This window comes from Chryseobacterium phosphatilyticum, assembly GCF_002899825.2.
Lineage (GTDB): Bacteria > Bacteroidota > Bacteroidia > Flavobacteriales > Weeksellaceae > Chryseobacterium > Chryseobacterium phosphatilyticum.
In genome coordinates this window covers 727633-785303 of record NZ_PPED02000003.1, presented here as the reverse complement: position 1 = coordinate 785303, position 57671 = coordinate 727633, and the positions used below count along the sequence as shown (strand labels likewise).

The 57671-nt window shown below is 35.7% G+C and carries 49 protein-coding genes and 1 tRNA gene (2 of these 50 only partly in view); 19 read left to right on the top strand and 31 right to left on the bottom strand.

The features are described from left to right. Together C1631_RS15445 and C1631_RS15440 are read right to left on the bottom strand one after the other, a co-directional pair. Positions 1-574 carry the 5' end (the start) of a SusC/RagA family TonB-linked outer membrane protein gene (locus C1631_RS15445; RefSeq protein ID WP_109713223.1) on the bottom strand. It extends 2390 nt beyond the left edge of the window, so only the first 574 of its 2964 coding nucleotides appear in the window; it begins with the start codon at positions 572-574; the stop codon falls past the left edge of the window. A 12-nt stretch (positions 575-586) separates the two neighbouring features. Then, positions 587-1840, bottom strand: coding sequence for an alkaline phosphatase family protein (locus C1631_RS15440; RefSeq protein WP_109713221.1), 1254 nt, complete (start codon positions 1838-1840; stop codon positions 587-589). A 334-nt stretch (positions 1841-2174) separates the two neighbouring features. On the opposite strand from C1631_RS15440, the gene C1631_RS15435 reads away from it, so the two are divergent. Then, entirely contained in the window at positions 2175-2606 is a 432-nt protein-coding gene (locus tag C1631_RS15435; RefSeq protein ID WP_109713219.1) for a hypothetical protein, read from the top strand. Between the two features lie 126 nt (positions 2607-2732). Here the strand turns inward: C1631_RS15435 and C1631_RS15430 are convergent, their stop codons facing one another. Both C1631_RS15430 and C1631_RS15425 read right to left on the bottom strand, forming a co-directional pair. Next, positions 2733-3068 carry a hypothetical protein gene (locus C1631_RS15430; RefSeq protein WP_123966703.1) on the bottom strand — a complete coding sequence of 112 codons (336 nt, stop codon included), beginning with the start codon at positions 3066-3068 and terminating at the stop codon, positions 2733-2735. A 36-nt stretch (positions 3069-3104) separates the two neighbouring features. After that, positions 3105-4055, bottom strand: coding sequence for a hypothetical protein (locus tag C1631_RS15425; protein WP_109713218.1), 951 nt, complete (start codon positions 4053-4055; stop codon positions 3105-3107). A 228-nt stretch (positions 4056-4283) separates the two neighbouring features. Between C1631_RS15425 and C1631_RS15420 the strand changes: the two genes are divergently transcribed. Together C1631_RS15420 and C1631_RS15415 are read left to right on the top strand one after the other, a co-directional pair. Beyond that, positions 4284-4628 carry a DUF2511 domain-containing protein gene (locus C1631_RS15420; protein ID WP_109713216.1) on the top strand — a complete coding sequence of 115 codons (345 nt, stop codon included), beginning with the start codon at positions 4284-4286 and terminating at the stop codon, positions 4626-4628. Positions 4629-4713: 85 nt separating this feature from the next. Continuing rightward, the gene (locus tag C1631_RS15415) at positions 4714-5340 is read left to right on the top strand and encodes a hypothetical protein (protein ID WP_103249464.1); all 627 of its coding nucleotides are present in this window, start codon (positions 4714-4716) and stop codon (positions 5338-5340) included. Between the two features lie 92 nt (positions 5341-5432). Here the strand turns inward: C1631_RS15415 and C1631_RS15410 are convergent, their stop codons facing one another. Then, positions 5433-5819, bottom strand: coding sequence for a winged helix-turn-helix transcriptional regulator (locus tag C1631_RS15410; protein ID WP_103249465.1), 387 nt, complete (start codon positions 5817-5819; stop codon positions 5433-5435). 176 nt (positions 5820-5995) lie between these two features. Between C1631_RS15410 and C1631_RS15405 the strand changes: the two genes are divergently transcribed. Beyond that, positions 5996-6628 (top strand): NAD(P)H-dependent oxidoreductase, encoded by a 633-nt coding sequence (locus tag C1631_RS15405; protein ID WP_109713214.1) that lies wholly within the window; start codon positions 5996-5998, stop codon positions 6626-6628. Between the two features lie 130 nt (positions 6629-6758). On the opposite strand, the gene C1631_RS15400 is transcribed toward C1631_RS15405, so the two are convergent. The 5 genes from C1631_RS15400 to C1631_RS15380 all read right to left on the bottom strand — a co-directional run bounded on the left by C1631_RS15400 (position 6759) and on the right by C1631_RS15380 (position 12655). Continuing rightward, the gene (locus tag C1631_RS15400) at positions 6759-7952 is read right to left on the bottom strand and encodes a hypothetical protein (protein WP_123966701.1); all 1194 of its coding nucleotides are present in this window, start codon (positions 7950-7952) and stop codon (positions 6759-6761) included. Between the two features lie 216 nt (positions 7953-8168). Next, positions 8169-9116, bottom strand: coding sequence for an alpha/beta fold hydrolase (locus C1631_RS15395; protein ID WP_109713210.1), 948 nt, complete (start codon positions 9114-9116; stop codon positions 8169-8171). Between the two features lie 201 nt (positions 9117-9317). Further along, positions 9318-9716 carry an ACT domain-containing protein gene (locus C1631_RS15390; protein WP_103249038.1) on the bottom strand — a complete coding sequence of 133 codons (399 nt, stop codon included), beginning with the start codon at positions 9714-9716 and terminating at the stop codon, positions 9318-9320. A 574-nt stretch (positions 9717-10290) separates the two neighbouring features. Further along, on the bottom strand, positions 10291-10944 hold the full coding sequence (locus tag C1631_RS15385) for a LuxR C-terminal-related transcriptional regulator (protein ID WP_109713208.1): 654 nt from the start codon (positions 10942-10944) through the stop codon (positions 10291-10293). Next, positions 10928-12655, bottom strand: coding sequence for a sensor histidine kinase (locus tag C1631_RS15380; protein ID WP_109713206.1), 1728 nt, complete (start codon positions 12653-12655; stop codon positions 10928-10930). Before C1631_RS15380 ends, C1631_RS15385 begins: the two co-directional genes overlap by 17 nt. 566 nt (positions 12656-13221) lie before the next feature. Here C1631_RS15380 and C1631_RS15375 point away from each other — a divergent pair. From C1631_RS15375 to C1631_RS15350, 6 genes are all read left to right on the top strand, one after another. Continuing rightward, entirely contained in the window at positions 13222-13611 is a 390-nt protein-coding gene (locus C1631_RS15375; protein ID WP_109713203.1) for a hypothetical protein, read from the top strand. Positions 13612-13850: 239 nt separating this feature from the next. Next, positions 13851-14990, top strand: a complete 1140-nt coding sequence (locus tag C1631_RS15370; RefSeq protein ID WP_185144672.1) for a vWA domain-containing protein — start codon at positions 13851-13853, stop codon at positions 14988-14990. 62 nt (positions 14991-15052) lie between these two features. Further along, positions 15053-16507: a sigma 54-interacting transcriptional regulator gene (locus C1631_RS15365; protein ID WP_109713201.1), complete on the top strand. Its 1455-nt coding sequence runs from the start codon at positions 15053-15055 to the stop codon at positions 16505-16507. A gap of 216 nt (positions 16508-16723) precedes the next feature. Beyond that, positions 16724-18304: a beta-N-acetylhexosaminidase gene (locus C1631_RS15360; RefSeq protein WP_109713199.1), complete on the top strand. Its 1581-nt coding sequence runs from the start codon at positions 16724-16726 to the stop codon at positions 18302-18304. A gap of 106 nt (positions 18305-18410) precedes the next feature. Continuing rightward, positions 18411-19235, top strand: coding sequence for an AraC family transcriptional regulator (locus C1631_RS15355; RefSeq protein ID WP_109713197.1), 825 nt, complete (start codon positions 18411-18413; stop codon positions 19233-19235). Positions 19236-19304: 69 nt separating this feature from the next. Further along, positions 19305-20432, top strand: coding sequence for an agmatine deiminase family protein (locus C1631_RS15350; protein WP_109713195.1), 1128 nt, complete (start codon positions 19305-19307; stop codon positions 20430-20432). A 78-nt stretch (positions 20433-20510) separates the two neighbouring features. Here the strand turns inward: C1631_RS15350 and C1631_RS15345 are convergent, their stop codons facing one another. From C1631_RS15345 to C1631_RS15330, 4 genes are all read right to left on the bottom strand, one after another. Next, positions 20511-21107, bottom strand: coding sequence for a TlpA family protein disulfide reductase (locus C1631_RS15345; protein ID WP_103249352.1), 597 nt, complete (start codon positions 21105-21107; stop codon positions 20511-20513). 22 nt (positions 21108-21129) lie between these two features. After that, complete coding sequence (locus C1631_RS15340; protein ID WP_123966699.1) at positions 21130-21450, bottom strand: hypothetical protein; 321 nt, start codon at positions 21448-21450, stop codon at positions 21130-21132. A gap of 259 nt (positions 21451-21709) precedes the next feature. After that, the gene (locus tag C1631_RS15335; RefSeq protein ID WP_109713191.1) at positions 21710-32095 is read right to left on the bottom strand and encodes a non-ribosomal peptide synthetase; all 10386 of its coding nucleotides are present in this window, start codon (positions 32093-32095) and stop codon (positions 21710-21712) included. A gap of 252 nt (positions 32096-32347) precedes the next feature. Further along, on the bottom strand, positions 32348-32632 hold the full coding sequence (locus C1631_RS15330; protein ID WP_103248548.1) for a molybdenum ABC transporter permease: 285 nt from the start codon (positions 32630-32632) through the stop codon (positions 32348-32350). 276 nt (positions 32633-32908) lie between these two features. Here C1631_RS15330 and C1631_RS15325 point away from each other — a divergent pair, with 276 nt between their 5' ends. Together C1631_RS15325 and C1631_RS15320 are read left to right on the top strand one after the other, a co-directional pair. Then, positions 32909-33466, top strand: a complete 558-nt coding sequence (locus tag C1631_RS15325) for a Crp/Fnr family transcriptional regulator (RefSeq protein WP_109713189.1) — start codon at positions 32909-32911, stop codon at positions 33464-33466. 79 nt (positions 33467-33545) lie between these two features. Continuing rightward, the gene (locus tag C1631_RS15320; protein WP_103248550.1) at positions 33546-34355 is read left to right on the top strand and encodes an SDR family NAD(P)-dependent oxidoreductase; all 810 of its coding nucleotides are present in this window, start codon (positions 33546-33548) and stop codon (positions 34353-34355) included. A 113-nt stretch (positions 34356-34468) separates the two neighbouring features. On the opposite strand, the gene C1631_RS15315 is transcribed toward C1631_RS15320, so the two are convergent. After that, positions 34469-35332 (bottom strand): LysR family transcriptional regulator, encoded by an 864-nt coding sequence (locus C1631_RS15315; RefSeq protein ID WP_109713187.1) that lies wholly within the window; start codon positions 35330-35332, stop codon positions 34469-34471. A 95-nt stretch (positions 35333-35427) separates the two neighbouring features. Here C1631_RS15315 and C1631_RS15310 point away from each other — a divergent pair, with 95 nt between their 5' ends. After that, positions 35428-36405: an alpha/beta fold hydrolase gene (locus C1631_RS15310; protein WP_228441253.1), complete on the top strand. Its 978-nt coding sequence runs from the start codon at positions 35428-35430 to the stop codon at positions 36403-36405. Positions 36406-36459: 54 nt separating this feature from the next. On the opposite strand, the gene C1631_RS15305 is transcribed toward C1631_RS15310, so the two are convergent. From C1631_RS15305 to C1631_RS15295, 3 genes are read right to left on the bottom strand one after another with little or no spacing between them, the layout of a single operon-like run. Continuing rightward, entirely contained in the window at positions 36460-36831 is a 372-nt protein-coding gene (locus C1631_RS15305; RefSeq protein ID WP_109713185.1) for a VOC family protein, read from the bottom strand. 57 nt (positions 36832-36888) lie between these two features. After that, positions 36889-37482, bottom strand: a complete 594-nt coding sequence (locus C1631_RS15300) for a dihydrofolate reductase family protein (protein WP_109713183.1) — start codon at positions 37480-37482, stop codon at positions 36889-36891. A gap of 42 nt (positions 37483-37524) precedes the next feature. Then, positions 37525-38379, bottom strand: coding sequence for an alpha/beta fold hydrolase (locus C1631_RS15295; RefSeq protein WP_103249219.1), 855 nt, complete (start codon positions 38377-38379; stop codon positions 37525-37527). A gap of 285 nt (positions 38380-38664) precedes the next feature. Here C1631_RS15295 and C1631_RS24120 point away from each other — a divergent pair, with 285 nt between their 5' ends. The 3 genes from C1631_RS24120 (at position 38665) to C1631_RS15290 (ending at position 39419) form a co-directional block, all read left to right on the top strand. After that, positions 38665-38808, top strand: a complete 144-nt coding sequence (locus tag C1631_RS24120; RefSeq protein WP_165828313.1) for a bacteriocin-like protein — start codon at positions 38665-38667, stop codon at positions 38806-38808. A gap of 26 nt (positions 38809-38834) precedes the next feature. Further along, positions 38835-38984 carry a bacteriocin-like protein gene (locus C1631_RS24115; RefSeq protein WP_165828312.1) on the top strand — a complete coding sequence of 50 codons (150 nt, stop codon included), beginning with the start codon at positions 38835-38837 and terminating at the stop codon, positions 38982-38984. A gap of 87 nt (positions 38985-39071) precedes the next feature. Further along, the gene (locus C1631_RS15290) at positions 39072-39419 is read left to right on the top strand and encodes a nuclear transport factor 2 family protein (protein WP_109713181.1); all 348 of its coding nucleotides are present in this window, start codon (positions 39072-39074) and stop codon (positions 39417-39419) included. Positions 39420-39454: 35 nt separating this feature from the next. Here the strand turns inward: C1631_RS15290 and C1631_RS15285 are convergent, their stop codons facing one another. From C1631_RS15285 to C1631_RS15235, 10 genes are all read right to left on the bottom strand, one after another. Next, positions 39455-39814, bottom strand: coding sequence for a response regulator (locus C1631_RS15285; RefSeq protein WP_165828311.1), 360 nt, complete (start codon positions 39812-39814; stop codon positions 39455-39457). 290 nt (positions 39815-40104) lie between these two features. Next, positions 40105-40551: a nuclear transport factor 2 family protein gene (locus C1631_RS15280; RefSeq protein WP_103249223.1), complete on the bottom strand. Its 447-nt coding sequence runs from the start codon at positions 40549-40551 to the stop codon at positions 40105-40107. A gap of 4 nt (positions 40552-40555) precedes the next feature. Continuing rightward, complete coding sequence (locus tag C1631_RS15275; RefSeq protein WP_109713178.1) at positions 40556-41374, bottom strand: helix-turn-helix domain-containing protein; 819 nt, start codon at positions 41372-41374, stop codon at positions 40556-40558. Next, a complete protein-coding gene (locus C1631_RS15270) occupies positions 41374-41871 on the bottom strand; it encodes a hypothetical protein (RefSeq protein ID WP_103250243.1) in 498 nt (165 codons plus the stop codon). Before C1631_RS15270 ends, C1631_RS15275 begins: the two co-directional genes overlap by 1 nt. Before the next feature lie 1504 nt (positions 41872-43375). Then, positions 43376-45007, bottom strand: coding sequence for a tetratricopeptide repeat protein (locus C1631_RS15265; RefSeq protein ID WP_109713176.1), 1632 nt, complete (start codon positions 45005-45007; stop codon positions 43376-43378). A 244-nt stretch (positions 45008-45251) separates the two neighbouring features. Further along, positions 45252-45764 carry a hypothetical protein gene (locus tag C1631_RS15260; RefSeq protein WP_109713174.1) on the bottom strand — a complete coding sequence of 171 codons (513 nt, stop codon included), beginning with the start codon at positions 45762-45764 and terminating at the stop codon, positions 45252-45254. 279 nt (positions 45765-46043) lie between these two features. After that, positions 46044-46343: a hypothetical protein gene (locus C1631_RS15255; RefSeq protein WP_306461417.1), complete on the bottom strand. Its 300-nt coding sequence runs from the start codon at positions 46341-46343 to the stop codon at positions 46044-46046. Between the two features lie 228 nt (positions 46344-46571). Beyond that, positions 46572-47309, bottom strand: a complete 738-nt coding sequence (locus C1631_RS15250; protein ID WP_109713164.1) for a hypothetical protein — start codon at positions 47307-47309, stop codon at positions 46572-46574. Between the two features lie 339 nt (positions 47310-47648). After that, positions 47649-48572 carry a helix-turn-helix transcriptional regulator gene (locus C1631_RS15240; RefSeq protein WP_109713159.1) on the bottom strand — a complete coding sequence of 308 codons (924 nt, stop codon included), beginning with the start codon at positions 48570-48572 and terminating at the stop codon, positions 47649-47651. Between the two features lie 545 nt (positions 48573-49117). Continuing rightward, a tRNA-Ser gene (locus C1631_RS15235) sits at positions 49118-49202 on the bottom strand. Between the two features lie 280 nt (positions 49203-49482). Between C1631_RS15235 and cas13b the strand changes: the two genes are divergently transcribed. The 3 genes from cas13b to C1631_RS15220 all read left to right on the top strand — a co-directional run bounded on the left by cas13b (position 49483) and on the right by C1631_RS15220 (position 55066). After that, positions 49483-52971 (top strand): type VI-B CRISPR-associated RNA-guided ribonuclease Cas13b, encoded by a 3489-nt coding sequence (gene cas13b, locus C1631_RS15230; protein ID WP_109713157.1) that lies wholly within the window; start codon positions 49483-49485, stop codon positions 52969-52971. A 716-nt stretch (positions 52972-53687) separates the two neighbouring features. After that, entirely contained in the window at positions 53688-54062 is a 375-nt protein-coding gene (locus C1631_RS15225) for a helix-turn-helix transcriptional regulator (RefSeq protein WP_306461416.1), read from the top strand. A gap of 149 nt (positions 54063-54211) precedes the next feature. Continuing rightward, positions 54212-55066, top strand: a complete 855-nt coding sequence (locus tag C1631_RS15220; RefSeq protein ID WP_165828310.1) for an aspartyl protease family protein — start codon at positions 54212-54214, stop codon at positions 55064-55066. Positions 55067-55136: 70 nt separating this feature from the next. Here C1631_RS15220 and C1631_RS15215 read toward each other — a convergent pair whose 3' ends face one another. The 3 genes from C1631_RS15215 to holA form a co-directional block, all read right to left on the bottom strand. Further along, entirely contained in the window at positions 55137-55514 is a 378-nt protein-coding gene (locus tag C1631_RS15215) for a VOC family protein (protein WP_109713153.1), read from the bottom strand. A gap of 177 nt (positions 55515-55691) precedes the next feature. Then, on the bottom strand, positions 55692-56633 hold the full coding sequence (trxB, locus tag C1631_RS15210) for a thioredoxin-disulfide reductase (RefSeq protein WP_103249759.1): 942 nt from the start codon (positions 56631-56633) through the stop codon (positions 55692-55694). A gap of 262 nt (positions 56634-56895) precedes the next feature. After that, positions 56896-57671 carry the 3' portion of a DNA polymerase III subunit delta gene (gene holA / locus C1631_RS15205; RefSeq protein ID WP_109713151.1) on the bottom strand. 262 nt of this gene lie beyond the right edge of the window, so 776 of the gene's 1038 nt are visible here — the last part of the coding sequence; its start codon lies off the right edge, out of view — the gene reads right to left on this strand; it ends in the stop codon at positions 56896-56898.

The window sequence follows — 57671 nt, the reverse complement described above, 5'->3', positions numbered from 1 at the left end:
CGCCTCCATAGACTGTCTGAACTTTTGGAATACGGATAAAAGAAGTCTGAAACATGGTAGAATTGTTAAAGGAAACAGTCATCTTTCCTTTTTTTCCTTTCTTTGTAGTAATCATAATGGCCCCGTCCTTACCAACAGATCCATATAACGCTGAAGCAGTAGGCCCCTTTAATACACTTATGTTATCAATATCATCTGCATTTACCCTCCACAAATCGGCGGTTCTGTCTGGTACTCCGTCAATAACGATAAGGGGCTTGGCACCTCTCAGATTAATACCCGGATCCTGAAAAAGATCAGTGCTGTTTTTAATATTCAAGCCGGCAACGCGTCCTGAAAGTGAGTTGATAAAGTTAGGTTCCTTCGCTTTTTCAAGAACATCTCCTTTTACCTCCTGCACAGCATAGCCTATGGCTTTCTTTTCTTTTTTGATTCCTAAAGCTGTAATAACAACCTCATCAATCTTTTTTTCATGAGTTTTCAGGGTATCAGAACCTCCGATTTGAGATACTTTTTGGCCATAAGCTTCCCAGCTGACGACTAAGCCCAGCCCAATTAAAATCTGTAATTTCATGAGTATATTCCTTTATTTAGTGTGTGTATTGATCCAGGTATTCAGGAAACCCTCTTTGGTTTTCAGAACAATTTTATAGATATCGGAATGATGGGTTTTCAGCTGATAGGTAAACTGCCCGCCACCAAGTTTTGTTTTTCCCAGTAGTTGATAGACATCTTTACCTTTATTTTTGAAATTATTGGTCTCTGTCATGTAAACTTCTGCCCACTCATCAGAAGGTTTTGTTGTTTTCCACGTTACTTTAAGCAGTGTATCTGATAATTGAGCTTTGAGTTGATAAGCTATTCTGTTTTTAATTAAATCAATACCATCTATTTCCTGTTGAATCTCTACAGGAACCTTCAGTTCCAGAAAATTGGCCATAGTCGGTAGTATATCTGTGATTGCTACACGATTATTCTTTGCATATGAATTGATATTGGGTTTGTTAATGGCAATCCAAGTATTTCTTTCTCTATCACTTTGTCCCCCATGGCCTTTACCATTACTTGCAGATCTTCCATGATCGGTAGTGACGACGAATAACCAGTCTTCTCCAAATTTTGTTTGGCGTTCCTTTACCGCATCATATATCTTTCCGATAAGGCGGTCTTCAAAAGAAATCGCTTTATACAAAATATCACCATCTCCATGACGATGTCCCATATCATCAGTAAATTCTAAATAAACCCAGGATACATCCGGTGCATTCTGTGCAATATAACCGGCGGCTTTTTCTGCTACAAGGCTGTCAATTTTACGGATATATCCGCTTTGTTTATCATGAGGAAAATTCAGGGTATCTTTTTCCATTCCATCATAGGAAAAATCCATTTTTACCTTTCCGGTAGCTTCAAGATTTTCGCCAATCAACTTGGTACGGTTATCTTCCCAGGTTGAAAACACGGCTGTTTTTTTATCCGGAAACTGCTCTTTAAAGAGTCTGAAAATGGTCGGATAGCTATAATTAGGATTTTTGATATCATTATCATAAACGTTATGTTTATTAACCCACGTTCCCGTCAGCAAGCTGTTATACCCTACTGCTGAAATGGTCGGGGTCTCACTGTAACCTCCTTTTTCGCCACCCACATAGGCTTTCAGCAATGCTCCATCCTTTGTAATCTTGTTAAGATTGGGAATTTGAGCTTTATTCAGCATATCTTCAGCGATACCGTCAACAATAATGAAAACGACTTTTCTTTTAGCTGCATGTTTCTGAGCGAAAGCATCAAGGCTGGCAAAGGATAAAAAAATAAGTAAGAAAGATTTGAGAAAGTTCATGCGACATTTTTATTTTGGCAAAATTCTATAAAAAACAAAGACTATCTTTTAACAAAACATTAACAAGTATACTAAAAATATTAACTTTAATTAAAATTTTCGCAGGTAGTAGCTGACAATAGCCTCAATTATTGATTATTATTCAATTTTTAAAAAAATATAATTTCGACAAAAGAACAGTTTTAATTTATTATTACCTTTAAAAGTGTTTTTTCATCAAAAATAATTTACATAAACTTGCAGAACACCTCAGTATGAACGGTTCTTTAACAAACCATTTTCTGTAAACACTTATATGTAAAATCTACATTAACAGAAAACAAGTTATTAAACGATGAACTTACAGTCCTATTTAGAACTTAGAGTAAATAATTCTGAAGATGAATTATTTCAATTTCAAATTAAAGGATCAAACACCTATTTTTCAGGAACAACTATTTTTTATGAAGATATTAAATTACTCAGGCAGCTCAGTACCTGGCTGGTTGACTTTCCAAAACATGAGAGGTTTATTTTCTTTGAACTTGGAGATAAAGATTCCGGGTTTTCAATAAGGTTTTATCCTATTGATTCACTTTCCCATATTGGTGTTAGGATAACTATAGCAGCTGAAATGTTATTTCGTGCTGAATCTCAATGTAGAGTCGAATTTGAAATAATAGCAGAACCCAATGCAATTGATACTTTTCAAAAAGCAATTAATCAGATTATTTTAAAACAATCAGGGACAGCAATTCTGTATGGAAATGATAATAGACTTTCCTGATCAATATTGTCTGTTGTTATCACAGATCTATTTTTCTGATTTGATCTTCATGTACATCAAAAAATTACACAATAATTACCCCGGCAACTATGTTGCCGGGGCTTTTGTTTAGAAAAACAATTCTTTTTAATACAAATAAACGTGAAAATTGAAAAAGAGAGCAGGAGTTCTCAAAATAACATTCACATTATCCGGATGGGCAGGATCTGTATCTCTGAATCCGAAAGCCCAGCCTCCTCCAGGGTGAGTAGAGCACCAGTTCTTAAGGCCGGCTTTATCGTTTCTATTCATATCATAGCCGGCAAAACCACAATCAAACTGATCGCCCCTGATGACAGTCTGAATCACTACATTTCCGTTATCTGTCGTTGCACAGGTAATGTTTCCACCTTGTCCTGTCAGAAATTTGTTGTACGCAGCCATAATACATTGTTCTACGGACTGCAAAGTTAAATGTACCATATTTTGATTTTTTTTGGTTGTTTTTGAGTTAAATGTTTAATTCATATAATTCTTTAACCAGACTCCTTTCTGGTAGATAATTGCCGCCATATATACATTATCGTTATTATTATGGGCTTTGCAAATCGGCATAATATAAACGCTGTTGGAGCCTGTTGCTACTTTCTGTGCTTTCTTCCCAAGAATCACATGGCCGCCCACCAGACTACTGGTACAGATAACAGGGCTATAATTTAATGACGTACAGCAGGAAGGGTAACCATATTGATCTGACCACAACTGAAGCCATGATTTACCGGCAATCTTGGGGTCATTAGTACTTCCGATGACATTCGCAAAATTTTCGTTTTTACTAAAAGTTACTTCCCCACCCCACACGGAATAAATTGATTTTACAACAAACTCATCACCGTAGTGCTCCTGTGGGTTGTAAAATCCGGCAAATAAACCGTTTTGATACACCACTTTAAGATCTTCATGCTCCCCGGAAGTCAGTGCGGGAGGTTGTGTCTTCACCTGAACGGTCAGATCTTCCTTCACAAAAGCATCAATCAAAGCCTGGCTGGCATCCTTCACTGTATTTGCAAAAAGCTGATCCAATTGGGGCGTCATAGGAGTATTATAATTCCAGTTGGGATTATACAGTGCTTTATCTGTACTGATTTTGATTTCTGATCCTCTTTGGTAAGCGTATTCAGCAGTACCCTCCGGAAAAGTTGTAAGACATACTCCATCTTCTGCGGTATAGTCGGGACCGCCGATTGTAATTACTTTATTTTTTTCTTCGTACGTATAGGTAAAAGAAAGCTGCGCCATCAGGTTGATGTTGTTAAGGTATGCCAGTGTTCCAACAACTATTGGAGGCGTTTCTACGATATGGGTTCCGTTCTGCAATTCAAAACTTAAGGTATAACCCATTTTCTGAAGCTCTGCAGATCCATTGTGATAATCCAGAGATAAAGGCAAGCTGATGGTGATTGTTTTCATGGTATTTGGTTTTAAGTTTCTATTCTTGAACAATCCAAAGTAACGAAGAAACAGAAAGAAATTGTAGCGTATAAATAACCAAATGGTGAATTGAGTAGAAACACGGAAGGTCTTAAAAACCTTCATTTCAGCGTAAGTAATACTTTAGTTTTCTTTTCTTAAATCCTACGGAAATCCGTAAAAAAAATACCCTGATGAACATTACATTTGTTACAATAAAATTAACCCATGAAAATATTATACATCTTATCAATTCTAATCTTAATGATATCCTGTAGTGGTACTAGCAGCAATAAAAACACACTAATATTTAAAAAGCAGGATTATATAGGTAGCTGGCCATTTTCCGTCGATGAAATTGAAGTTTATTGTACAGGATACAAAGGAGTTTATTGCAAAGCAAACAATGGAAAAACTTACGCATTAAATGGTACAGCAAAAGGTATTTCACAAAATGATCCATCAATAAGTAAAATCGAAGAAATATGGCTTGATGACCCTGAACATTCTGGATTAAAACTTTATTATACTGATTTTATAGCTGAAGGTTTGCAACTTTGTGAAGATAAATAAAATAGATATACTTATGATTATAGAGTTTAAAAACAATTACTGCTTAATAAATATTTCAATATATTTGGTAAAAAGCTAAAAATACATGAACGGATTACATATTAACATTGGATTTTTTAAAGATAAGGACATCAAATTAATTCAAAAATATTGGGATGAGCTACTCGCTAATGGATATGAAATTGTAGATACTAATATTCTTGGCCATGACATGGGAAATGTAAATGAAAGTTTTTTTATTGTTAATTCTGATCAGGGGTACATAAAGCATAAATTCAGAGAGATTGTTGTTGATAAAGAAGTAAATTTAGTTGCTAAATTTATGGTAAGTGGCCTTAAAAGCTTTGAAAATGTAGATCAATTGAAAGAGAGGATTGATATCATGCTAACAAATAGAAGAATTGATTTGGTTGACGAAATTAATTTCTTTAATATATCTAATAAAATGTTATCTGTTTTGGAAGAGAAAGGGTATCAAATCATCCCCTTTGTAGGATATCAAATTATTAAAATAACCGACGCAGAAGGGGAAGAGAAAGGGGTAAAATATAGGTATCAATTTGATTATAATTTAAGAAAAATAAGATTGTATGAGGAAACTAAAACCACAAGGTGCGCTAGTACTCTGTATTATGATGATTTTCAAAATTTATCTGTAAATGAAATTTTCAAAATGTTATACTATGATTTGCCAACTCAAAAAAACAGATAATCAAATAATTCCACCTTCTTCTCAATCACAAGCATCATATTGATTGTCAGTGACATAAAAATAAAAAATCCAAAAAACTAGAATTTTCCAGATCAATTTACAGTCTCAGAAACTACTTCAGTATCCTTCTGTAACAAATCCTTTCTATATCTTATCCCCCATTCCCCCATGGTATCAATAATGGTGTGCAGGCTTTTTCCAAAACAGGTCAGCTCATATTCTACCGAGACCGGCATGGTGTTGTTCTGGGTTCTTTTGACCAGGTTATTCATTTCCAGGTCTTTCAATTCTTTGGAAAGGGTTTTGGAAGCGATCCCTTCTACCTGTCTTTTTAAATCCATAAAACGCAATTTTCCAACGTAATATAATTGGCTTATAATTAAGGTTTTCCATTTTCCATCCAGCAGGTCCATTGTATCCTTTACGCCCCGGATGTGGCTTTTGCAATTTTCTCCGATTTCAATTTTATCTTTTTTCATACCCTGAGGTTCTATGACAAAATTACGAAATTCCTTATACACAAAGCCACCTGGTTACTTATTGGTAACTGGTTACCAAGAGGTAACAGGTGTATTATGGAAACCAAAACGCTCTAACTTTGTACCCGTAAAACGAGATATGATCTCAATAGAATTTTAATAAAACAGTCAACATTATGTCACTACAAGAAGCATTAGAATGGAGATTTGCCACAAAAAGTTATAGTGGAGAAACAATAGACAACGAAAAGATCAACCAGATTCTGGAAGCAATCCGTATGACGCCATCCAGTTCGGGTTTACAGCCTTTTAAGGTTTTGGTCATTACCAATCAGGAATTAAAAGAAAAATTACATCCAGTTGCTTTTGAGCAGCAACAAATTCTTCAGGCTTCCCATCTTCTGGTTTTTGCAGCCTGGGATGAGTATACTCCCGAGAGAATCAATTCTTTTTTTGAATTCAGCAATAAGGAACGTAATCTGCCTTCCAGTGCCACTGATGATTATCGGTTAAACCTTCTGGAAAGGCTGAACCAGAAAACCAAAGATGACCATTTTGTGAATGCCTCACAACAGACTTATATCGCGTTAGGATTTGGAATGCTTGCCGCAGCACATCTTAAAGTAGATGCAACTCCTTTGGAAGGATTTGAGAACGATGCTTTTGATGAGCTGCTCCATCTCCGTGAACAGGGATTAAAGAGTACTGTTCTTTTGGCATTGGGATACAGAGATGAAGAGAATGACTGGCTGGTGAATCTTAAGAAAGTAAGAAGATCCTGTGAGGATTTGTTTATTGAATTTAACTAGGCCTCAGTAACTAAACTTTGATGATTATAGATCGAAGATGTAATTTTAATAAAATACAATCATCTACCATAAGACCTCTTTCAAATACAAAATACTGCTTCAATAAGGCAGTATTTTGTATAATAATTCTTCAATTAGCCTTTTCTACTTTGTTTTCTATTTCCTGCTTAATTTTCTTAAGTATTTCAATCGCATTAAGGTTTTTAGGATTCAGAAATAGAGATTTTCCATAATTGGCAATTGCAGCATTATAGTCTTTGGCTATCCAGTACGCTTCTCCTAAACTGTCAAACAGATTGGCATCATCAGGATACATTTCTGTTGCAAATGTGAAAATCTTTATTGCTCCATTGACATCTTTTTTATCCCGCATCCACTCATATCCGATATAGTTGCCTAGCCATGCCAGTCCGGATGTTGATTTGAAATTTTCAATTTCTTCTTTTGTTTTTCCGAATGTTTCTTTTGTCCAGATACTTTTAAGATATCCCGCAGGGTCATTGGGATCATTATATTTTTTATAAAAAATCACCCCTTCAGCGGTAACAGGAAAAAGTTCTGCCATTGTATAAGCATGGGTTCCTTTTTTCAATTCTTCTTTCAAATTAATTTCTACAGAATGGTTAAAATCATGATGAAGAAATAATTGTATTGTTCCCTTATTAAGATCATAAACACTAGTATACTGTGTATCCTTCACATGCATTTTATCCATAACTGAAGAACAAAAAGCGGAGGTTCCATTGGGCTGGTTAACTTTTAGAAAATTTATCCCATTCATATAATAGTCTAACTTCTTTCTATCTTCTTCTACTGTATCTTTAGTAGGATTAAAATTAGACTGAATATAATACTCTTTTTTACCTAAGGACAACGCTCCTCCTTCTACCAATAAATATTCTCCAGTTTTGTCTACAAACATCATGACACTTGAGGTAAGAAAACTCATATCTATTGTATACAGATAATCTTTAACCTGACGTACATTATTAAAATTACTCATCACATGCTGAACGATTTCTCTTACAGGTTTTTCGATTTTACCTTCTTGCTTAACTACAGGCATTTCAGGAGTAGCAAAACCATCAAAGACCAATCCTGTTTCGTTCATAGCTCCTTGTGGAAAACGATTGATAAAACCTACATAAGCTACTCCATATTTATCCTTTATTTTGGGTTCAAACCAAATTTCAGCATTAGGACTTACCCAATCTTCATTATTCCCAACAATAGTACGCCCTTTATGGGTCATTTTAAACATACTGCAACAATAAGCGGTATGATTAACGATGACCAAAAACAGAATTAACAACTTGATTTTCATGGATTAGCATTTTAATTAAATCAAATTTAATTAAAAAAAATAATATCCTTTCTTTCCTTTGACTATTTTTAACTCTTCTTTTAAGCTTATGCTCAAACCCATTCATTGAATAAGACATTTTTCCAAGTTACAAATCCTCCCGAACTATTTTATATAAAAAAAATACAGCAGATTAAAATAGTAACTCCATTACTTATGATAAACTGTTTTAATTATTTATTTACTTAAAAATGCATTCACCTCTGTCACAAACACCTCATGATTCTGAAAAAAAGAAGCATGTCCTGAATCCGGAAAAATGACAAGTTCCGAGTGTTCTATATTCTGATGCATATTTTTAGCATTCTGAACAGACACAGGAAGGTCATTTTCACCATGAGCAATCAGGACAGGTTGTTGAATATTTTTTATTTCATTCAAAGCATTGGCATCAGGCTGTGCCCAGCTTAAAACAGCAGTAAACTGAGAATTGGAGGTAGCATCACTTAAAGGAAGGTCCCTGTCTGTCGTACGACGTTGAACTCTTGCATAAGCAGCTTTTCCTGCTGCAATACTCTCAGCAGATGATGTAAATCCGAATTTCAGGAATGATTCTTCAGCGCTTAATCCGGCTGTTCCCGCAATAATATTGGGTAAATTGGAGAGTCCGATAGCGCCTTTGGGGCCTGTTCCTGTTAAAATCACCTTATTAATCAGGGAGGGTTCGGTTAAAACGACTCTTTGTGCGACAAAACCACCCATCGAAAACCCCATGATATTCACTTTACTCAGGTTCAAAGCTTTAATAAAGTCAATAGCATCATCAGCCATTCCCTGTATCGTGTTGGGAGTAACTCCTTTTGAAGCAGCTACTCCCTTGTTATCAAATAAGATCACTTTACATTTCTGAGCCAATCCGTCTGTCACTGCCGGATCCCAGTCGTCCATAGATCCACCCAGCCCTGGTAATAAAACAATTGGAATTCCCTGATCTTTCCCTAAAATACGATACGCAAAAGTATTTCCCTTTACTTCTACATATCTGGTTTTGGCGGTTTGATGGCTGTCACCTTGTATCTCCTGAATCGTGGGAGGCTCATTTTCCTCTCTGCAGGACATGGTGACTACCGTGAAAAGAGTTAAACATAACATGCTTGCGATGGAGATTTTTCTGATTGCTTTCATTGTTGCTTATTTTTAAAATTAATACAGCAAACATAAATCTCAAAATCAGGCAAAGCACTTAAAAATAGATTAAACAAGACATATCAGGGATTTAACCAGACATCAGGAAATCTGAAAATGATAGTGAAGAAAATAATAGGGTTAGTTTCGACAATTCTGGCACTTGTTATTCCTATCTTTTCTATGCCAAATTTAATAACATTATGGTTTACTAAGCTCATGCAAAGCCTCCATCGCTTTTTCAGCATCACCTTTCGCGACAAATATATGGTCATGGAAATACGCTGCCACCACATTACAACTTATCTGCTCCTTCTTCAAAGCGTTGGCGAATGCCGCTGTCAGTCCCACAGCTTCCAGTGAAGAATGAATATTAAGAGTGATCCAGGACGAAATATAGCTGTACTCCAGCTTCCATTGATCTGCCATCGACTTTTCCAGGACTACCGTTATCCCTTCATTTTCCCGAAAGAGAAACAATAGTTTTTCCACATCAGGAATCTGAACCAATTTTTCAAGGGTACAAAAAACATATTCTCCCGGGTTCAGTACAGGTTTCATATTTTGAAGCAATACTGACAAATCTTTTTCTCCTGACATCTCTTTTTGTTACAAAGCTAAAATATAGGTTTCAGCTTCTGTTTATCATTTGATAAAAAACAAAAGCAAAATTGTACTTTTCTTTCCCCAAATTGTGTCCCTGCGCACAAAAAATGACTTATTATTTTTTTAAGTAGAAATGAGCAAAACCAGAGAAATGGGCATATATAAAAATAAAAAAGGAGGCCTCTCTCGCCTCCTTTTTCTGGAACTTTGCCTTATAGGGCCTGTTTTAACTTCTTTTTGTGTTTTTATGTGTTTTTGTGTTTTTTTGGCTTTTTCAAGAAGTCAATAAGGCCATATACGCTTTTACTTATTTTTTTTCATCACTTGCATTCGTATATTACTATACTTTCTTATTTTTATCATCATAATGATTTACCTGATTACAAATAATTAAAATATACTCTTAATTTTGCATTTTCCTCATTTGGTAAATTTTATAGTACAAAGTAACGACATAAAAGAATAACATCCATTATAATACCCGTCGATACATGTCGGATGCTTCATAGATATTTATCGATGTAAAAATTTGAGCCAAAAAAAAAGTCTGATAAAAGACGTAAGAAAGTTAGATTTTATGGTGGGTTTTAATGAGCTCAATGAGCTCAACGAGGTTTTCGAGTTTTAATTTTTCAAATATATTTTTCTTAATGGTACTTACCGTATTCTGTTTGATATTCAATTTATTGGCAATTTCCAGATTCCCATATCCTTCTGCATACATTTCTGCAATTTCCAATTCACGCTTTGTCAATGGACTCAACGGACTTATCAAATCCGGGTTATAAATAAACTGCACCAATAGTTTTCGCACAACATCCGAAAAATACTCTCCTTTTTGTATAAACTGCAAGATGCCTTCTCTCACCTCCTCCTCTTCACTTAATTTACTGAGATACCCATTAACTCCCGCTTTAATAAATTTGAGCGCATGCAGATCTTCTTCAAGCCCGGTAAAAACCAGAATTTTTATATCAGGGTTTGCTTTTTTTATTTCAGGGATGATATGTAAGCTGTTTCCATCCGGAAAATGAGCATCAATAACCGCCATTTCTATTCCTTTTGATTCCACCAGCTCTGCAATTTGTTGTAATGATGAAGTATGGTACACCTTTGCATTGGGAGCAATATCACTGATTACAATCTCCATTCCCTGTCTTACAATACTATGATCATCTGCTAAAAGAAAAACTATTTCTCTATTTTCACTTGGTAACTCCATTATTATTAGTATTTAAAATTAACTTGAATGTTATTTTCGTTCCTTTATGCAACTTACTGGAAATTGATATATCCCCATCAAAAAGTTCTACAATTTCTTTGCATAAATTAAGCCCTAACCCTGCACCAAGGTTATCAACCTCATCTGATACAGTGCCCTGATAATAGGGTTCAAAGATCTTCTTAAGATCAGATTCCGATATTCCTATTCCTGTATCAGCCACCGTGGTTGTCAATACAATTTTGTGATCATCCAATGGCTCAGTGATCAAGGTAAGATCAATCTGACCGTTTTCTGTAAACTTATTGGCATTTCCGAGGATATTCATAAAAATCTGGTTCATTCTGATCCCATCAGAATTTACAATCGTTCCTTCGGGAATCCTGTCTGTTACAACAAACTTATTATTTCTCGTTTCAATATAAGGAGTAATAACCTTTACAATAGAACCGATTTCCTCTTCAAGATTAAAGACCGAATTGATCAGCTTCTTTTCAGTATCCTGATTTTTTGTGTATTCAAGAATCTGATTAGACTGCAGAAGTAAGGTACTGTTGGTAAATTTAATCGACTTCAGATAATCTTTTATGGTTTCATCATCTGTTGTCCTGTAGATCTTGTCAATAAAAATATTGATAATTTTCAGTGGAGACCTGAGATCATGACTCAGCATTCCCAATATTCTGTTCTTAAAATTAAGATTGTTTTTAATCTCTTCATTCGCTTCATTCAGCTTACGCTCATAGATGAAAGCTACTCTCGTAAAATACATAATCAGGATCGATACGATAAACATTAAAACCATCAGTCCCAATACCAGATAGGTTCTGATTTTATTATTATCTGAGCTCTGTTTATTGTATTCTTTTTCTAATTCCGATTTAAAATCCTTAATTGCATTTTCATACACATCAATCAGCCCGTTACTGTACACCAGTAATTTACTGAAATTGCTGTAAAATTGAATGTTATTTTTTTGATTACGGGCAGCATACAACTGCACTTTCTTCACTTCAGCAGCATAATGTTTGTCCATAGACTTCATCGCATTACTCACTTCTGTCTTAAGGTTAGAAAGATCTACCGTTTTATTATTCGTTAACGTGACCACCGTACTTTCTTTCTGAACATTTACTTTACCTGTAATTGCATCCTTTAAACGCCCCATAAAGCCCTTCTTTTTTATCGTATCAGCATAGGTACGTGTCTGAATGTTCAGATTTTCAAAATTATTCTTGTATTTTTCCGGTTCATAAGGCTTTTCATCCATTTTCGCCGGTGGGTTCAGAGATGTTTTGTATACAGAATCCATCAGGGTCTTCAGCCTTGTCACTTTCAATGTATCTATTTTCTGCTTCGCCAGAGTATTTTTAAGCCTTGGGCTTGCCTTTTCATATTCTCCGATCTTATCAAAATTATTTTTAAGCTTTCTCAGAGATTGAAAATACAAATCAAGTTCTTTATTATCCTGGTTGACCATATATTTTTGAAGATGATCCTGAGCATCCATAAAATCTTTCCTCGAATGATCCGTCAAGCCGCCCAATGCCCGGCTTTCTTCCAGCTGAGTCTTAATAAACTTCAACTTCTTTTCGTTGACAAATTCGTTGTAAAAAAATATTGCAATAATCCCCTGTATCAATAAAATACACAGGATCAATGAGTAATGAACAATCTTCCTCAATTTGAAATTTAAGAATTTGGATGCCATATTTACTTATCTGCTAAATTAATTCTCTAATTACCTTTGTTCGTTTATAATTATTTTTAAATAATATAATATTATTAATTAAAATTCAATAATCAATGAATATATCATTCAAATAACAAAGTTAAAGTAATTTTTGTCTTGTCATAAAAGTAAATATCAAATAAAACGTAGAAATTTCAATACTTTTTTACATTAAAATCTGATTAAATTTTTAAAATTCAATAGTGTATAGGTATATTTTTAGATTGATGGCAAAAGTTGAGGCTTATCAAATATTTGACAATCTTTGTTATTTTTTTATCAGAAGCTTTATCCCGCTATCCATTTATACTCCTCACGCCAACGCTGTCCGGCACTAAACCCATCCCGTATGCTGCTCCATGTTGCGGGGTAATCATTTCTATCGGGGCTAAGGTGACCAACCATAATCAATTATAATTAAACAATTGACAGCAAGCTAATTAAAGCGTTTTAAAAACAAATTATGAACTTATTTTCCATCCTTTTGACATTTGTTGAATATCGCACATCCTTCTGTATATCTTGTTTTTATTTAACCGCTCCTCATGAATCCCCTTTTCAGCAACTTAACCTTCTTTCAGGACAATATTTACCCTCCTTTCGGAAATGGTATGTATCATAAGATATGTTTTGAAAATGTTCATATTGGTTTTGGGAATCTTTTTTTAGGCCGCCGGTTGATACTCTATTTTGAAAGTGATTTCAAGAGTGTAGAAATGCATTTTACCATCAATGGCAAGAGTTCGGCCCATTCTGCAAATTTCGGGAAAACGATTAGTTTTGAAAGCTATCAGCACAACATTATCTATGCTTATCAGATGGGTGGTAAGATGGAATTCAGCGGAGAGGATATGCAGATCCTGGAAAACCCAAGGCATTTTTCAACAGCTTTTAAGAGAAAATACAATGTTATTCCAAATACAATTAAAAATTAATACCCGAAACACTTCATTCAAGATCAGAGCTTATTATATTTTCATTTCGAATCACCGTCATTAGTATTTTCTATTTTTCATTTGGAATCTTGATATGATAATTTCCTAACTTGTATCGTTTAAAAAAGGTAGAAAGAATTCTGAATGTTTTCATCGGCATATCATTTACAGATATTGAATGACAACCACTATCTTAAGCATTCAAAAAACAGATAACAGCAAAACAGCTTCATTTTCTTATGAAAAATAAAGATATTAATTCTCAGAACGGCTTTACATTCAGTAAGCATATTCCGGAAGAATTATCAAATTTTGACAGGGTCTTCGATATTTTCAGAGACCTGCTTACCCATACCTCCGGAGATCTTGAAGAGGCCTTCGAATGGCTTGACATGCTTGATAAAGAATATGATATTTTCAATGATGAATATACGCTTCAGGATTTTGAAGAAGATCTTAAAAAACGTGGATATATCAAAGAAGAAGACCCCGAGGAAGGTAATTCAGGAGCGGGAGAAGGTAAAAATATACTGACCCCGAAACTAGAAGCCGCATTGCGGGAATATGCTCTGGAACAGATTTTTGGAAAACTGAAAAAAAGCGGCGTAGGTAATCATCGTACTACAAAAACAGGTATTGGCGATGAGCGTGAGGGCGAAAACCGTTCTTTCCAGTATGGAGATGACTTATCTGCAGTGAATATGACCGAAAGTTTAAAAAATGCCCAGATCAACAACGGAATCTCGGACGTTCGACTTACAGAAGATGATCTCATCGTGGAAGAAACAAAGCATAAGGCTCAGATGAGTACCGTTTTAATGATCGACATTAGTCACTCTATGATTTTGTATGGGGAAGATCGTATTACACCGGCAAAAAAAGTAGCAATGGCTTTGGTAGAACTTATCAAACGAAAATATCCTAAGGATTCCATTGATATTATTGTTTTTGGAAATGAAGCATGGCCCATCAAAATCAAAGATCTTCCTTACCTGAAAGTCGGACCGTATCATACCAACACCGTAGCCGGGTTGGAACTGGCCATGGATATTCTTCGCAGAAAAAGAAATACCAATAAACAGATTTTCATGATTACGGATGGAAAGCCCAGTTGTATCCAGCTGCCTACCGGAGAATTTTATACAAACAGCTACGGCCTGGATGAGATGATTGTGAATCAATGTCTCAACCGTGCAGCGCAAGCCCGAAAACTTAAAATTCCTATCACCACATTTATGATTGCCCAGGATCCCTATCTGCGGCAATTTGTGGAAGCATTTACTGCACAAAATAAAGGAAAAGCCTTTTTAACAGGTTTGTCAGGATTAGGGCAAATGATTTTTGAAGATTACGAAAAAAACCGAATAAAGAGAATATAATCAGGGGCCATAAAAAGCGTCCCGAAAAAAATCTCACTTATATAATTAGTATTTAAAAAGAAATGAAAAACGATATTACATTCAAAGAATTAAAAAACTCAGGGTATATTGACAAAACAATTAATGAGGAAATTCAGGCCAATTTAATTTCAAGAATAAAAGCCAAAGAGCCTGTATTTGAAGGGCTTTGGGGATATGAAGACACTGTTATTCCTCAGTTGAAAAAAGCAATTCTTGCCGGCCACCATATCAATCTTTTAGGTTTGCGCGGACAGGCAAAAACCAGAATTGCAAGAAGTATGGTAGATCTGCTGGATGAGTATATGCCAATTGTAAAAGGTTCTGAAATTAATGACAGCCCTTTTCATCCTATTTCAAAATATGCCAGAGATCTTGTTGAAGAGCTTGGAGATAAAACGCCGATTTCCTGGGTGCACCGCTCCGGTCGCTTCTTCGAAAAGCTGGCTACTCCTGATGTAAATGTTGCCGACCTTATTGGTGATATAGATCCCATCAAAGCAGCAACGTTGAAGCTTCCTTATTCTGACGAGCGTGTTTTACACTACGGAATGATTCCTCGTGCCAACCGATCAATATTCGTACTTAATGAATTACCCGATCTGCAGGCCAGAATTCAGGTTTCATTGTTTAATATTCTACAGGAAGGAGATATTCAGATTCGTGGATTCCAACTGAGGATGCCTTTAGATATACAATTTATATTTACCGCCAATCCGGAGGATTATACCAACCGCGGAAGTATTGTAACTCCGTTGAAAGACAGAATCGGTTCACAAATCTTCACACACTATCCTAAAACTATTGCACTAGCACGCCAGATTACAGAACAGGAAGCAATGATCTCTTCTGAAGACAAATCTCAGATCCAAATTCCTGATCTGGCGAAAAATCTGTTGGAGGAAGTTGCTTTTGTAGCCCGTGACAGCGAATATGTGGACACCAAAAGTGGTGTCAGCGCCCGCTTAACCATCAGTGCTATGGAAAATCTGGTAGCAGCGGCAAAATTACGCTTGATCGAATCCGGGAAAGAAAAAACGACAGTTCGTTTGCTTGACTTTATGTCTATTATTCCGTCTATTACAGGAAAAATTGAACTGGTATATGAAGGTGAGCAGGAAGGTGCAGATTATGTGGCCAAAATTTTAATTGATAAAGCAGTTATGATTCAGTTTGAAAGCCTGTTCCCACGTATTCCCAAACTTGAAAAAGAGGATATTAAAACCCCATACACCGACCTGATCAGATGGTTTAATAAAAACCACCTTCAACTTAACTACAATGATACGGATGAGGAATTCTATACTAAGCTGAACAGCATTCCACCTTTGGTAACTCTGGTAAAAGAAAATACGTCAGAATTAAGTACGGAAGATCAAAACTTCTGCAAAGAACTGGTACTCTGGGCCTTAACCATAAGCAGCAAAATAGACAAATCTGAAAACCAATCTACCTTTACCTTTGATGCCACAGGAATAGGTCAGTTTTTAAGAAATTAAAAAAATATTTTAAACAGTCGTTTATTAGTAAACATTGATATAAAAAACCTTTAGAAGTATCTGAAGGTTTTTTTATATCAGAAATAAAACTCCAAATAACAAAAAAATATTTTCTTAATAATGATTATGCTCTTACATGTTACCTTTTTTTCTCTTATTTGATTAAAGTTGTTTCAATTACCTTTGAAACAATCTAAAAATCAAAAACATAACCCCATGAATAAGATAAAAAAAATGGTACTCATTGGGATATTAGTACTCATCTACCCATTACAAATAAAAGCGGTGAATATCGTGCCTCAACCCACTTTTGTTTCAGAAAAACCCGGAGAATATATTATCAAAAATGCCATTAGCATTGATACCCGGGATAAGATAAGCTTCGAAAAAGAATACCTCAATGATCTATTAAAAACTGAATTTTTGTTGAATCCATCAAAAACCAGATCTCCAAAAGATAAAGGTATCCGTATATTGATCAATAAAAATCTCGGCTCTGAATTGGGAAATGAAGGTTATCGGCTTCAGGTGACCGAAACGGGTATATTACTGGAAGCACCTAACCCGGCAGGTATTTTCTACAGTATACAGACATTGAGGCAATTACTAAAAAAAGAAGATGGTATTGTAAAAGCAGGGTGTATAAAAATTATCGATCAGCCACGTTTTTCATGGCGTAGTTTTATGTTGGATGAAAGCCGGTATTTTAAAGGTAAAACTATTGTCAAAAAATTATTGGATGAAATGGCAGTACTCAAAATGAATACTTTTCATTGGCATCTCACGGATGACCAGGGCTGGCGTATTGAAATCAAAAAGTATCCTGAGCTCACAAAAACCGGAGGGAGACGTGACTCAACACAAACAGGTGGGTGGAACAGTAAAAAGTATGATCACCAGCCTCATCAGGGTTTTTACAATCAGGCAGATATAAAAGAAATTGTACAATACGCTGCAGAACGACACATCACGATTGTGCCGGAAATAGAAATGCCAGGACATGCTACTGCAGCCATTGCCTCTTATCCATGGCTGGGAGTTACCAAACAACCTGTTAAAGTATCCACTAAATTTGGTGTGATGTATGATATATTTGATGTGACAGATCCAAGGGTTATGAAATTTCTTCAGGATCTATTGAGTGAAATAACGACTCTATTTCCCTTCAATGTCATTCATATTGGTGGTGATGAAGTTAAATATGATCAATGGGCTCAATCTCCTGCTGTAAAAACATTTATGAAAAAGAATTCTTTAGCCTCTCCAGCTGATCTTCAAATATTTTTCACCAACAAAATGTCCAATTTTCTGGAGAAAAAAAACAAACGGATGATGGGATGGAATGATATTATGGGAGCAAAACTACATGATTATAATCTCAACACCCCTCCTGCAAGCGGAACCCTTTCAAAATCTGCTATTGTTCAGTTTTGGAAAGGTAATTTGGAAATGATCAGGGAAGCGACAAGTAACGGGTATGATGTTGTCAATTCCTATCATGAACTTACCTATCTGGATTACGATACTTCTCTGGAAAAATCCTACAGCTTTGATCCAATTCCTGAAGGACTGGATAAGAAGTTCCATTCCAGAATACTAGGTTCGGGGTGTCAGATGTGGTCAGAATGGATTCCTACCGCAGTTGATATGTATCCAAAAATATTTCCCCGACTTGCCGCTTATGCAGAAATTGGATGGAGCCAAAAAGAAAATAAAAATTTTAACCGATTTCAAAATTCACTACCCTACTTTTTCTCCCGATGGGACAAGGAAGGAATTAATGTTAAGAAAAATTAGCTTTTATAGAATATGAATGCAATACAGAAGTCTACTCGTTTTCGGTTGACCTTTTTGTTTAAATTTGCAATAGTATACGAATATTTACTTTTGAAGATAAACTGTTATGGAAGACAATCTTAATTGTATTTATAAAGTCATTCATTTCATAGAAAAAAATTATGATCAACAGATCTCCGTCAAGGATCTGGAGGAAGTATCTCATTATTCTTACAGAAATATCCAGCGTATTTTTAAATACAGCTGTGGGGAAACCATCGGTGCTTTTCAGCAAAGATTGAAAGTAGAGAATGCCTACAAAAGAATCCTGTATACCAAAGAAAACCTCACTTCCATTGGTATTGAAGTAGGATTTGCCAATATCGCTTCTTTCTCCAAAGCCTTCAAACAACATTTTGGTATTTCTCCAAAAGAAGCAAAGCTCAGTAAAGAAAAGCTTCTTTATAGCCCTGATCTTATTCCCGTAACATCCGATATAGTACTGGAACCCGAAATTGTATACCTTCAGCCTGCACAAATCTATTATCAAAGCATTCAAACCCATTATAATAATGAGGAAATTGAGTTATTATGGAAAAAATTTATGCTAAATAAATTTCCTGCTTCAAATCCGGCTTTTTTTGGTGTTATTGCAGATGAGCCATTGATTAAAACTGAAATTGAATGCCGGTATGATGCATGTGTCAATGTACAGGCCACCAATAAAAAGCTTCCATCCAAAATTATTTTAGGAGGAAAATATGCCCGTTTTACCCATGCAGGCAGCTATGAAACCATTGATGAAACCTATACAAAAATTTACTCCCGCTGGATTTTCAACTCCGGACTTGAGTTTTCCCACAGTCCTATCATAGAAAAATATGAAAGACATGCAGATCATACCCTCCGTGAAGAAGAACATCTGACTTATATTTTATTACCTCTGAAGTAAGTTGTCAATTTCGGACAACTTTGAACGTAAAGATCAATCTAATTTTGCCTTATCAAAAATAGATTGATTATGCAAAAAAAGAAAATCTTATTATCATTGTTACCTATCGTGTTATTCTCTTGTAGCCAAGGCGAGATATCAGACCCATCAGGTAACCCGGACCCTACTCCCGGAGCTGTAGTTTATAAAATGCCCGAAGAATCGGCTCCACATGAAGGGACCTGGCTTCAATGGCCACACGAGTATCAATATGGAGTTACTTATCGTAACCGTCTGGATCCTACCTGGGTAGCGATGACTAAAGAATTGGTACAAAGCGAAAAGGTCCATATCATTGCCTATGATCGTGCAGAAAAAGAACGTATTACAGGTTTATTAAACAACGCCGGAGTTTCCCTTAATAATATAGACTTTAAGCTTTATCAAACTGATGATTTTTGGGTAAGAGACAACGGTCCGATCTATGTAAAAGATCAGAGTGGCAAACTCTATATTCAGGATTGGGGCTTTAACGGTTGGGGAAATAAAGCCGCATTTAATAACTGTGACGCAATTCCTTCTAAAATTGCTGCAGATAATAATGTTCCAAAGATTGACCTTAATTCTGTAATGATTAACGAGGGCGGAAGTGTTGAAATTGATGGAGATGGCGTATTAATGGCTTGTAAAAGCTCCGTCCTTAACAGCAACAGGAATCCCGGAATGACTCAGCAGCAGGCAGAGGCTATATTTACCAAGAATTTAGGTGTTACCAAATTTATCTGGCTTAACGGAAAAGCAGGTCTTGATATTACAGATATGCATATCGATGGATTTGCGAGATTTGCAAATTCAACTACAATTATCACGATGAATTCTGATCATCTTGCATACTGGCAAGTTCCTGATGCTGATATTGATCGGTTATATAATGCAACAAGAAAAAATGGTTCTCCGTATCAATTTGTTAAAATCCCTTTGACTCAAAAAGATGTGATTACCACGTATGGGAAAAACGTGGGGAGAGCATCCTATATCAATTATTATATTGCTAATAACCGAGTGTTGGTACCTAATTATAATGACCCAAATGATGCAGTTGCCAATCAGATGATCCAAAATCTGTATCCGGATAAAAAAGTAGTGGGAATTGATTGCCGAAACCTATTTGCCAATGGTGGAATGGTACATTGTGTAACCCAGCAACAACCTAAATAAGATCATGCAAAACAACAATACCCTGTCAGATTTGACAGGGTATTGTTGATAGGAAAACGAGTACTATACCTTTTGATCTTAATAGGTTGCTGATAACAGAGCATCAATTTCACGATAAAATGATTCTTTACTGTAATCTGCCAGTCCCTTATGATGAAGTTGAATCTGTCCTTTTTTATCGAGTACTACGGTGGTGGGAAGCGAACCACTGAAGTAGGAAGCCGGAATATTACCAGCCGGAACCAAAAAAGGAAGTGTAAAATTTTTATCCCTCATATAAGCTCTTCCCAATTCCGGAACGTCATCAAGATTTACAGTTATAAAAACAATATCGGGATTGGATTTATATTTTTCATAAAATTCCTGTATTGAAGGAAATTCTGCTCTGCATGGAGGGCACCAGGATGCCCAGAAATTAATAAAAACGACCTTCCCTCTCAAGTCTGCAGTATGTACCACAGAGCCATCATCTCTCTTCAAAGATAAATTGATTTCCTCTTGAGAAGCAGTATCTCTATTTTTAGTCTTAGAAAACTCAGAATTGAGAAGTCCGGTAGAGGCTACCTGTCTCATTAACCAGGCTTTGGCATCTTTATTCACCAAAAGGATGATAAACACCACAACTAAAAGAGAAGTAGACCAGTTTGCTCTGAGCCATTTTTTTATATTTTCCATAGTATTTTTTACACTGAAGTGCTTATTTCTTTTTAATAATAATGTCTCCTTCTGTTAATCTGATTTTCTCTTCTTTTACCCTTAGTTCAATCCAGCAATCAGGGTTATCAGATTCACAATCGTTTATGACTCTATATTCGGAATAGCCGGTATCAGAATCGGGTAATTCTAAAATCGTTTCAACTGTATTTTTATTGATTTTATAGTTTTCAAAAATTTCTAATAAATACGAGGCTTGGGAAAGCTCTTGTTTGAATCTGATATTTGATTCCTTGTCTATATTTTGTTCTATTAATCTGTTTAATCGGTCAATTTCTTGTGCAATAAACTCCATGACTGTCATACCTCCTTATTTTATGAGTTTGAATATAAACCGGCAATTCCCCTTTTTAATCTCGATGAGATTGTAATCCGTAAGTTCAGAAATACTTTGCCGATTGCCTCGGGATAAGCTTTTTGCTGCCAAATTACAAATTTTACCAATACTATCAGATGCCGGATTATTTCTATCAAAGATAAAGCCTGCAGTAAAAACTACAGGCTTTATGCCTTTTTAAGCTAGAGCAGCAGGGCTCATCATTAAGAAAAAATGCATTTCATGACTATTCAGTAAGTTCAGTAATAAACTGCTGTAATAATCCGGCTATCTCTATAGCAAAATTCTTGTATAACATGCTAAAATGTCCTCCATCAATCTCCTCCACCTGCACTGATGTCGTATGATTCTCCCACCCAAGTGCAGGAAGCTCATGAGAAGTCGGATCTTCCATCGCTTTTATCACCATAAAAGGAGAATCAACGGTACCTTCAATCTTGTACCCCAGCATCATATTGGCAATATTCAAATCGATAATCCGCAGGATTAAGCCTTTACTTTCATTACTTACGATCATTCTATCCTTCAGAAACTCACTGATATTGGGAATTTTCTTTTGAGAAATTAATGTTGCCAGTTCGCTTTGCAGATCTTCTTTCCACTCCGGTTCTGAAGTCGTTAATAGACCATATTTATTCAAGGAATCCATTACAAATTTCATGACGTAATCCGTTTTAAAGAACAGGTCCGGTAATACCGTTGTAACATCGAGTATGGCAGCCATCTTCACTTTTTCTCCTGCTTGCTCCAATTGTTTAATCATTTCAAACAACATATGCCCTCCAAATGAATGTGCAATAAACTGATAAGGTCCGGTTGGTTGAATTTCCTGTATCCAGCTCAATTGAAGCTTAGCAATTTCCTGCATATCTTCCAATGGCTTTTCACCTTCCATTACTCCCATCATTTGAATGCCATATACCTTTCCTAAAGGAGCAAGAGCAGCAGCCAGTTCGTCATACCCATCACAATTGCCATTAGATCCCGGCAATAAAAATATATTTTGAGAAAGACGGCTCTTATTAAGCAATCTGATATGCTCATTCTGTATTACTTTTTCAGGCTGAAGGTCTTTCTGACCATTGATCAGCAAAGCTGCCTGCCCCGTGATGGTGGTATGAGAAAGTATTTCCCTTAACTGAACATCGTGTCCTTCAGCCCGTATACGGCTAAGTAACTGTAAAGTGGTAAGTGAGTGTCCACCCAGAGCAAAAAAGTCATCATCAGTACTAATATCATGGGTATTTAAAAGCTCAGCCCATATCTCTTTAAGCATTTTTTCCAGTGCATTTACAGGAAGAACAAGCTGACGGACTTTCGATTCTTTAGGGGAGTCAATACTCAAAGCATTGCGGTCTACCTTTCCTGAAATAGTAAGCGGAATTTGTGACAATACCTGAACATAAGCCGGGATCATATAATACGGAAGCTCTTCTCTGAGATAAGAAATAATTTCTTCTTCTGATAACTCATCATTGACAGACACATAAGCAATCAGTCGATTATCATTATGTCTATCAGTCTGTACCAGTACAGCAGCCTGCTTGATCTCCGGATGCTTGAGCAATACAGATTCTATTTCACCCGGTTCTATGCGGTATCCTCTTACCTTCACCTGATTATCCGCCCTGTGCTGATATTCAAGATTACCATCCGGCAGCCATCTCCCTATATCCCCTGTTCTGTATAAAACAGTCCCTGAAATACTATTAAACAGGTTCGGTATAAACCTTTGTGCTGTTAAGTCCGGACGATGAAGATAACCATCAGTAACCCCTTCCCCACTAATGCATATTTCACCGGGAACTCCTGTTGGAAGCAATTGTTGTAGCTCATCCAATACATAAACGGACGCGTTCTTTATGGGCTTTCCTATAGGTATTTTCTTTAAATATGCAGTGGCATATTTGTATCTGGTAGCCGTTACTGTTGTCTCTGTCGGTCCGTATTCATTATAAAATTCTACATATTGAGACCAATAAGCCGCCAGTGCTGGTGGACATTCTTCTCCCCCAACAACTATCCGTTTAAGGGCGGAAGATAATTTTATATGACCGAGACTTTGCAGGAACCCGGGAGTAAGAACAAGATGTGTAATTTGTTCTGCTTCTACAAACTGACAGAAAAGATCCGGATCATGCAATACCTCATCTTCCGGCAGTACCAACGTAGATCCTTTTAACAGGGATAAAAACATCACTTCAACGGACGCATCAAATGTGAAATTTGTAAACTGTAACGCCCGCTCATCCCTAGCAAAACCAAGTTGCTCACTACATCCTTCTATCAGGTTGATAACAGACCTGTGTTTTACCGGAACTCCTTTAGGTACTCCTGTAGATCCTGAAGTATAAATCACATACGCATAGGAAGAAGGTTGTGAAAAAGAAACTTCTCCAGTTGCTACAACATGAGAAGCTTCAGTCGTATTCACAAACACAATTTCAGGAGAAAAAAGAAACTCTGGTAACCGATGTCCCACTACAATAGTAGCTTTGGTATCATTTAATATCATGGCTACTCTATTTTCAGGCATTTTAGGGTCGATTGGTACATATGCTGCCCCCACTTTCATGATCGCTAATATACTTGCTACGGTACTTGCTGTACGGTCTGCCATCAGCGGAATATACATACCAGGCTTAACACCTGCATCAACCAATAAAGTTGCGATTCTGTCTACCCATCTTTGTAAGGTGTAATAAGAATATTCTTTTTCTGAAGCTATTAATGCAATTTTATCAGGATACATAACTGCTACTTCATCAAAACAGGAGGAAATTGTAGCTTCTTCTGGAAAAGCAGCTCTTGTATCATTGAATTTCTGTATCAAAAGTTCTTGTTCAGCAAGTGGTAAAAGCAATTGCTTGCCTATTTTTTGTTCTGCATCATGGCGGAAACAATTCAGCACATAATCGAAGTAATATTGCAGATCCTGAGTTGTTTTTCCACTTTGAAGCATTCTAGAAAGTGAGAAAACCACTTTCATATCATCTCCGGTAAGGCTGATGGAAAAATTAAGAAAAGTATTGGCCACCCCAAAGCTCGTATCGGTAAGCGACTCTTTTCCAAGTTGTACATTAACAAGATCTTTTTCCAGCTCATCATAAATGTGGAAATTGATAAAATTAAAAAGAACATCAAAGAACGGATTTTCCTTAGGAGAAGATTCTCCATTGATCCTTGCAATTTCCGAAAGAGGAGTACGATCATGAATTTCCAGTTGTTTTAATTTATCATCTATCTTTCTAAAATAGGCGATCCAGGACATACCTGGTTCCGGCATATCCAATACAAACGGTATGGTATTGAGAAAACATCCAAGCAATTTGTCCCCGTCTTCCACTATCGGACGATTATTGGCAACCAATCCGATCGTAATCCTGCGTCGGTAGCTCAACATACTTGTTACATACAGACTGATCCCCAGGAATACACCTTTTAATGACAATCCATACCCTTTAGCCAAGTCTTTCAAATGATGCAATACTTCAATATCATATCCCACTACCGTATTTTCATAGATTTCTTCATGGGTAAAAATATCAAGTCTGCGATGATCTTCCATTTCAGTTTGCCAGAACATGTGATCTGATGCCTGTCTTTTCCTGCTCATTTCTTCTTTTACAAAATCACGATAATGACCATTCAATTTCAGAAGTGGTTGATGATCGCTGTTCTTTTCCAACTGCAAATACAGATTAAATAATTCTGTATTAAAAGCTGCTACACTCCACCCATCCAATATGGCATGATGAAATTGTAAAATGAAAACGGTACCTTCCTGCCAGTGTAAAAGAGCAGCACGCCACAGAGGTCCATCCTGAATATCAAAAGAAATGACACGTTCCTTTTCCAGATACGGTTTCAGATAGTGCTTTACCCCGTTGATATCCTGATCGGATAAGTCCAGTTCTTCTACTTCCACCAACATAGTACGGGATACAGCCTGTAATCCTGTTTCGTAAAGGCCTAAATGGAATGTGGTTCTGAATGTTTCATGTTTATCCACCATGAGTTGTAAAGCTTTCTCAAAAAGGGACTTATTTATTTTCCGATTTACAGGATACAGGAATTGGTCATGATAAACAGCAGAGTCCGGATCACGCAATGAAGCATAAATCATCCCATTCTGAATACTGGTCATTGGATAAACAGACTCCAGTTGTTTTCCGGAACCCAATAATGGCAAGTATTTTTGTTCCAGATCCACCAGTTCGTTCGTAATTTCTGCAAGGACTTCACTATTACGATCATCATTACTATTCTCTAATAATACTGCTAAATCCCGCACTGTGCGTGCACCGTAAATATCTGCAACACCAATTTCAACTCCCATCTTATTTTTGATACGGGCTGCAACTTTTACCACACGGATGGAATCACCACCAATTTCAAAAAAATTATCGAGAACCCCTACACGATCTATATTCAATAAGTCCTGCCAGATTTCAGCAAGTGTGATTTCCATTGTAGAAACAGGTGCTTCATATCCGGTACTCCGCTTTTTTTCCTGGTCTTCAATATTCGAAAGCAAGCCACGATCTGTTTTTCCGTTTGAGGTCACAGGCATGTGTTCCAGAGCATTGATATCAGTTGGAATCATATATTCAGGAATAGTATTCGCCAGTGCTTGTCGTATCTTTTTTTCCATCTTAATCATGATTTCAGGAAGTAATCCTTTTCCGTTCTGCTTTATTTCATTCATCTCTTCCGGATTAAAAGCTTTCTCAAGATCCTTTATCGCTTTTAATTCAGGTACATAATAGCAAACCAGCTTTTTGTCTGAATCTCCATTTAAGCTTTTCACCACCACACAACTTTCTGCAACCTCCGGTAATTTATTTACAGCATGTTCAATTTCACCAAGCTCAATACGATAGCCCCGTATTTTTACCTGATGATCTATACGGCCAAGGTATTCAATGGTTCCGTCTTCCAGCCATTTACCCAGATCACCTGCCCGGTATAACTTTTCATCCTCATTTTTACTAAACGGATCTTTCACAAATCGTTCTGCAGTCAGTTCTTCTCTATTTAAATATCCGGTAGCAACACCTTCCCCGGCAACACACAATTCTCCCGGGACCCCAACAGGTACCGGTTGCAAATCTTTATCCAGGATATAAGCACGCAATGTAGGGATAGGTTTGCCAATGATACTACCACTTCCATTCATTTCTTTTTCTGTAATTTCCTGATACGTAACATGTACTGTTGTTTCTGTAATTCCGTACATATTGATCAATTGGCAGGAAGGAAACAAATGATGCCACCCTTTTAAACGCATCGGATGTAGCGCTTCACCACCAAAAATAACATAACGTACTTGTAATGAAACCGGATTTAATAAGATATACTCCTGTAAAACATAAAATGCAGAAGGAGTTTGGTTTAAAACGGTTACCCCTTCATTAATCAGTAATGTCGTAAAAGCCATCGTATCCCTTGCTATAGCACGTGGAATAATTACTACACGGCCACCGTAGAAAAGAGCTCCGTACATTTCCCAAACAGAAAAATCAAAACAATAAGAATGGAACATCGTCCACACATCATTTTCGTTAAAATCAAACAACGGATCGGAAGTCATAAACAGACGAACGACATTACGATGTGGGATGATCACTCCTTTGGGACGGCCCGTAGAACCGGAAGTGTAGATTATATAAGCAGGCTGTTCCGGATCACAGGCCGGAAGCTCCGCCGCATCTCCCGCCATTCCCCAATCACCATCAAGACAGATTAATTTTGATTCATATATCTGTCGTACAATAGAGAATGTTTGCTCCAATACCAGTACAACAGGAGCATTTGTATCGGTCAATATGAAATGAATACGGTCTTCAGGGTATTCCGGATCAACAGGGATATAGACACCACCGGCTTTTAAAACCCCTAAAATACCCACCATCATTTCCAAACAATGCCCTGTACATATGGGCACCAATGTCCCCTTGTCAACGCCTTCGAGCTTAAGATGCATAGCAAGCTTCGTTGAATGCTCATCAAGGGCACGATAGCTCAGATGTTTACCTTCAAAACTTACTGCAATATTGTCCGGAGTACGCTGTACCTGTTCTCTAAATAACCCCACAATCGTTTGTTCGGTAGGGTATGTAGCAGGAACACCGCTGAATGTATATAATAACTGATCTGTTTCAGCAGCGCTCAATATGATCATCTTATTAATGGGTACATCAGGCGTTAAGATCACTGATTGCAACAATCTTTCAAAATGCCCCAATAATCTTTCGATCGTAGAAGCCTTGAAAAGATCAGTACAATAAGCTACTTCTGCATGTAGCCCATCTGATGTTTCATGTATTGAAAAATGAAGATCAAACTGGCTGGTACGGTATCGATGTTGAATAGGTTCAGCCATTACTTCATTGAGTCTTTGTATTCCCATATCGGGAGTATTTTGCAATACAAATACAATCTGAAAAAGAGGATTCCGGCTTGTATCCCGTTCTTCCTGTACTTGTCCTACTACTTTCTCAAAGGGCACTTCCTGATGATCATATGCCTCCAGAAGGGTCTCTTTCACCCGTCGTAATGCTTCACGAAAGTCCGGTTGTCCACCCAGATCCGTACGTAAGGCCAATGTATTGACAAAGAACCCGATCAGGGGCTCAAATTCCTGCTGCAAACGACCAGATATTGCCCCACCTACACAAATATCATCCTGAGAACAATACCGATGTAATACGACTTTAAATGCCGTCAGCAAAGTCATGTATAATGTTACATCTTCTTTTACGGAAAATGATTTCAATTGTTCTGTAAGGGCTTTATTCACTCTGAACTTCATTGAATCTCCATGTATACTTTGTTTTGGAGAACGAGCATAATCAGTAGGCATATTCAACGAAACTACCCCATTTAGTTTACGTTTCCAGTAATCAAGCTTGTCATTAATCATTACCTCCTGCTGACGCTGCCAGATTGCATAATCTTTATATTGTACAACTAATTCCGGTAATATGGGTTCCTTACCATGAAGATACGCCTTATATGCAACCTCAATTTCTCCGGATAAAACAGATAATGACCAACCATCAGCTGCAATATGATGAATATTAATAACCAATACATGTTCGTGAGAGTTCAAAGGAATAAGATGAGCACGAAGCATATGTTCGTCAGACAAATCAAAAGGTATGGCTACCAATTCATCTGTCAGAGATTGAATACCCAGGTCATCCAAAACCAAAGAATCGCCTTGACGAATATCTATTTTCCATGTATTTTTTTCCAGCATATGCTGATAAGGAACACCGTCTTCCTCTCTGATCACCGTACGTAAAGGTTCATGGCGATCAACAATATATCCTAAGGCATTTTCCAATGACGGGATATGCAGGTCTCCTTTCAGTCTGAACCCCCAGATAATATGATATTGTACCGAACCATGTAAACGATCCAGAAACCACATCCTTTCCTGCCCGAATGACAATGGCAGATTATCTGTATAATATGCGGCAGATCTGATATCATGATCTTTCACATTCTTTTCCTGTACCTGTTGAATATGCATAGCCAGACGGCCAATGGTCTTGCAGGTAAAAAGTACGGTAGGAGCAACCCGAAGTCCCCATTCATTCTTAATAAAAGCACTTACACGCATTGCCATTAAGGAATGTCCTCCTAAATGGAAAAAGTTATCCCCGATGCCTACTTCCGGTATCTGCAACAAATCCTGCCATACTTCCGCCAATCTGCGCTCTATTGCATTACGTGGCTTTTCATTCTCGCCAACACTCGTGTTTTCCGGAGCAGGTAATACATTTTTGTCTACTTTACCGTTAGCATTAAGTGGAAGTGCATCCAACAAAACAATATGAGCCGGAATCATATAACCCGGTAATTTTATTTCAAGCCATTGCAGCAGGGCATTCTTGTCATAAGAGTTCTCAGAATCAACTACATAAGCAACCAGCTGAAGAACCCCTGTAGCATCAGGTCTCGAAATAACAACTGCTTGTTTTATCATCGTTGACTGTAGCAATACAGCGGCTACTTCTGCCGGTTCTATACGAAATCCTCTTATCTTTACCTGATCATCTGTACGGCCGACAAAAGCAACATTTCCATCAGGTAACCATCGAACCAAATCACCTGTTCTATACAGTTTTTCATGATGACCTTCTTTGAATAAGTGAGAAATAAAGGAAGCTTTGGTAAGTTCCGGTCGTTTATAATATCCATCGCTCAGCCCCGCTCCTCCAACATACAATTCACCTGTAATCCCAATGGGAACCTGCTTTTGATCTTTGTTGAGAATATAAGCACTGCGGTAGTTAAGCGGACGACCTATCGGAATTTCGTCTGACTCAGAATTATTCGTTAAATATCCCAATGAGAAAGTGGTATTTTCGGTAGGTCCATACCCATTTACAATGTGTAAACCAGGGTAATGTTCTCTTACCTTCCGGCCATGTTGGGCTGAAAAACGTTCTCCACCCACAATCACCGCTTGTAAGGTTTCGAATATGGTTACATCCGTATCTGCCAGGAGATTAAACCATCCGGTGGTAAAAAACATTTTAGTAACCCCATGTGTCCGGATTGTAGATTTTAACTTTGCCGTATCCATCAATTCTGCTTTGGTAGCCATGACCAATGTTCCTCCGTTCAATAACGCTCCCCAATATTCAAAAGTACTGGCATCAAAAGCAAAAGAACCGCCTGCCAGAATAGAATCACTGGATGTAATCGGAAAATAATCTCTTGCTTTTATCAGGCTCACAATATTACAGTGGGTCACTATTACTCCTTTTGGCTTCCCTGTAGAACCTGAAGTAAACATGATATAAGCCGTATCTCCACTTGTAACAGAAACAGGCTCAAATTGTACCGGCAATAGCTGTAAAGTATCCAGGCATATCATTTCTAAGACATCAACATCAAACCTTGAGGCATGTTGACTGGTTGTCACCACTATTTCACTCGTAATTTCTTCCATCAGCACCTTCAATCGCTCTGCAGGAAGATCCGGCTCAACAGGTACATAGGCTGCTCCAGACTTAAGAATTCCCAAAATAGCAATGATCAGCTCAGGAGTACGCTCCATACTTAACAGTACAGGCATACCAGGCTTCACTCCTCTTTCTTGTAATTGAACTGCCAGTGCATCAGAAAGCATTGCCAGTTCTGAGTACGTCATTTTCTTTTCACCATCAGTTAAAGCAATAGCATCGGGATTTAAATGAACTCTTTCTGCAAATACTGACATCACTGTATCTTCTGAGGTATATATTTCTTTGCTATTGGAATATTTTTCAAGCAATGATAACTCTTCCGGAGGTAAGATTCCGATATTTTTCAATGGTGTATCAGGATTAAGAGCACATTGTTCAATAATGTATAAAAAGCGATTGGCAAAAAGGTGCATTTCTTCAGGAGAAAAATAGCTTTTGTGATAAATAAACTCAATCTGCAATGGCTTATTTTCACCATATTCCTGCCAGAATATCTCTAATGGCAATGATTGGTGGTTATTTCTTACCAGGTTTAGATCTAACGGCATATCATATCCAAAATCAAGACTAAAATCAAGTCTTCCGTGATTTACAATGATTTCAAAGGGTGATGTTCGCTCTTCATCAGCCGGAGATAGTGCTTTAAAATCAGAAACGAGATATTGATAATGCGGATAGCTTTCTTTTTGATCTGCTGCTATATCCGATATCAATTCATGGAATGATTTCTCAGGATTGTATTGACCTAAAAATGGTAAAACTCCAGAGAACATTCCTACAGAGGAACGTTCTACAGCATTTTTACGTTTATGCAATGTTACTCCCAAAGCAAACTGATGCTGCCCGGTAACCTGTCCAAGATAGATATTTAATGCTGCAAGGGAAAGTGCAGATAGCCCTACTCCTGTATATTTTTTTAAAGAATCTAAACTGGCAATCTGTTTTTCATTTGGTTCTAAGGTATATATTCCACTGGTTTCTTTTCCTAATACCGGATATTTCTTTTCCAATAATGACGGAAGTAATTTCGGAAATTTTTCTTTCCAATATTGTCTGGTTTCTTCATAAGCAGAAGATTTATTGTAGTCATCCGCTGTTTTCATGACCGACACATAGGATGGTATGTCTTTATCCGAATAAACTTCATCCGCAAGCTCCCGATAGCATTCTGCCACTTCTTTAAACCAATTGGATAAGCCCAACCCATCCAATATGATATGATGATAATGCATAAAATACCAATGGGTATTATCATTGATCTTTATGATATAGTGCTGATGAGGAAAATTTCCCGGTATTAGAGATATGGGTATATTGAGCTGTTCCTGCATCCACATCAATGCATCTTCTTCAGACTTATTGCTAAAGTCTTTTTCTACAAAAATTGTTGACGGAAGCTCTGGTATAAGGGTAGCTGGTGAATCTACCTCATCGGTATCAAACTGTAACCGGAAAACGTCATGGGCAGATAACATTTGATTCACAGATGATAAAAAAAGATCTTTGTTCAGATTGTCTTTTAATATTAAATAACAACCCTGGCTGTAGCGCAGGCTGTCCGGGTTCATTACCTGATCAATAAAAATATCTCGCTGTGCGGGATGTAAGGAATAATGGATTGTGTTCATTTAGTAGATATTAGTTTAAAAAAAATTCAAATCTTTATTTGCGGATATCGTTTTTCATACAACCAACCCAACAATATTGGCTTCAAATGGGAATCTTACTAAAAAAGAATTCAAAAAAGCTGATGAACAGAAAAAGCTTTTTCTATCCCAGACTTACTTTTCCCTTGTGGTCTGAAAAATAAAGTGAATCCTGATCGCTTTAGCTGGCATAAATGATCATTTTAACAGAAAAGCAGTTTACTTTTCTATCATCTATGAGTGAAAGGACATCGAAACTTTATTTTGAGTTTCCTTTTCCCTTCTTTTTTTATCCTGCCAGTGTATCAGTAGAGATATAAGGCCTGTGATGATCAATATATAGGAAATCAATCTGCCACTGCCTTCTATCAATTTTGTTGCAGTAGCCTGTTCATATGTAGTAAATCCTTCCAGTCCTGCTGCATTACGTCTGTTGAATCTTCTTCTGTTGATCCGGTAGTGTAAAGGAATACCGGTCACCAATAAGAAAATGCCCATAATAAGAAAGGTATAATCCATGATTGTGATTTTTTTGGTGCGTGATAAATTTAAATAAAATAATTCTTATCATCGTGAAATTTCACAAAAAAAATATTAATAATAATCTCATTTACTTAAGTATATTCTTATTTATAAAGATTAATCTAAATAATATTTCCTTTTAATGAGATTTAACACCTTTTAAAGACTTGTGCTAATTCATTAATTTGGCTGAAAAACTCTTCATTATTTTTATAAGATCTACTTTCTGTCAGATCATAATTCACCCCAATAATTATTGTTAATTTTGTACTCATGGAAGAATTTATAAAGTACCTATTGCAATTTGCTCATTTGAACCCAAAACAAATTGATCTGATTATAAGTAAAGCAGAAGAAACAGAACTTTATAAAGGTAAATATTTCGCAGAAGAAGGCAAGATTCTGCAACAAGTGGGGTTTATTCTTGATGGCATTTTCCGTATCTGGTATTATAATGACAAAGGTGAAGAAATCACTAAAATTTTTATCGAAGAAAAACATTTACTTTTTAATCTTAAAAATGTACCTTCTGCTGAATATATTCAGGCAGCTACAGATTGTAAACTCCTTGTATTTCCTAACGCCGGCTGGAAAGAAATTTCCGACACGATTCCTGAATGGGAAAATATGATTCATAAGATCACCAATGCTGCGTTGGTTCAAAAGCTGAAAAGAGTAAGTCCTTTAATTTCTCAGGATGCCACGACGCGCTATCTGGAATTTATGGAAAAATATCCCACACTTGTCAACCGCATTCCACTATCATACATCGCTTCTTATCTGGGCATTACCCAACAATCACTCAGCAGGATAAGAAAAACCATTCGGTAGGTTACTTTTTACCAAATGGTAAACAGATTCATTTTTTTACTACGCATTTTTACATCATCAATTGTAAAAAAATAAAAAAATGAGTAAAACAATTTTCATTACAGGTACTTCATCAGGATTAGGAAAAGCAACAGCTATATTATTTGCGTCAAAAGGCTGGACAGTCATTGCCGCAATGCGTGCCCCTGAAAAAGAGACCGAACTTACCCAATTATCTAATGTTTATCTTTTAAAACTGGACCTGAATAATCCTGAAGAAATCACCCGGATAGCAGCTGAAGCAGAAAAGATAAGTCCCATAGATGTATTATTCAATAACGCAGCATATGGCCTTATGGGACCTTTTGAAGGAACTACTGATGAGCAATTAGCACAGCTGATTAACACCAATTTTCTGGGAACGATTCTTGTCACAAAGGCATTTCTGCCCTATTTCAGAACAAGAAAAACCGGAACTATCATTACAACAACTTCCTCTACCGCCAATATTCCTTATCCGTTTGTAGCCGTCTATGCTGCAACAAAATCAGCATTGGAAACCTGGACAGAGGGAATGAGTTATGAATTAAATAGCTTGGGGATCTGCATAAAAACCATTGTTCCGGCTTATATGCAGACCCATTTTGGGAACAACGCTCAATTTACTACGCATCAGGACTATCAGGAGGTTTTCAATCAATATATCACCACTATGAAAGAAGATGCCGGGACTCAACGTGATACCCCGGAAAGTATTGCTGATATTGTTTATATAGCGGCTACTGACCATAAGAAACAATTGCACTATACCGCAGGTAATCTTGCTACGTCAGAATATAAATGGTTAAGAGAAGAAGGTATTGAAGCCGTAATTGATACCATGAAAAAAAGATTTTTTCCTAAAAATTAATAACCAAGCCTCTTTTTAATCAAGTTACAGGATTTGATTTTAACTAAGGTAGTTTCAAAATTCACAGCATTTGGTTTTTGAAACTACCTCACTTAGGGCAATATGGTCACTTATTATAATTGTGAATACAAATCCATGAAACACTGTAAGGCTCTTGACTGAGGCCCGTCTTTTCTAAATACAAATACGGTATTCATGGTTCCTAATTGTTTGTTGAGACCATATGTTTTGATTTTTCTATTCTGATAATAATTTAAAAGTATCTCTTCGGGCAATAAACTGATTCCTAATCCTGCTTCCACGAAGTTGATAATTCCCTCAATAGAATTCACCACAGTACTTTTATAATTCAGAATACCTTTATGACTTAACCAGGACTCTAATCGTTCTCTGAAAATACATCCCTCATCAAATACTACAATTTTTAATGGTTCTTTTGTGATTAATGTGGGCAGTTGTGGTCCTTCTGAAGACGCTAAAATAACAAGCTTCTCCTCTTTTACATTCATCTTTTCCAGCCCGTCGATATTGAGAGGGGCAGAGACAAAAGCAGCATCCAATTTATAGTTCAAAACATCTGCAATGAGCGAATTTCTGGGATCTGACTTGAATTCTAATTCAATACCGGGATATTTTGATTCAAAAATAGTCAGTATCTCCGGTACTTTTAATGCCATCGTTGTTTCTATGCATCCTATTTTCAGATGGCCACTCACATGATCACTGCTTTTGACATTTCTTTTTGCTTCTTCTACCAAATGCTGAATCTGTTTACAATATTGCATCAATACCCTCCCTTCAGAGGTAAGCTCTACTTTCCGGGATGTACGGGCGAAAAGCCTGGTATCAAACTCGTCTTCAAGGTTTTTTATTCTGGCTGTAACATTTGATTGTACTGTAAACATCATTGCCGCGGCTTTTGTAAAGCTTCCACTCTCCGCAACAGCTTCAAATATTTTCAAATCGTTTATATTCATTTTAATCAATCATAAAAAGTGATTCAAAACATCACAACTAATCGTTTTCAATAATCAAATATCCGCATTAATTTTGAATTGTAAAAAAAAAATAAATGAAAATAACAGTCCAACAATTAATCACAGGGATGTCACTTGCACTATCTATGAACATCATAACCCTGGCACAAACCACTCAAAAGTTACCTTTAAATAATTACAACATGAAAAACCATTCAATTCACTATCGCAACATGGATGTCAACGGACTTAATATATTTTACAGAGAAGCAGGCCCTTCCCATGCACCTGCTATTCTTCTACTCCATGGATATCCTACGTCATCTCATATGTTCAGGGATCTGATTCCTCTACTCAGTAAAAAATATCATGTGATCGCACCTGATCTCCCGGGATTCGGATATTCTGACGCTCCGGATCATCAGGAATTCAACTACACTTTCGATAATCTGACGGCAACAGTACAGGGATTTGTTGACCAAATGAAAATGAAACGCTTTGCTATTTACATTTTTGATTATGGGGCTCCCGTAGGCTTACGTCTGGCTATGAACAATCCGGAAAAGATCACCGGGATTATCTCACAAAATGGAAATGCTTACGAAGAAGGATTAAGTAAGGAATGGAATCCTATTCAAAAATATTGGAAAGATCCATCAGAAACTAACCGGACTTCATTAAAAGATTTTGTGTCTAAAGAGGCTACTTTTTTCCAATATCATCATGGAGTTTCTGACCCGACTTTAATTGCTCCGGAAGCGTATACACTGGATCAAAAATTTCTTGACAGACCCGGTAATATAGAAATACAGCTTGATCTGGTAAGAGATTACAGAACCAATGTAGCTTTATATCCGAAATTCCATGAATATTTCAGAGCGAACCAACCGAAAACACTATTGGTATGGGGAGACAAGGATCCCTATTTTTTACCTCAGGGAGCTGAAGCTTATAAAAAGGACTTACCCAATGCCAGATTAAAGTTTTTCGACACCGGACATTTTGCATTGGAAACTCATGCTGGAGAAATCGGAGAAGAAATTCTCGAATTTATGAAGGGACTACCTCAATAACCCATACAATCCGCGAAAAAAAGCAGAAATCAATTGGTTTCTGCTTTTTAATGTCTAGTATGTGCTCTGTTGTACATTGAATACTGTTCCTGCGGGATCGGTAATCCAATGCATATTTTCCGGAAGCTCTTCAATCTCGTCACAGGTCTCCACACCATTTGACTGCAGATAGTCTGTTGCTTCCTCTACGTTGGGCACTGTCAATTGCAACCATGTTTCGGAATGCGTATAGTTATCTACACAATCCAGCCAGATGATATTATGTCCGAATTTTACTTCATGTGTTCTGGAAACCGTTGGGTTATCAATTTTTTTTTCTTGTATAGGTAGCTTCAAAATATCGCGGTAAAAAGCCACTGTTTTTTCGTATTTATTTTTTGGAATTTTTATGGCGATATTAATTCCGGCTTCAAATTTTATATCCATATTTTTATATTTTGAAAGGTGCAAAAGCCATTAGACTGATCACTTTAATATACCAACTTATATTTCAATTTCTCCGGTCACAATTTCCCCTGCCCGTTTGTAATGAGCTATGATTACTCCTTTGGATGTTATATGACTCTCTTGTAAAGCAAAAGCTCCGGGAACAGCATTCTGATCAAACAGTTTTTTCCCTTCACCCAGAATTAATGGGTAAATCTTAAGCCTTATTTCATCTACAAGATCATGCTGCAACAATAAATGAATGAGCTCACTACTCCCCCAAACCTGAAGATCGGGTCCTTGCGATTGTTTCAGCTTTTGGATATCTTCTACATTCTTTAGGAAAATACTATTTTCCCAATCTGACTTTTCCATGGTTTGGGATAATACATATTTTGTTCCTTCATTGATAGCCGGCCAAAAATCGCCATGATCCGGCCAGTAAGACGCAAAAATATCATATGTTTTTCTTCCCAACAGATAGTCTGAAGGCTTCATTTCTTCCTGCATGATTTTGCCAAAAAGTTCATCTCCGTAGGAAACTGTCCAGCCTCCGTATTTAAAATTTCCTGAAGGATCTTCCTCTCTGCCACCGGGTGCCTGCATGACACCATCTATTGAAATCATTGGTAAAACGGTTATTTTTCTCATTGTAATTAATTTTATGATAAGATGTATGATTGTGTTAATAAGCTATTTTAAAAAATTATTCAGATGGCTTAGAATGGTTGCGGTCTGCATCATCAGACTCACATGTCCCTGCCCCGGAACAATAGCCAGTTGAGATTTTGGCATAGGAGAAAGGTCTGCGGATACATCACCTCCCAGCAATTTATAGGTTTTTATCAGCTCCATTTTATCCAATCCGTCATTATCCCCCGCTATAATTAACACAGGAGCAGAAATTTTAGCAATATTAGAATCCCCGAGATCAAATGGTGTTTTAACCGAAACCATCATCTGCTCCAAAAACTTTGTCCATTTCGTCTTATCCGGCGCAACGGCATTATAGCCGTCATGCAGTGGACTTTTATCAAACATGGCAGGCTGCATTGTTTTAAAAGTACGATTCACTTCAGGAAGCCATCCGGTATTTTTATAGGTTGCAGAGATAATCACCAGGTTTTTTAGTCGTTTGGGACTTTGAATGGCAAACTGATAGGCTATTGCACCCCCAAAACTGTATCCAACAACATCAGCACTCTCAATTTTCAGCTGATCCATTACTCCTTCCACATCACTGGCTAACGTAGGATATACCAGTTTTCTGTCTGAATATGGCGTATGTCCGTGCCCCTGCAATTCAAGAGCAATTACTTTTCTATTTTTAGAGAGTTCAGGGATGATCTGTCCCCAGTTCATATCAATCGTCATAAAGGCTCCATGGAGCAAAATAACCGGTCTGCCTTCTCCATAGACTTCATAATACGTTTTGACCCCGTTCACAGAAGCATAACCGCTTTCTGAAGGTTTTATTTTTTGCCCATATATCTGTGATCCCATCAAAACAAAGAGCATCATCACTATTGTTGTCAGAAGATTTTTCATACTATTAAGTGGATTTAGGTTAGTAAACTTTTAACCAAATTTACCAGGTTATCATGAAAATGCACTTGTCACAAGACAAGATTTACAGGAAAGAAAAAATCACTATATTTTTTTATTTAAAAGAATATCATTCTTTTTTATTACAATTATTACATTCTACTCTATTTCAATACATTTCAAGAGAAATATCAAATAATAAAAACATTTAAAAATAAATATTTCATAAAATCTGAACTACTATTGATAAAAATTGATTAATTTCGAGCACAACTAAACCTAAATATTATGAAAAATTTAAAGAAAATCGAAAGACAAGAGCTAAAAGCAATTAAAGGGGGTATTAACTGCCCTGGAGGTCAAATCTGCTTAATCGGTGGAAAATGGCAATGCATGCCATTCGACGGATGTGGCGGTGGAAATCAACCTTAATCTACGTTTAACCTAATTACTGTATTATGAAAAATTCTAAGAAAATTTCCAGAGATCAGTTAAAAACGATTAATGGTGGAGCCACACCAGGTTGCTCCGAAGCATGTTGTCCACCTCCGGGAATCAAAAGATGTCCCTGGGTGCTTTGTATTGCACCATGTGATATATTGAGTTAAAAAAATGAATAGCCTTATAATGTGATTGTAAGGCTTTTTTGTATCTTTTTGCAACGAAAAGAATTCTCAGCTTAAATGATAGAGACCATGAGTACACAAAATAAAGAAATTCTGGAAAAGGCAAATTCAGCTATTACAAAGGGAGATTACGAAGGTTTTTTGTCTTTTTGCACTGATCATATAAAATGGACTTTTGTAGGAGACCGGGTTCTTACGGGAAAGGAAGCGGTACGACAATATATGGCTGAAACTTATGTGGAACCTCCAATATTCAATGTAAAAAAAATGATTAATGATGGAGATTTCGTGATAGCTGTCGGTACCATAAGTATGAAAGGTCCGGAAGGAAAAATGGTTGATTACTCTTATTGTGATATCTGGCGATTTGAGGATCATAAAATGGCTGAGCTGGAAGCTTTTGTTATCGAAGGTTAACACAAAACGTAAACTTCCGAAACTTTATTCACTTTTTATTCTGCATTTTTCCTGACTACATCAATCATGTGATCTATATCGAAAGGTTTTTGAATATAATCATCAGCCTGACAATTTTCAGCAGTCTGTGCAATATTATGGGCAGTGGAAGTAAGAACGGAAGAGAGATCTTCTGTATCAGGATCAGATTTAAGCTCTTTAATAACCTCCGATCCTTTTTTCTCGCCTTTGATATGATCATCTACCACAACTACATCGGGATCAATTTCTTCAATATTTTCAATAGGCTCCGTGGTCAAAGAGGGTGTCACCTCAAAACCCTCATCCTCAAGCACTTCATCCATGATGTCCAGAATCACTTCATTCTCCTGAATGAGCACCACCTTTTTTTTCATATCGTGTAATTTTAAACAAATATAGGAAGGATTATTGAATAACTTTACAGAATATATTTTTTCAAATAAGGAGTAAAAATAGAAGAAGCAATCTGGAAGAAGCATTTAAAAAAAAACCTTATAATTTTCATTCTAAGGCTTTTTTGCGTGCTGAGAGGGATTACTGTTGAACACTTAATCCCTTTTTTAACATTTTTAGATACTATTGAAATTTCTATTACATACTAATGAAAATATAATATTAAGTCTATTATCTGTTTAAATGATATTCGAAGGTATCGTTAAGTGGATTATCTATTCTCAATCCAGTCTACCATCAATTTTCGTTCTGCAAAAAGCCACCCGCTACTTTCTTTTACGAAGGTGTCATAGTATCTAATGGCAGCCACCATTAGTTTTTGCCTGCCTTCTTCAATAGTAAGATGATGTGCCATACAATAAGCAATGCCTGTTGCCTTATCTCCATTGAAAGTAACCGAATGCTGTCCATTAAAGTGCATGGTGGCATTGTAAATATTCAGGTTGTCAAATATAGGAAACAAATCTGCACGTCTACTGACTACCTGTGAAGGAGTATCTGATTTAGGGTCATAATACACCTCAAAATTAGTATTTTCTGTAAACAATGCCATTTGGCCCTGCGCATTTCTTGTATCAGCACAATATGCATAATCATCAACTAATTTGCGAATGGCCAAGCGATCCTCGGCTTCCTGGACTCTTTGTTCAATATTCATTTTATTATTTTTTGATTGTTAAACTTTCCGTTGGTGTAAGCCCATATTTCCTTTTGAAGGCAGTATAGAAGTGGGATAAATTTTCAAATCCAATATCAAGGTAAATATCTGCTGGTTTTTTATTTTCCTGATGGATTAAGATCCATGCCTGTTCGAGCCGCTTTTCTTTAAGCCATTTGGCAGGCGGTGTATGGAATAATTTTATAAAATCTCTTTTAAAACCAGCAAGGCTCCTTCCTGTAAGTTTCGCAAAACTCCCGATCGGGGCATTGTATTGATAGTTTTTTAGCATAAACTCTTCAAGATTTATTTTATGAGGTTCATTAAAATCAAAAAGAAAATCGCGAAACTCAGGACGCAAGTTCAATAAAATCTGTACAGCCTCTGCCACTTTGGCAAAAGCCATATTCTTATTGCTTTTATCAGGCTGTTCCAAATAGGGTATAAGAGATTGGAAATAACTTTTGAAAAAGGCATCAGGTTTAAAAATCAGATTGTATTTGCCTGAATACCTTTTGTCGCATGTAATATTATAAAGCGAAGCGAAATTTTTCAAATCTTCCGATTTTAAAATAATAGAAACCACTTTATATTCTTTATCAGCACCGGGCATTTTTAAGCTTTTGGCAAATTGGTTTCTGTGAGCTAATAAGATTTGATTTTTCCTTAAAACAAAAGTTCCCTGTTGATGGAATATATGTGTTTCACCGGATACCTGGAATGCCAATATATGTTCAGGAATAAACTGTTCATATCCCCATTGATCTTCAGATGCACATGAATAAACAAACGAATCGGTAGATGGTGGTGTTATAGCCTTCATTACGATAACTCTTTTACAAGTTGCTGGTGATATGCGGCATTGCGGGCAGAGGTATTACTGTCAACAGCCATCAGAAATACAGATAGTAGAATTAGGGTGATACTTATGGCACGCCAATTAGGTGACGATAATATCATAAATAATATGGCAGCCACTATTATTATTAAGGGCAGGATTTTGAAGATCAGCTTAAAATCACCCTCAGATTTTGCCGTACGCTCAATCTCTTTTTTCACGAAGCTTTCAGTATCTGACTGATATTCTTTTTCAAACTGCGCGATACGAGGTTTATTTGCATAGTATAAACCAGCTCCCACGGCGATAAGGAACAAAGCCGAGGCAAATAATGGAATGACAAATGCCTTTGCCATTGCCGTTCTGCCCCATAGAGCAAAACCACCAGCACTCAACAATGCAACTATACTAAACAGCCAGACTATTTTTGCGGAAAATATCTCGGCCTTGGCCCATTCGATACTTAGCTTTAAAAGATCCATATTCAAAATATTTAAGACAAATGTCTTAAAACAAAATGAAATATTACTTTCTATAAAGCTCAAATATTATTTTCTGTATGGCTCATGGCATGAATCGGGTTTCCTAAATCTTTTACTGCTTTATAATTTCAAAATTTTGCCTGAGACAAAACTTAATATAATGGTAGTGTTTTACGATAAATTTTTAGAAGGCCATAAAAAAATGACGCCAATTGTCTTTCAATGGCGTCATTTGACTTTTTTGCGGAAAGTGACGGAGCCCTGTCGAACTCTTAATACCACTTTTATTTTTTTAAATAAAATTAAATAGTTGATTTGTAATTACTTATAGTTAAACATGGAGTTTTTTTACATTTTTCAGATTATTTAACACTACTTCTAAATTGTCCATAATCTCAGCCCTTAAAATGTCTGGCTCAGGTATCAATGCTCGTATAGAATATTAAGAAAGCGGTATTACCATACCTTTTGAGTATGGTTAACAAACAAAGACAACTATACAATTAACGTAAACATCTAACACTCATTACCTTTGATTCAATACAGTATGCCATGTATTAAAATCATTACATAATAGCACTGAGAGTTGATTTTCTAAAGTATCAATTTCCATAATTAATATTTTAGGGCTGTTATCAAAAATAAAACACCCACAAAATATGAGTGTTTTCTTCATTAAAATTTAATGAACTTCATGGTATATATTATATTTTTATATCTATTAACATGTTACTTGGGATCAATAAACTGTACCTTAAAATGATTAGATTCTACAGATAGGGACATAAATTTTATATATAGGTTTATATATTTCAGGTTTTATTAATCTGTAAAACTATTTTCAAAATTGACCAATCAAGGTTTCTAGACATCTTTCCCGCGTCCGGCTTTATGATATTCAACTGAGGACCTGCTACACTGTACAATAAAAGATTCTGTTCTCAAAACCACATTTATCAGACGTAGTTTTACAACAAACAGGCCTGATGATGGGGTTATAAGGTTATATTCTATCAGTATTACAGCAGTTATAACCATATTTCCCTCAATGATATACCCCAATCTGTAATTTCTTTATTAATATTAAAATAAAGAATGATGATGAGCAGAATAGAAATCATTCAGTTGTTCATCACTAAAAACAGGCCCTTTTGGAAAGGGCCAAACAATAAAGAATGGAAACAGAACTTGTGATTGAGGGAATCAAAATTCTGATTATAATATTCTTTTTCATCAGTTGTATTTTAAGTGTAAATAAAATCAATTGATTCAGTTGGAACAATGTTTATTATCTATTTTTCTGCAAGATTATGGATTTATTAGCCAACATGAAAAGAATTCATGTTAGATTTTCCGAATAAATAACGTTATAACAAATTTAAAATTAGAATTTTTAAAACCTCATAACCACTCGGGTAATAGTATTGGGATTTTAGTAAAAATGAAGCGAAAAAATTTAAAAAGCTCCTCATCGAAGTAAGGTGTTATGATTCACTAGTAAGAGCTATTGTAAATACATTACGTCTTCTTGCTTTAACTGGCTGATAAAATAAGAAGGAGTCATCCCCGTTTCTTTTTTAAAAATAACTGCAAAGACTTCCCTGGATGTAAAACCACATTCCTCTGCCAGATAACTGATTTTATACTCTCTGTATACAGGATTTTTATAGAGTTTATTGGTAATATAGCCAATTCTTAATCCATTAATATAATTATTGTAACTTTTTCCTTTATGTTGTTTTATAATTTCAGATAAATATCTGGGATTTGTATTCAGCTCACTGGCAAGAAATGTGAGTGTAAAATCCTTTTTGATAAATTTCTGTGAATTTTCAATTTTCTTCAGTTTTGACAAAATATTATTTACAGTATCATTTTTAATAATAAGATTTGATGTTTTTTCATGAGGATAGACGATACTTCCAGCATCTTCTATGACCAGAGCATCAGCAGGAACATCTTTTTCTTCAGCAGATACAGATTCTGCTTTTTTTAAGTTTTCGATGATCTTCTCATAATTTTGATGTAAGATTTTGTTTCTTCTTCTCCAATAGATCCACCCTCCTGATATTGAAAGAACAAATAAAGCTGCCCCTGTTATCAATATTCTATTCATTCTATCGTGATTATCACTCTCTTTTTCAGACAAAATATGTTTCATCGGAGTATTAATCGTTTTCTTTTCAGCATTTACAATACTATCATTCAACTTGGTAAATTTCGCCATGTATTCGGAAGATTCTTCTTTATTTCCTTTCTCTACTTGGGATTTAAACAGAATTTCATATATATCTCTTCGGATGTATGGAAAACTGAATTGTTTCTCCATAACAGCAGCTTCTTTAGCATATTGTATAGCTTTGTCATAGTTTTTCTGATCAAAATAAAGCCACGCAAATTCGTTTAAAACGAGTATCTCTGTTTGTATATTTATTGAGTAATTTTTATTTCTGCAAATTTCTAAAGCTTTGATAAAATACTCTTCTGCTTTTTTAGGGTACCCCTTCGCTACATTAATCATTCCCAAATTCGTATAAACATTGGAAATCAGGTAATACTTTTTATTTATAAAATTTTTATCAGCACTTATTTTCAAAGCTTCAGCCAATGTTTTTTTTTCATAAGACATTACAGAATCTACGGGAGCATTGATATGGGCCATATAGCTTCCAATTCCTGTATAGATAAGAGATCTATAATAAAATTTGGAATCAGAAGATGTGATCTTCTCAGATATTTCTAAAGCTTTGGTAAAGTCTTTTAAGCTTTCATCATTGAATCCCAGCTCAGTATAGGCTGAAGCTCTGAGTCTGAAGGTATTTGATAAGTCTTCCGCAATATCCAGGTTGTTTGACAGAAGTTCTGCTTCTTTGCTGATTTCAATTACCTTTTTAAAATCTCCAAGATCAAAATACTTTGCCATCTGGATCATACGGTTGTCAAGCATGCCTTTCTTGTAGTCTATTTTTTTTGCTGAATTATAGCTTTCTATTGAAAGTTGAATCGCTTTTTTAGGATTGGTACTGCTTAGTTCCCTTAGTTCATTAATCTCTTTGTCCAGGTCTTTTTCAGATAAAACCTGGCAATACATACTGCTAAAAAAGAAACACGATATGAGGAAGATAAAATTTTTCATGGTTGATGTTTGCAATATGCAAAATAAACATTAATTCAAGCATTTTGATTAATTTTTTTTGCTATATCCATCACATAACAAATTACAATTAACACTCTATCTCACAAATAGATAAAACCATTAACCATCGCTTTAATTCGTTATAATTTCTGAATAGGAAATAAACCAGATATATCCAATTTAAGGCAATTGAATTGAGTATTATAAGAACACGGCTGTTGATAATACAATCACTACCTTCAGCTTATTTTGATATTGATTCTATTTTTAAATCAACACTCTCAAGATATTGTATTAATCTATGGTGAAGCAAAGTATCAACTGTCAAAAGACCGACAAACATTATGGCAAAACCAAGTGCTAAACCTTTATAATAACCTTCAGGCGTCATCAGATATAATATTAAAGAAACAACAATTAATGTAACCCAGATTTTCTTCAATATTAAAAAGACATTGTGGTCTTTCTTTAGTTTTTGTGATTCATTTTTAAGAGCTTTGTCAGCGGGTGATTTTGTATGTATTTCCACTTTTTGCTCCTGTTGATTTCTATTGATCAATAAATAGCCTCCATATCCGATATTAACTGCAAAAAGCAGAAAAAGCGGCAGGGTCATCCCACGCAAAATTACATTACTATTTTTCACGAGCAGGAGCAAGACAGGAGCAAGAAGAACCGCAGCGGTTACCATCCATTTTCCCTGTTCTATTTCACCTTTGGTCCAAGCATAATAATCTTGGAAAAAATCATTTCTCATATTTATGTAAGTCTTTGAAATTATAACTATTAATTATTTTTACATTGTTTATCCGATATTCAGCAGAACTTCCATTATTCTTATATTGGGTTTCTACATTGTCAAAATTATAATACCTTCACTTTATTATTATTGGTAGTTAGCCCAATAATATATTGTTAAAAAGTTCATAACCTTAAATAATACTTTCTAACCGTATCAGAAATTCTACTTACCCTACCAGCAGTTAATTTTAACATTGAACAATCTAAGAGAAGAGTGTTGCTGCTTAATCAGGCATTAATAGTTGTCTTTTTTCATCCATGCGTATAGTGTTGTTTTAGGAATTCCGTAATCTTTTATAGCCGCCCTATGGGTTATTTCACCTTTATTGATCTTTTCATGGATATGATCTTTCATTTCCTTCATATGAATATTCTTACGGAATTGGGATAATTGGGTTTCTATATTTTTATTTTGTCCTTTTTTAATTGGATTATAGAGTATTAAATGCTGAGAATAGATTCGGAAAAAATCATACTCAAGTAATTTACTCCAACGCAGTAGTGTATTAGTATCCAGATTATCTTCGTTATACATGCTGATGAACTCTTCTTCAAAACATTTGAGAAAACTACAAATACGGGATATTTCTACCTCATTTTGTGCTACGGTTTCTTTAATTAATTCTCCAATATTTATGTTTTTTAAATCCGAATCAAAGGTATTTTAAGTGAGTTTAAATATCAATGGAATTTTTCCTTTACTAACCGGAAAGATTACTACAATTGTTTACAAATGTGTTATCCACACTAAAAACACTCAGTTTTAAGCTTTACGAACTACCGACATAAAAATCTTCTTTTGTCCGGATACTTCCATACACCACCATTTAAATTCGTACCATCTGTAAGTACTATTATCAATCTGCACCTGAAGATTTGTGGTCTCAACCTCTGCTGCGTCTGTACGCCAAAATACTATATTATTAGCATCAATCTGAAGATAGCTTCCTGCCTGCAGATTGTTATTTAATGAAGTTTCATTTTCATTACCAACTGTAGCAAACGACTGATAACTAACAAGTAAAGCCCCATTGGATATATTATATATACGTGGGTCATAATAGTCTGAATTAACTCCCTGTAAATTCATTTCCAAACCATCTATTGACGGTAAAGGCTGCAAACCATTGGCTACTATATAATTTTTTAAGTTAAATGTACCAGACTGAGCAGTGGCAGCAGGAACAGAATAAATTCGTGTAATAGCATCTCCTATATCCAAACCTCCACCATTGGATTTGGGTAATCCATCAACATATCCCAAAACTCCATTTGCATCTGCTACCACAGTTTTAGTTGCTATGAATGACTGATCTTTATTATCTGATTTCGAACCGTCTGGTTTTGTAAAAATAGCATTTGCCGTCTGATGTTTGGGAAGTATTCGTACTCTCTCATTACCATTAACATCCAATATTTCAGTTGGATTTCCGGTATTGACTCCTACTTGGCTATAGGCATTGATAAAAAAGAAAATTGCCAGGAAACTAAATTTTTTCATAATGTTTTTTACTTAAGGATTATATAATAATTTTTATTATTTCTATGACCAGGGATCATTGTAAACCCAATGAATTACTATTCAATATCTTTATCCCTTATATTAAATTGATCGGGGGAAGTAATATTCTGCTCCCCCCGGAGAGAAGGCTGGGAAATAATATTCCCAGCTATATATTAAGACATTTGTGTTTTGTTTCAGAAATACAACTGTGTGATTTTCTAGACAGTGCAATATTAGATAAAAAGGTGTCCTGATATTAAAAAGTCAGTTTTCACATCTACTTTTAAACCTACTTACTTATACTCAAAACACATAACATACTAAATATCAATTAATTCAAAAATTATTTATGATGTATAAATTCAAGTCCGTTTCTGTAGGGAGATTAATTTTCTTACGAATCCTATGCTTTTTGTTCTCTACGGCACGGATAGTTGTGTTTGTTGCAATTGAAATTTCCTTTGTGGTTAAGTTTAGTTTCAATAAAGCACATATTTCTAGTTCTGATGAAATGAGATTTGGGTTGACTTCTAAAATTTTTTCAAAAAACTCAGGAAATTCAGATTTAAAATAGGTAATAAAAAGTGAGTTTTTACTCATTGCTAATTCATACAATTCATTGGACAAACTTATCTTATCTGTTTTCTTTATAAAGTCATTAAGTTTCTCTTTTTCTATATAATATTTTATGATCATTTTCTCTTTCCTATGTATAATATACATCCCAACAAAAGTACAGAAGGAGATTTCCAATGCCTTATAAACTCTTATATACCAAAGTTTTACAGGAGACAGATTTTGATGAAGAGATGAAAATATAGAATAGTCTGTGATAATGTTGATTAAAAAAAATATTATATAGGTAAACACAAGCATAAAAATGATATACTTATCCTTATCATAGTCAAAAAAAAATGCTACAGCGATGGTAAGAGAGATATATGACAAATAATTCATAGCCCCATTTCCACTTATGGTATCACAGTAAAAAATCACCAATCCCAGAAACCAGAAAAGAAGCATTAAAAGATATCTGTTAAACCGTATCCTATCCGGCCAAAGCAATGTACACAACATAAAAAGAACCATTCCGAAGAATATTCCACCATACACAGGCTGATTTAAAAAGAAAACATTCAGGACTACATTGCAACCAAGAATCAATACAAGTACAAGAGTATAAATATCAAAGTAAAGACTTTTTTCATACTCAATCTCATCAGCAGCCAGCTGCCTTTTTTCTTTTATATAATTTAACATGATAATTTATATAATCCAAAATAGGGCATTTTTTCATCGAAATATCTGTCATTTAATCCATGTACATTAAACGCAAGAGAATACACCTGCAACACCTCCAATAACAACAATTTATCTCCTTGATTTAGTTGTAAGAATTTCCGAAAATAACAGATTTTTCTCGCCAAAATTCTAAATTTCACTTGAAATTAAAGCCTTCCGAACTCCTGTCATAGGGTAAATCATAAAAATTTTACATGGAAAAAAACTCTATTTACTGTTATTATTTTAAGCTGCTATCATTATTAGCCCAAACAAACCATTTTTTGTATTACATTTCCACAAAAAAGATAAGGTTCCTGAGCTTTAAGATTAATTGGTTAGAGGAATATTGAACACAGAATAATGAATAATAGAATATTCTAAAGTCGAATATTTTTTCGCTTAAGAAAATATCACAAAACTCGAACACATTTTTGCATTATTTAAAAACAATACGACAAACTGAAATCAACATGTTACAAGTATAAAAAAAGGAGACGTTAAAAAATTAACGTCTCCCTAAGCGGAGAGTGAGGGATTCGAACCCCCGGACCTGTTACAGTCAACAGTTTTCAAGACTGCCGCAATCGACCACTCTGCCAACTCTCCTTAAACTCCGATTATATCGTTGTTTTCAGTGGTGCAAATATAGAACGATTTTTAATTTCTGCAAAACTTTTACAACACAAATTTTAACAAAACTTAATAATAGACTAGAAATCAAGGGAATTATTTTCCATCTCCTGCTTTAACAAATTTAAATATAAAATTCTAATCTACCTTCCATGCAAAAAAACCGATCAATAAACACTTATTCCGGCTTCCCGTTTTTTCATCTTCCTATTAATTCTTATATTGGAAGAATTTTAACAATAAACTAAAAACACCTATGGAAAAAACTCTGATTAGCTCGGGTATCTACTACGACCACACAAAACTTCAGGATAAATATTTTTTCGGGGGATTCTTCAACCTAGCACAAAACAATATAGACAATGTTATTAAAGCATTTATAATAAAATTCTTTCCGGAAAGAAAAGATCAGAACATAAACACAGCTCAGTTTTTAGATATATGCTTTAAAGACAATGATGCGGATTCTGATTTTTTGAAAAAAAACAAGTTTCTAAAAATGCATTTTCCTGTAATAGGGTTTTTAATCTCTGACAATGATAAAATAGGTTTCAAAAGAAAATTTTCTTTGCTTCTAAAAGCTATTTCCGAACTAAGAAACTTCTACACCCACTATTATCATAAACCAATAGAATTTTCTTCTGAACTTTTTGAAATACTTGATGCTATTTTTGTAAAAACCACCAATGAAATCAAAAAACTCAAAAAAAAGGATGATAAAACACAGCAACTTCTTAATAAAAACCTTTCAGAAGAATACAAAATCCGATACCAACAGCAGATCCAAAGGTTAAAAGAACTTAAAGCCCAAGGCAAAAGAATACAACTTAATGATGAAACGGCTATTAGAAACGGAGTTTTTAACGCAGCTTTCAATCATTTGGTTTATAGAGATGGGGAAAATATTAAGCCTTCACGCTTCTATCAATCCTTTTATTCTGAAGCCGAAACTGCGGAAAATAAAATTCCTTTTTCACAAAGCAGTATACTATTCCTACTCAGTATGTTTCTTGAAAGAAAAGAAATGGAAGATCTAAAAAGTAGAGTAAAAGGTTTTAAAGCAAAAATTATAAAACAAGGAGAAGAACAAATAAGTGGCTTGAAATTTATGGCTACGCACTGGGTTTTCTCCTATCTATGCTTCAAAGGCATACAGCAAAAGCTCTCAACAGAATTTCATGAAGAAACTTTGCTTATACAAATCATTGATGAACTAAGTAAGGTTCCGGATGAAGTCTACTCTGCTTTTGATTTAGAAACAAAAGAAAGATTTGTAGAGGACATCAATGAGTATATGAAAGAAGGAAATGCTGATCTTAGCCTTGAAGATTCTAAAGTCATTCATCCTGTCATCAGAAAACGCTACGAAAATAAGTTTAATTACTTTGCTATAAGATTTTTAGATGAGTATTTGAGTTCTACTTCATTGAAATTTCAGGTTCATGTTGGAAATTATGTTCATGACAGAAGAATAAAGGATATTAACGGGACAAACTTTCAAACAGAAAGAATTGTAAAAGACAGAATAAAAGTTTTTGGTAGACTTTCCAAAATAAGTAATCTTAAAGCAGATTACATAAAAGAACAATTGGAACTACCTAATGATAGCAATGGCTGGGAAATCTTCCCTAATCCATCTTATGCATTTATAGACAACAACATTCCAATGCATATCTTGGCAGACGAAACCACCAAAAAAGGAATTGACCTTTTCAAAGATAAAAGGCGAAAAGAGCAGCCGGAAGAATTGCAAAAAAGAAAAGGAAAACTAAGCAAGTATAATATTGTAAGCATGATTTCTAAAGAGGCAAAAGGTGTAGATAGGCTGAGAATAGATGAGCCTGTTGCCTTACTATCTCTTAACGAAATCCCTGCACTACTCTATCAAATACTTGAGAAAGGCGCCACACCGAAAGATATAGAACTAATTATAAAAAACAAACTGACCGAAAGATTTGAAAAAATAAAAAATTACGATCCTGAAACTCCTGCTCCAGCCTCACAAATAAGCAAAAGACTAAGAAACAACACTACTGCAAAAGGGCAGGAAACCTTAAATGCAGAAAAACTTTCTCTTTTAATAGAAAGAGAGATTGAAGACACTGAGACTAAGCTAAGTTCTATTAAAGAAAAACGACTGAAAGCTAAAATGGAACAGAGAAGAAATTCACCTAAGACGTCTATTTTTTCTAATAGTGACCTTGGCCGTATAGCCGCATGGCTGGCTGATGATATTAAGCGTTTTATGCCTACAGAGCAAAGAAAGAACTGGAAAGGCTACCAGCATAGTCAGCTACAACAATCTCTTGCATATTTTGAAAAAAGACCACAAGAAGCATTTCTTCTTCTGAAAGAAGGATGGGATACCTCAGATGGAAGCTCCTGTTGGAACAATTGGGTTATTAATAGCTTCTCAGAGACTAAAGACTTTGAGAAGTTTTATGAAAACTATCTGAGAAAGAGAGCTATATATTTTTCAGAACTGGCTGAAAATATAAAACAACATACTCATAACACTAAGTTTCTTCGCAAATTTATAAAACAGCAAATGCCCGCAGATCTGTTTCCGAAAAAGCATTATATATTAAAAGATTTAGAAACAGAAAAAAATAAAGTTTTATCTAAACCTCTTGTTTTCTCCAGAGGTTTGTTTGACAGCAACCCTACATTTATAAAAGGGGTAAAAGTAACTGAGAACCCTGAGCTTTTTGCTGAATGGTATAGCTACGGGTATAAAACGGAACATAGCTTCCAACATTTCTATGGCTGGGAAAGAGACTATAATGAGCTTTTGGATAGTGAACTGTATAAAGATAACAACTTTGCAAAGAATAGTATACATTATAGCAGAGAAAGCCAGCTAGATCTTATCAAACTAAAACAGGATCTCAAAATAAAAAAAGTAAAAATACAAGATCTGTTTCTGAAAAGGATTGCAGAAAAACTATTTGAAAATGTGTTTCACTATCCAACAACGCTTTCGCTTGATGAGTTTTATATGACACAGGAAGAAAGAGCAAAAAAAGAAAGAATTGCTCTTGCACAAAGTCTGAGAGAAGAAGGTGACAACAGCCCAAACATTATAAAAGACAATTTTATTTGGAGCAAAACAACAGCATTTAGAAGCAAACAAATCTACGAACCTACTATTAAACTTAAGGACTTAGGAAAATTTAATCGCTTTTTGCTTGATCATAAGGTTTTAATGCTATTATCTTATGACCCAAATAAGATCTGGAACAAAGAACAATTGGAAAGAGAACTTTCTATAGGTGAAAATTCCTATGAAGTAATCCGAAGAGAAAGACTTTTTAAAGAAATCCAGAATCTGGAGTTGCAGACCCTATCCAACTGGTCCTGGGACGGAGTAAACCATCCCAGAGAATTTGAGATAGAAGACCAAAAGAATGCCTGGCATCCTAACTTCAAAATGTACTTAGTAAACGGTATTTTAAGAAAAAATTCTAATTTCTATAAGGAAGACGAAGACTTTTGGCTTGAAAGCCTCAAGGAAAATGACTTTAAAACTCTTCCTTCTGAAATACTTGAAACAAAATCTGAAATGGTACGGCTTCTTTTTCTTGTCATACTGATTAGAAACCAGTTTGCTCACAACCAATTGCCGGCAGTGCAATTTTATAATTTCATCAGGAAAAACTATCCAGAAATACAAAATAATACTGTAGCAGAGCTATATCTGGACTTGGTAAAATTAGCAGTTCAAAAGTTGAAAGAAAATAGCTAGTTTATTATTTTAAAGATCTTTGAAATCAACATATAACACTATAAAAATATTCTTTTATTTTAACTAGAAAAAAACATAATGCATTTGAAGAGTACTAACAACTCTGTAAAGTATTGAAGTAATTTCAACAGGTTCGGATGTATCACATTTTGAAGGGTACTCACAACTCCATGGAGTAAATATACAAGTCTTACCACGTTGGGGCGTATCACAGTTTGAAGGGTACTCACAACGTCTCGGCAGCTTCTCCCGGATCTCCCGGAGTTGGGACGTATCACAATTTGAAGGGTACTCACAACGGTTCCAAAACCACAACGCAGAAGTCATAGGTTGGGACGTATCACAATTTGAAGGATACTCACAACACCATTCCAGCACATCGTTAAGCATTGGTTGTTGGGACGTATCACAATTTGAAGGGTACTCACAACCTCAGGGTTGAAGGTCCTGGATTCGGCTTCGTTGGGACGTATCACAATTTGAAGGATACTCACAACGTAACATTACAGACGGCTGATAAATTGGAAGTTGGGACGTATCACAATTTGAAGGGTACTCACAACTAATTCCAATCTTCATTAGATGAAGGGCTGGTTGGGACGTATCACAGTTTGAAGGGTACTCACAACTAAAAAATAGCGGTAAGACTCAAGAAATAGTTTTCTCCTATTACCGCTATTTTTTCTATATTTGTAAAAACACACCACCCTATGACAATGGAAAAACTAAGAACTCTAAGAAAGCAGAAAGGTTATACGCAGCAGCAGATTGCTGATATTATTGCAACCGATGTCTCCAACTACAACAGAAAAGAAAATGGAGAAGTGAAAATATTTGATGATGAATGGGAGAAATTAGCCAAAGTTCTTGATGTATCCGTGGAAGATATTAAAGAAGACAGACCTGCAACAGTGGTACAGAACCTTACTTTTAATGATAGTAGTTCTAACACAAGTAATCAATCTGGGAATTATAACCAATACTGTAATATTCCTGAGTATTTACTGGAAAGCCAACAAGAATATATCAAACTTTTGAAAGAGCAAATCACTCTTCTGAAAGCTGAAAATGAAAAATTAAAAAAGAAATAATCTTTGCAAGCCTGTTCAATCCTGAAGCAGGTTTTTTTATTGTAAGATAGGCAATGTGATATGCTCAGTAATTCCGTCCCAAGAGAATACATTATATTTGCAAAGTTCATCCGGTTATGAACATCACTAAAAACAATAACTATTTTTACATGTTTACTCAATCATTTATTAAAAAGTCATTTGTTACGGCATCTGTATTTCTATATTCTTCAGTTGCTCTTGCTCAAAAAACGCCCTTACAAATACTCCCTTCAGGACATATGCTGGTGGAAGCCGAGATAGAAGGAAAGAAAGGAAATTTTATTTTTGATACGGGAGCCGGCATCAATCTTTTGCTGGGCAACTTTTACAAAAACCTGGGCCAGAAAGAAACGTATAACTACCTGACTGCTTTTCGTGCTACGGGTGAGAAAATAACGGTTCCTTTATTTAAATCAAAAGAGATCACCCTTAACGGTAAAAAGTTTAAAGATACCTGGTATGCAACTTATGATACAGAGATTAAGGGAATTGACGGACTTATTTCTTTGTCCATGCTTTATGATACGGAATTCATCATCGATTACACGACCAAAGAACTTATCTTTCCGAAAGAAAAGCTAAAAAGCAATAAGGTCATGGATATTCAGTTATCAACCAATGCTGATCAGTCTCTTGATATCTCAACTTACATTCTTTTGAATAATACTTATAAAATCAATGTTCTGCTGGATTCCGGATCAGGTAATGATTCATTCTGGTTCAGTGATCGGCTTATCAGCACATTAGGTTTGAAAAAAGAAAATTTAAAGCTGCTTGAGCAAAAGAGTGAATTTAACCCTGACCTGATTACTAAATTCTATGTAGGGAATATTCCTTCTGTTTCAACATCTTTTGCAACCGTTGAAAAGCCCAAAGTATCTTTTGTAGAAGGACTTATTTATGAAGGCAAAACAAGCATCAACTGGTTGGGCAAAAAACTCGGGTTCAATCTTAAAGAAAAGAAAATCTATATTCTAGACTAACTATATAAAACCATTAAATAAAAAAACGGTTTCCAATGGAAGCCGTTTTTATTCTATAAGACAGATGTTACTACACTCCTGCCGGTTCAAACAATTCAATCTTGTTTCCTTCGGGATCCATGATATGTACAAACTTTCCGTATTCATAAGTAGTGATCTCATCCAATAGGGTTACTCCTTCTTTTTTTAACTCCTCTACCAAATTTTCAATATTTTCCACATGATAATTGATCATAAAATCTTTTACGGAAGGTTCAAAATATTGGGTAGAATCTTTAAACGGACTCCACAATGTATATCCTTTTTTATCGGTATCGGCATCTTTCCAATCGAATTTGGCACCGTAAGGGCTGGTTTCTACCCCAAGATGCGTTTTGTACCAGTCGTTTACCTGTTCCGGATCTTTACATTTAAAGAAAATTCCGCCGATAGCAGTTACTTTTTTCATACCTGTTATTTTACTAAGTTTTATATTAAATCATTTTGAAACTTCACAAATATATCATGTTTTCATTATAATATTTTACTTTAATTAAACCTTTGATAATAATATGATTTTTGACAAATGTAGAATAAAAAAAGCGCACCCTATTGGGTACGCTTTGTATGTATTACCGAGTTGATATTAATGTAGCTCAGCTAAGTATTTTTCTGCATCCATCGCAGCCATACATCCGCTTCCCGCAGCTGTAATTGCCTGTCTGTAGATATGATCCTGCACATCACCTGCTGCAAAAACTCCCGGAAGGTTGGTTCTTGTAGACCCTTTTTCGGTTGAGATATATCCATTTTCATCAAGGTCTATCTGACCTGCGAAGATATCCGTATTAGGCTTGTGGCCAATAGCAATGAAGATTCCTTCCACATCAATCTTAGAAGTTTCCTGAGTCTGGTTGTTGATCACCACGGCTCTTTCTACCAAGCTGTTTTCTCCTTCAATAGCAATCAGTTCATGGTGGAATTTCACTTCAATATTCGGAGTACTTTCTACTCTGTGAACCATCGCTTTGGAAGCTCTGAAAACGTCTTTTCTTACCAATAATGTCACTTTTCTGCATAGTTTTGCAAGATAAGTTGCTTCTTCAGCTGCTGTATCTCCTGCTCCTACCACAACAACATCCTTTCCTCTATAGAAAAATCCGTCACATGTAGCACAAGCGGAAACCCCTCCTCCTGCATATTTTTTTTCGTCTTCAAGACCCAGATATTTAGCAGTAGCTCCTGTAGAAATGATAACCGTTTTTGCTAAAATTTCTTTATTCCCTGCATATAATTTGTGAACACCGCCTGTTTCTTTGGAAAATTCGGCTTTAGTGATCATTTCGTAATGAACTTTGGTTTCAAATCTTTCTGCCTGTTTTTGCAGATCCATCATCATTTCAGGACCTGTAATCCCTGCCGGATACCCTGGGAAATTATCAACTTCAGTAGTTGTCGTTAATTGTCCGCCCGGCTCCAAACCTGTATACAATTCAGGTTTTAAGTCTGCTCTTGCTGCGTAGATAGCAGCTGTGAAACCAGAAGGCCCCGATCCAACGATCACACAATCTAAAATGTTTTGCTCCATAATTTACTTTGTTCGAAAAAAGATGTAATTAAATTAAGACTGCTAATTTCGTAATTTTTAATTTCTTTTTAAAGTTATTTTAATGATACTTGTCAATATCTGATATGTCGAATTTCAATGGCATTTGTTGCGGGATGAGTTTCAGGGTTCGGGTTCCGGGATTCGGGGTTAGGTTGGCAAGAAGATTAGATTTAAAACTTTTTCCCTTTAACCCTCCTATCTCAAAAACCTGAATCCCGGACTTCGCAACACGTTTCTCGCATCACACCTTCATCTTAATCTTATCGACGTTGATAATTTTATACACCAGCTCTTTAATCAGTTCTGCTTCTCCCATATTAACTGCTCCAAGCCCTTTCCCTTTCATATCAAATTCTCTTAAAATAGAAATGACTCTCGTGGCATGTTTTAAAGGATACAATCTTGCGCTCTCCGCATAATCTTTAACAAAATAAGGATTGACTCCCATTTGTGAAGCAATAGCCTGTGGAGACTGCCCTGCCATCGTCTGATAAATAATGACATTTGAAAAGTAATTATAAAGACTCGCCAACATCATTACAAAAGGATTATTCTTTGGATTTTTTCCCATGAAATGTGCAATTTTAAAGGCTGCATTGGCGTTTTTTGTTCCCAATGCCTTTTGAAGTTCAAAAACATTGTATTCTTTACTGATCCCGATGTGATTTTCAACAATGGTTTCGTCAAGGAGCTCTCCTTCTTTCAGGATAATTTTTAATTTATTCAGTTCGTTGGCAATTCTTGAAAGGTCGTTTCCCAGATACTCAGCCAAAAGATGAGAAATATTGGGTGCCGTTTTGATAGAAAGCTTTACACATTCATCTGCAATCCATTTCGGAAGGTTATTATCCCTTACCGATTCACTCAGGAATAGTGCATTGGCTTTATCCAGAGATTTGGTTGCTTTTTTTCTGCTATCAAGTTTCTTATGTTTATGGGCAAAAACCAGTACAGTGGAAGGAACCGGATTTTCCACATAGGATTCCAGAATTCTGTTTTCTTCCTCATTAAATCTAA

Excerpts from the sequence above, each read along its gene's own strand:
- C1631_RS15300 (WP_109713183.1), bottom strand. The coding sequence starts at position 37,482 with ATGAGAAAAATAACCGTTTTACCAATGATTTCAATAGATGGTGTCATG.
- C1631_RS15305 (WP_109713185.1), bottom strand. The coding sequence starts at position 36,831 with ATGGATATAAAATTTGAAGCCGGAATTAATATCGCCATAAAAATTCCA.
- C1631_RS15425 (WP_109713218.1), bottom strand. The coding sequence starts at position 4,055 with ATGAAAACAATCACCATCAGCTTGCCTTTATCTCTGGATTATCACAAT.
- C1631_RS15430 (WP_123966703.1), bottom strand. The coding sequence starts at position 3,068 with ATGGTACATTTAACTTTGCAGTCCGTAGAACAATGTATTATGGCTGCG.
- C1631_RS15255 (WP_306461417.1), bottom strand. The coding sequence starts at position 46,343 with ATGTATAACGAAGATAATCTGGATACTAATACACTACTGCGTTGGAGT.
- trxB (WP_103249759.1), bottom strand. The coding sequence starts at position 56,633 with ATGGAGCAAAACATTTTAGATTGTGTGATCGTTGGATCGGGGCCTTCT.
- C1631_RS15310 (WP_228441253.1), top strand. The coding sequence starts at position 35,428 with ATGAAAATAACAGTCCAACAATTAATCACAGGGATGTCACTTGCACTA.
- C1631_RS15405 (WP_109713214.1), top strand. The coding sequence starts at position 5,996 with ATGTCACTACAAGAAGCATTAGAATGGAGATTTGCCACAAAAAGTTAT.
- C1631_RS15215 (WP_109713153.1), bottom strand. The coding sequence starts at position 55,514 with ATGAAAAAAGTAACTGCTATCGGCGGAATTTTCTTTAAATGTAAAGAT.
- C1631_RS15420 (WP_109713216.1), top strand. The coding sequence starts at position 4,284 with ATGAAAATATTATACATCTTATCAATTCTAATCTTAATGATATCCTGT.
- C1631_RS15375 (WP_109713203.1), top strand. The coding sequence starts at position 13,222 with ATGAATCCCCTTTTCAGCAACTTAACCTTCTTTCAGGACAATATTTAC.
- C1631_RS15385 (WP_109713208.1), bottom strand. The coding sequence starts at position 10,944 with ATGGAGTTACCAAGTGAAAATAGAGAAATAGTTTTTCTTTTAGCAGAT.
- C1631_RS15285 (WP_165828311.1), bottom strand. The coding sequence starts at position 39,814 with ATGAAAAAAAAGGTGGTGCTCATTCAGGAGAATGAAGTGATTCTGGAC.
- C1631_RS15335 (WP_109713191.1), bottom strand. The coding sequence starts at position 32,095 with ATGAACACAATCCATTATTCCTTACATCCCGCACAGCGAGATATTTTT.
- C1631_RS15380 (WP_109713206.1), bottom strand. The coding sequence starts at position 12,655 with ATGGCATCCAAATTCTTAAATTTCAAATTGAGGAAGATTGTTCATTAC.
- C1631_RS24115 (WP_165828312.1), top strand. The coding sequence starts at position 38,835 with ATGAAAAATTCTAAGAAAATTTCCAGAGATCAGTTAAAAACGATTAAT.
- C1631_RS15365 (WP_109713201.1), top strand. The coding sequence starts at position 15,053 with ATGAAAAACGATATTACATTCAAAGAATTAAAAAACTCAGGGTATATT.
- C1631_RS15415 (WP_103249464.1), top strand. The coding sequence starts at position 4,714 with ATGAACGGATTACATATTAACATTGGATTTTTTAAAGATAAGGACATC.
- C1631_RS15250 (WP_109713164.1), bottom strand. The coding sequence starts at position 47,309 with ATGAAAAAATTTAGTTTCCTGGCAATTTTCTTTTTTATCAATGCCTAT.
- C1631_RS15240 (WP_109713159.1), bottom strand. The coding sequence starts at position 48,572 with ATGTTAAATTATATAAAAGAAAAAAGGCAGCTGGCTGCTGATGAGATT.
- C1631_RS15355 (WP_109713197.1), top strand. The coding sequence starts at position 18,411 with ATGGAAGACAATCTTAATTGTATTTATAAAGTCATTCATTTCATAGAA.
- C1631_RS15435 (WP_109713219.1), top strand. The coding sequence starts at position 2,175 with ATGAACTTACAGTCCTATTTAGAACTTAGAGTAAATAATTCTGAAGAT.
- C1631_RS15275 (WP_109713178.1), bottom strand. The coding sequence starts at position 41,374 with ATGAAGGCTATAACACCACCATCTACCGATTCGTTTGTTTATTCATGT.
- C1631_RS15360 (WP_109713199.1), top strand. The coding sequence starts at position 16,724 with ATGAATAAGATAAAAAAAATGGTACTCATTGGGATATTAGTACTCATC.
- C1631_RS15350 (WP_109713195.1), top strand. The coding sequence starts at position 19,305 with ATGCAAAAAAAGAAAATCTTATTATCATTGTTACCTATCGTGTTATTC.
- C1631_RS15395 (WP_109713210.1), bottom strand. The coding sequence starts at position 9,116 with ATGAAAGCAATCAGAAAAATCTCCATCGCAAGCATGTTATGTTTAACT.
- C1631_RS15345 (WP_103249352.1), bottom strand. The coding sequence starts at position 21,107 with ATGGAAAATATAAAAAAATGGCTCAGAGCAAACTGGTCTACTTCTCTT.
- C1631_RS15330 (WP_103248548.1), bottom strand. The coding sequence starts at position 32,632 with ATGGATTATACCTTTCTTATTATGGGCATTTTCTTATTGGTGACCGGT.
- C1631_RS15390 (WP_103249038.1), bottom strand. The coding sequence starts at position 9,716 with ATGTCAGGAGAAAAAGATTTGTCAGTATTGCTTCAAAATATGAAACCT.
- C1631_RS15295 (WP_103249219.1), bottom strand. The coding sequence starts at position 38,379 with ATGAAAAATCTTCTGACAACAATAGTGATGATGCTCTTTGTTTTGATG.
- C1631_RS15410 (WP_103249465.1), bottom strand. The coding sequence starts at position 5,819 with ATGAAAAAAGATAAAATTGAAATCGGAGAAAATTGCAAAAGCCACATC.
- C1631_RS24120 (WP_165828313.1), top strand. The coding sequence starts at position 38,665 with ATGAAAAATTTAAAGAAAATCGAAAGACAAGAGCTAAAAGCAATTAAA.
- C1631_RS15370 (WP_185144672.1), top strand. The coding sequence starts at position 13,851 with ATGAAAAATAAAGATATTAATTCTCAGAACGGCTTTACATTCAGTAAG.
- C1631_RS15280 (WP_103249223.1), bottom strand. The coding sequence starts at position 40,551 with ATGAATATTGAACAAAGAGTCCAGGAAGCCGAGGATCGCTTGGCCATT.
- C1631_RS15320 (WP_103248550.1), top strand. The coding sequence starts at position 33,546 with ATGAGTAAAACAATTTTCATTACAGGTACTTCATCAGGATTAGGAAAA.
- C1631_RS15400 (WP_123966701.1), bottom strand. The coding sequence starts at position 7,952 with ATGAAAATCAAGTTGTTAATTCTGTTTTTGGTCATCGTTAATCATACC.
- C1631_RS15325 (WP_109713189.1), top strand. The coding sequence starts at position 32,909 with ATGGAAGAATTTATAAAGTACCTATTGCAATTTGCTCATTTGAACCCA.
- C1631_RS15290 (WP_109713181.1), top strand. The coding sequence starts at position 39,072 with ATGAGTACACAAAATAAAGAAATTCTGGAAAAGGCAAATTCAGCTATT.
- C1631_RS15340 (WP_123966699.1), bottom strand. The coding sequence starts at position 21,450 with ATGACAGTCATGGAGTTTATTGCACAAGAAATTGACCGATTAAACAGA.
- C1631_RS15315 (WP_109713187.1), bottom strand. The coding sequence starts at position 35,332 with ATGAATATAAACGATTTGAAAATATTTGAAGCTGTTGCGGAGAGTGGA.
- C1631_RS15220 (WP_165828310.1), top strand. The coding sequence starts at position 54,212 with ATGTTTACTCAATCATTTATTAAAAAGTCATTTGTTACGGCATCTGTA.
- C1631_RS15270 (WP_103250243.1), bottom strand. The coding sequence starts at position 41,871 with ATGGATCTTTTAAAGCTAAGTATCGAATGGGCCAAGGCCGAGATATTT.
- C1631_RS15260 (WP_109713174.1), bottom strand. The coding sequence starts at position 45,764 with ATGAGAAATGATTTTTTCCAAGATTATTATGCTTGGACCAAAGGTGAA.
- C1631_RS15440 (WP_109713221.1), bottom strand. The coding sequence starts at position 1,840 with ATGAACTTTCTCAAATCTTTCTTACTTATTTTTTTATCCTTTGCCAGC.
- C1631_RS15225 (WP_306461416.1), top strand. The coding sequence starts at position 53,688 with ATGGAAAAACTAAGAACTCTAAGAAAGCAGAAAGGTTATACGCAGCAG.
- cas13b (WP_109713157.1), top strand. The coding sequence starts at position 49,483 with ATGGAAAAAACTCTGATTAGCTCGGGTATCTACTACGACCACACAAAA.
- C1631_RS15265 (WP_109713176.1), bottom strand. The coding sequence starts at position 45,007 with ATGAAAAATTTTATCTTCCTCATATCGTGTTTCTTTTTTAGCAGTATG.